This is a genomic window from Alcanivorax limicola, assembly GCF_019931215.1.
Taxonomy (GTDB): Bacteria; Pseudomonadota; Gammaproteobacteria; order Pseudomonadales; family Alcanivoracaceae; genus Isoalcanivorax; species Isoalcanivorax limicola.
The window spans coordinates 1-57671 of the sequence record NZ_JAIOUB010000002.1 but is presented as its reverse complement, the minus strand read 5'-3'; the positions used below and the strand labels follow the sequence as shown (position 1 = coordinate 57671).

The window sequence follows — 57671 nt, the reverse complement described above, 5'->3', positions numbered from 1 at the left end:
CGAACCCATTTGCTCGTAATAACTGGTGGGGCTGGTCAGCCAGCGAAAGTCTTCAAAACCCAGTGCAATACCGGTACCGGTAACGTTCGCCATATCGGTGTCATCGAGAGGTTGCATGGCGTGGCTTGCGCCAAGGCAGGACACCAGCATGAGCGATGCAATACGCAGACCCGGGAATGCGGTTGTGTGAACAGTCATAACCCGGCCCCCCGGCGAACAAAGGTAGTCCCCGCGCCATCCACTTCGGCCAGCCCCTCATCCATAAGACGCGTGATGCCATCGCCAACCAGCGCGTCGGCAGCGGATTGCACGGGGTAAGTCATCGCAAGGATCAGGATTGCGATGAACATACAGTTAACACTTGTATGCCCAGCTGTGGCATTCATTGCCTTCTTCTTGTTGTTCTGTGGTTGTTATTATCAATCTGCATGGGACGGAGAGCTTGCCCGACCTGTTATGCAGGTGTATTCATGGTGGATGACGAAAGGGACACACGTCTTGCCGAAATGGGTCACAAACTTATGCGGATGGGTCAGTTGCCACCAGCGGAACAGCAGGCGGGGTTTCGCACCGGCGTTCCCGGTGTTTACTTGTTGCTTCTGTGCGATGTGTGTCGTGATTTCGGGTTGCGGGATGCGGATCTGCTTGAAGGATTGGGTATCAGCCGCGTGGTGTTGTGCCAACCGGATAGCCAGGTCTCGATGCTCACCGCTTACACGGCGGCGCAGCGTGCCATCAGAAAGCTCAGTGACAAGGGGCTGGGGCTGGCCTATGCCCGGGCGTTTCGCGCTACGTTGATGGGGCCGGTGGGGCTGCTTGCCCTGTCCAGCCCGTCGGTACTGGCGGCGCTGGATGCCGTGATTCGCTTCACCGCGTTGCGTACTCCCTTCATGACAGCCACCTTCGAAGAAACGGAAGACCGTGTAGGCGTGCATGTCCATTGTGATTTACCGGTGAGTCGCGGGGTCATTCAGTTCTCCATGGAGGCCATGCTGGTGGGGCTGGCCAATGTGCTGGAGCAGATGTGCGGCAAACGTATACCGGGGCTGCGTATTTATATGGCCTGCCCCGAGCCTGCCTACTTTCGCCGATACATGGACGACCTGCCCGCACCGGTCATCTTCGATGCCGACTCCTGGTCGCTGGAAGGCGACCGGGATACCTTCCTGGGGGTGCCACTGCTGTCCAATCCGTCGATGGAGGTCTACGCGCGGGAACAGTGCGAGCAGGAGTTCATGCAGCTGTATGGCTCGCAAAGCGGCATCGCCGATCGTATTCGCGACCATCTGGTGCGCTGCGAGAGCGGAGAGCCCTTGCCCGGGCTGGAGCAGTTCGCGGATTGGCTGGGCGTTTCAGCGCGCACACTGAAGCGGCGCCTGCGTAGCGAGGGCGCCAGTTTTCGGGAACTGGTGGATGAGGAGCTCTATAGCCGGGCGCGGCGTCTGTTGTCCCGCAACGGGCTCTCCATTGCGGCGGTTGGCTATCAATTGGGCTACCACGAAGCGGCAAGCTTCTCCCGTGCCTTCTCTCGCTGGGCCGGCGTCAGTCCGCGGGACTATCGCAAAAAACTCGAGCATGCAGAGACGCTTCAGGGGCCTGCAGACACGCTTTGAGGCGGCCGCGCGGCGACTGACATACGGGCGGGCAAGCGCCATATGTGACGTGCAGCCCGCTCTGGCTGAGCGATTTCGTCCTTGAGCCGGGCGCCCTGACTGTCTAGTCTCTCTGGCTTCTGTTTCTGCGCACGGCGAGAGGTATACACATGAGCCAGATTTTTTCCATGGCCGGCAAGCGGGTCCTGGTGACCGGCGCATCCAGTGGTTTCGGGGCGCATTTCGCCCGTGTTCTGGCCGAGGCCGGCGCGGACCTGGTGTTGGCGGCGCGTCGGGTGGAAAAGCTCGAGCAGACCGCCGAGGCGGTGCGGGCACTGGGCCGCGACGCCACCGTGATCCCGATGGATGTGTCCGACTGCAAGAGCGTTGCTGAGGCGTTTGACGCCATGCCGGAGGTTCACGTGGTGATCAATAACGCCGGCATCAATCGGGTCAGCACCACCCACGAGATCAGTGAAGAAGACTGGGACGCGGTGCTGGACACCAATCTCAAGGGTGTCTGGGCGGTGGCTCAGCAGGCCATGCGCCGCTGGATGGCGGCCGGCACCGGCGGCAACATCATCAATATCGCATCAGTGCTGGGCCTGCGTGTGGGGCAACAGCTCGGGGCTTACACGGCATCCAAAGCGGCCGTGGTGCAACTGACCCGCTCCATCGCCCTGGACTATGCCCGCTATGGCATTCGCTGCAACGCCATCTGCCCCGGTTACTTTGAAACCGAGATCAATCGCGACTGGTTGCACACGGAACACGGCAAGAAGCAGATCAAGCGCATACCGTTCCACCGGGTCGGCGACATGCCGGAGATGAGTGGCCCGTTGTTGCTGCTGGCGTCTGATGCCTCCAGTTATATGAGTGGTGCTGTGGTGCCGGTCGACGGCGCCCATCTCTGCTCCACCCTGTAATCAGCAAGGCGACTATTGCTATGGATTTTTCTCTGCCCGAATCTATCGAAGCCTTGCGTCTGCAAGTGCGTGATTTTGTTGATCAGGAAGTGCTGCCGCTGGAACTGGACAGCAACAATTTCGATGCCCATGAAAACCTGCGCGAAGACGTCGTTGCGGCGATGCGCGAAAAAGCACGCTCGGCCGGGCTGTGGGCCTTCCAGATGCCGAAACAGCTCGGCGGCCTGGATGTGGGTGTGGTGGGCATGGCGGCCCTGTACGAAGAGGCGGCACGCTCGCCCTTCGGCCCGCTGGCGTTCAACTGCGCGCCGCCGGATGACGGCAACATGATTGTGCTCAACAAGATACTCAGCGCGGAGCAGAAAACGCGCTGGTTGCAACCGATCATTGACGGCAAGGTGCGCTCCGCCTTTGCCATGACCGAGCCGGACGGTGGCTGTGGTTCAGATCCGTCGCTGACCTACACGCGCGCGGAAAAGCAGGGCGATAACTGGGTCATCAATGGCCGCAAATGGTTTATCACCGGCGCGGAAGGCGCACAGCATTTTGTGCTCATCGCCAAGACCAGCGACGACCCGCGCAAGGGGCTTACGGCGTTTCTGTTTGACGCGGACCAGCCTGGCTGGGAGGTCGTGCGACGCATCGGCATCATGGGCCCGGAAGAACACGGCGGTCATTGCGAGTTGCGCTTTGATGGCCTGGTGATTCCTGACGAAAACCGTCTGCTTGAAGTGGGCGACGGCCTCAAGGTGACGCAGATTCGTCTGGGTACCGCGCGGCTGACGCATTGCATGCGTTGGCTCGGGCTGGCCAAACGCTGCATGGAAATTGCCGGTGGCTATGTGGAAAATCGCATGAGCTTCGGCACGACGCTGGCACAACACGAAGGCGTGCAGTGGATGCTGGGTGACGTTGCCAAGGACATTCATATCGGCCGGTTGCTGACCATGCAGGCCGCCTGGAAGCTGGACCAGGGGGACTTCGCCCGCAGCGAGATTTCCATGGCCAAGATCCACGTCGCCGACACGCTGCACAAGGCGGCTGATACCGCGATTCAGTTGTGTGGTGCTCGCGGTTACTCCAAGGACACCTTGCTGGAATGGATCTATCGGTACGCGCGCCAGGCACGGCTGGTGGATGGCGCAAGTGAAATCCACAAGATGGTGCTCTCCCGCGCTTATCTGAAAGAAAAGAATCGCTTTTTCCGGTGGGGTGTATGAGCCCGGAAGATATCGCACGTCTGGAACACTGGCTCGCGGACAAAACGGGCGAGCAGATTACGATAGGTGCAGTAAAAGCCCTCTCCGGTGGCGCCATCCAGGAAAACTGGGCGGCAGATATCCAGTGTGGCGATGAGTTGATCAAAGCGGTTATCCGCTGCGATGCCGCGTCGGCGGTGGGCGACAGCCTGACCCGGGCGCAGGAGTTCGCGTTGCTCAAGGCGGCCTACGCGGTGGGCGTGACGGTGCCAGGCCCGTTATGGCAAGGCGATGCCGCCGTGTTGGGGCGGGATTTCTTCATCATGCGTCGTGCTGCGGGGACGGCAGCGGGGCACCGGCTGGTGCGCGACAAGACGTTGGCCGCCGACCGCCCTGCACTGGTGCGGCAGGTGGGCCGGGAAATGGCGCGCATCCACAGCATTACGCCGCCGCGGGAGGATCTTGCTTTCCTGACACCGCCGGCGGTGCATCCGGCGTTGCTGTTTGTGCAGGAAAGCCGGGCCTTTCTCGACCAGTATCACAGCGCTTTTCCGGGGCTGGAATGGGGGCTGCGCTGGCTGGAAACCCATCTGCCAACGCAAGAACCCTTGTGCCTGGTGCACCGGGATTTTCGCACCGGTAATTACATGGTCGACGAGCAGGGCCTTACCGCCGTGCTGGACTGGGAGTTCACCACCTGGTCACAACCGCTGGAAGATCTCGGCTGGTTCTGCGCACGCTGCTGGCGTTTCGGGCAACTGGACGCCGCATTGGCCGCAGGCGGCATGGGCCCACGCGAGGCGCTGTTCGAGGGCTACCGGGAAATCAGCGGCCGTCAGGTGACCGAGCAGGATGTCTATTACTGGGAAGTGTTTGCCCATGTGCGTTGGGCAATGATCGCCATCAAGCAGGGCGAGCGGCATATTTCCGGGCAAGAGCCCTCACTGGAACTGGCACTGACGGCGCATATCGTCCCGGAGCTGGAACTGCATATTCTGGCCATGACGGGGCTCAAGCCGGACAGCTGATGCTGTCCCGTCCGCTTTTCAGGGAGTCTGACCATGCGTATCAAACCCGATGGCGCTGACCTGCTCGATACCGTCGCGACCGTACTGCGCGACGACATACTGCCGGCATTGCCGGCAGAAAAACATTATGCATTGCGCATGACACTGAACGCCCTCGGCATTGCCCGTCGCCAGTTACAGGCCGGGGATGCCGCAGAAGAAGTGGAGTACGAATCACTGCAGGTGCTGCTGGATCAGGAAGGCAGTCATGAGGAGGTGACACGCGGTTTCGCGGATTTGATTCGCGCGGGCGGCGTGGATGACGATGCGGCATTGCAGCGCATGCTGTGGTCCCTCACGGCACAACGGGTGAGTGAGAGTGCGCCGCGCTATTTCTTGCAAGAAGGACTGTCACAAGAAGAGCAGGCGGAATAAGCCCGACCAGCCTGAATCAGGACGGCACGGCAAGATACTGGACGATCATGTCAGTGAGGCCTTCCGCTACGTCGCTTTGCGGTAATAGCGGATGATCATCAGCGATCAATCGCACCATGGTGAACAGGGTGCTGTTGACGATGATGAAGATCCGCACCTGCAGATTCTCGATCGGATATTCCCGGTAGTGGCGCAGGAACCACACCCGCGCCAGCTCGAGAAAATGCTGTTGCAGCACATCCGCCACCTTGTCCGTGGGCATCCGGTGCCAGTTCTTGATCAACTCCACATAGAGACCATCGCCGGCGCTGAGCAGGGCAAAGCCATAGCGGATGGCGCCGCCGACCATATCGCGCAGATTGCCGGCGGTATCCACCGGTAACTGCCGCAGCCCCCGGGCGATCCCCGCAGCACGATCGGCCACCAGCGCGTCGATCAACGCTTCCTTGTCCTCGAAATACTGATACAGCGAGCCGACGCTGACGCCCGCCAACTCGGCAATGCGGGGTGTGGTGGTGCCATCCAGGCCATTGGCCACGATGCAGCGCGCGGTGGCCTCGATCAGTGTCGCGACCATCTGCTTCGAGCGAGCTTGCCGGGGGCGTTTACGCATAAAGCCTTTCCTTGTGCACATACCCTAATGCGAATTGAATGCGAATACATCTTCGCATTATGGTATCGGTCAGCACAATAGCTGGTGCCCGACACTGTTATCCGGAGAGCCTCATGACCGCACACGCCGCTGACACTCTGTCTGCTGATACCCCGACACACGCGGTGGACGTACCGCGTCGCGCGCGGCCGTTTGCCAAGACCCAGGCGCCCACCTCGGCCCTGATCCGCCTGATTGCGGGCCGTGAGCTTGCGCCCACCCGCAAGGAATACGACAACGCGGTGGCGGCGCTTCAGGACGGCGATCCGGCGATGGATGCACTGGTGGACTGGATGTACGACTACGGCCCACGCGAAGCCCGCGCCCTGTTTGAGCAGGCGCTTGCGCACGGGGTGGAGCAGGTGGCCGATTGCCCGGCGCCCTTGCAGGTGTTCTTCCGGGGCGTGGAGGCAGAACCGGCCTGGCTGGACCGCGCCTTGCTGGAGGATGGAGCCCGCTTTATTCAGGGCACCGGGCTGACCGCCGCCTTTGTGCTGCGTGATCTGGCGTTGATGGGAGGCTACCTCTTGTCGGGTTTCAATCAGTCGCTGGTGCTGACCGGCGCGCTCAACCGGGGCACCGCCCGTCGTGTCGCCGAAACCGGGAAATGGTGGGTGGATTGCACGGACGTGGGCGGTCTGGCGCCGGGTGCTGCGGGTGTGCGCACCACCCTGCATGTACGTCTGGTGCATGCACTGGTGCGGCGCAATCTGGCGAGCCGTGAAGAATGGGACAGCAGCGAGTGGGGCATGCCGCTGTGCCAGATCGACATGGCCGCGACCTACCTGGGATTCAGCGTGGTGATGCTGGGCGGGCTGCGCAAGCTGGGCATCCCGGTGACGCGGCGTGAATCACGCGGGGTCATGCACCTGTGGCGCTACACCTGCTGGCTGATGGGCGTGCAGGAGCAATGGCTGGTCGACAGCGAGCGCGAAGGCATGGTGCTGTTGCACCACACCTTCATGACCCAGAGCCGCCCGGACTGGACCAGCCGTGAGCTGGCTCAGGCGCTGGCACAGGAGCCACTGGAACGCAGCTATGCCGGCGGGCCGCGCTGGCAATCGCTGCGCCGAAAGCTGGACTACCATCGCCACCTGAGTGTCAGCCAGTATTTTCTTGGCACGGAGAAAATGGCCCAGCTCGGGTTTCAGCGCATCAGCAGCTGGTACCCGCTGCTGACCCTGCCGTTGCGCGCCGTGGGCTACAGCCTGCAAAGGTTCGTGCCGGGGCTGCGCGGCTGGCAGCAACGCCGTGGTCGGCGGGCGCAGTTGGCGGCGCTGGCTGCCATGTTTGGCGATCAGGCCCAGGGCGTGATCCAGCCAGGCGAGGATCACCCGGCGCATCTTTGATGGTCGGGCTCAGGCTCAGGTTCGGGCTCAGGCTCAGGTTTAGTTACCGGCGTCATTGCCGGGCATTGCGTGGGTCGCGCGATAGCTCAGCGCTTCCTGCAAATGCGTCTGCGTTACCGTGTCCGCCGCGTCCAGATCCGCGATGCTGCGCGCCACGCGCAGCATGCGATGGAGTGCGCGGGCTGACAGGCCGAGGCGCGTCATGACCTCCTCCAGCCAGTGGCGGTGTTGATGTATCAAGGGTTCGAGTTCGGTGGGTGCCAGGGCATGGTTGAGCTTGTCCTGGCGCGCTAGCTGTCGCTGCCGTGCCGCCACTACCTGTTGCCGCAACTGTGTGCTGCTCATGCCATCTGCGGGGCCGGTGAGCGCCGTGGCGGGCAGCGCCTGCACTTCCAGATGCAGATCAATACGGTCCAGCAGCGGGCCGGACAGTTTCTGCTGATAACGGCGCGCCTTGTCGCAAAAATAACCGCAGCTTTTTTCCGGATGCCCGAGCCAGCCGCAGGGGCAGGGATTCATCGCGGCCACCAGTTGAAAGCGGGCAGGGAATACCGCCTGATGTCGGGCGCGGGAAATATGCACTTCGCCGGTCTCCAGCGGCTCTCTCAATACCTCGAGCACGCGCCGGTCAAACTCCGGCATTTCATCCAGAAACAGCACGCCGTGATGGGCCAGGGAAATCTCGCCCGGTCGCGGCTGACCGCCGCCGCCTACCAATGCCACAGCGGAAGCCGTGTGATGCGGCGCGCGGTACGGCGGCGAATGAAAACGCGCGCTGCTGCGCGGCCGCGTCAACGAATGCACGGCCGCCACCGCCAGCGCTTCGTCGTCGTTGAGCGCCGGGAGCAAGCCGGGCAGGCGCTGGGCAAGCATGCTCTTGCCACTCCCGGGCGGGCCTTTCAATAGCAGTGAGTGGGCACCGGCGGCGGCAATCAGCAGCGCGCGTTTTGCCTGTGGTTGGCCGCGCACGTCGGCCAGGCACGGGCCGGCCTCGTCGTCCGGTGAGCGACACAGGGCGACCGCTTCGGCAATCAGTGCGACGCCTTCCAGATGCGCGCACACCTCCAGCAAGGATGCGGCGCCGCGTACGCAGGGGTGCGCGAGCGCCGCTTCGGCGGCGTTCCCGGAGGGCACGATCAACTCGCGTTGATCCTGTCGCGCCGCAAGCGCCACCGGCAATATGCCCTGGCATGGTCGCAACTCGCCGCCCAGCGCGAGTTCACCGAGGCACTCGAAGCGATCGCTGTCCGGGATACGCAATTGCTTGCTGGCGCTGAGAATGCCCAGTGCAATCGGCAGGTCAAAGCGGCCGCCGCTTTTTGGCAGATCCGCCGGGGCCAGGTTGACGGTGATGCGGCGTTGCGGAAAGTCATAGCCGCTGTTGATCAGCGCCGAGCGCACCCGGTCCCGGCTTTCCCGTACCGCCGCTTCCGGCAGGCCAACAATGGAAAACGCGGGCAGGCCCGGCGACAGATGGGTTTCCACCTGCACGCCGGGTGCATCAATGCCGATAATGGCGCGGGTATGCAGCAGTGCAACGGACATCGCCAGACTCAAGCTGAAGTATCAGCGATGAGTCTAGCGTGAGCCCGTTATGGGTCTGTCAGCCATTGCCGCCAATGCATGTCAGCCTGTGGCGCTGATATATGTCAGACGGCGGCCTGATTCTCTTGTGCACGAATCTTGAAGAACAGCGCATAGAGTGTCGGCACTGCTATCAGTGTTAGCACGGTGGCGAAGGCCAGGCCGCCCATGATGGTGACAGCCATGCTGGCGAAGAACGCATCCCACAGCAGCGGCACCATGCCGAGAATGGTGGTGACCGCCGCCAGAAATACCGGGCGCAGACGACTGACGCTGGCATCGGTCAGCGCCGCCACGGATTCCTTGCCGGTGGCGATCTGTGCATCGATTTCATCCACCAGCACGATGGCGTTCTTCATCAACATGCCGGACAGGCTGAGGAAGCCGAGCAGCGCCGTAAAGGTGAACGGCATGCCGGTCAGCAACAGGCCCAGCGTCACGCCACAGATGGACATGGGCACGATCAGCCAGATCACCGCAGGCTGACGCAATTTGCCAAACAGCAGAATGCTGATCAGCAACATGATCAGGAAGCTCAACGGCAGCTGTGCGCCCAGAGACGCCTGGGCTTCGCGGGAGTTTTCGTACTCGCCGCCCCATTCCATCTGGTAGCCCTGGGGGACTTCTATGGCTTCAATGGCCGCGCGCACGCGCCGGAATGCTTCGTCAGAGGTCAGATCCCCATCCGGTTCTGCCTGCACGGTGAGCGTACGCACCCGGTTACGGCGATGAATAAGCGCTTCTTCATTGGCGGTAGTGAAACCGTCCACGACTTGCGTCACCGGCACATAGGCCTGTTCGCTGGCGCTCCAGATCAGCCGGTCGGTCAGACGTGTGACATCCAGACGTTCGAAATCTGGCGGCCGGGACACGATGGGGATCTGTTCATCGCTTTCGCGATAGGTGCCGGCACGCACCCCGGTGGTAGCAAACTCCAGCGACTGGGCTACCTCGGCACGGCTGATGCCGGCGACGCGGGCGCGCTCCTCGCTGAACTCCGGCAGGATGACCAGCTCGCGCTGGCGCCAGTTGGTGCGCACATCGGTGACGCCCTCCGTGGCGGCCATGACGGCGCTGGCTTCATCACCGAGCCTGCGCAGCACATCGGTATCCGGGCCGGAAAAACGGGCCTCCAGTTTGGCGCCATCGCCGGGCCCGAACATCAGGCGCTGGGTATAGATTTCGGCATCAGGAAAACGCGGCGGCAGTGACTCGCGCAGGGCGGCCATCAGCGGCGGGATCTGATTGCGATGGCCGACACGCACAATCAACTGGCCATAAGCCGGGTTAGGTTGCTCCGGTGAATAGGTCAGCATGAAACGGCTGGCGCCGCTGCCCACGAAACTGGCGACGGATTTCACCTGTGGATGCTCGCGAATCAGCGCGTCTATTTCGGCGATGTCGCGGGCGGTGGCGCGAATGTCCGAACCCTGGGGCAGCGTATAGTTGACGTAGAACAACGGCGTATTGGATGCAGGAAAGAACGCCTGCTTGACGAAGCCAAAGCCGGCCAGGCAGAACAGTGTCAGCAATGTCAGGCCGGCCAGCGTTTTGCCACGAGCGCGCAGCGCTGTATGCAGGGCATTGCGATAGAGCAAGTAAGGACGGCCGGCATAGGGGTCTTTTTCGGCTGAGTCTTTCGCGACGCGGAAAAAATAATTGCCGAGCAACGGCGTTGCCGTGATGGCCAGCACCCAGCTCAGCAACAGCGATATGCCAATGACGGCAAACAGCGAGAACAGGAACTCGCCCGTCACGTCCTGCGACAGACCAATCCCGGCAAAGGCCATGATGCCGATAACGGTGGCGCCCAGCAGCGGTATTTGCGTGCGCCGGGCTGAATCACTGGCGGCATCCTTGGCACGCATGCCGCGCTGCATATTGATCAGCATGCCTTCCGCGACAACAATGGCGTTGTCCACCAGCATGCCCATGGCAATGATCAGTGCGCCGAGGGAAATGCGCTCCATCTCGATGTGCAGCAGCCGCATCACCAGCACGGTACCCAGCACCGTCAGCAGCAGGGTGGCGCCAACAACAATGCCGACACGCCAGCCCATGGTCAGGCACAGCACCCCGATAACAATAGCGACAGACAGCAACAGGCTGACGATAAAGCTGTTGATCGCTTCATCCACTACCACATGCTGTTCATAAATCGGATGCAGATTGACTCCGAGCGGAATACGCGCCTGCAGTGCTGCCAGGTGGGCATCCACGGCCTTGCCGACTTCGACAATATTGGCATCCGGCACACCGGCCACGGCCAGCGTAAAAGCGGGCACGCCGTTGAAGCGGATCAGCTGATCAGGGATTTCGGTGCTCTGGCGGAACACATCGGCAATATCCACCAGGCTGATCTGCTCGGTGGACCCGGGCCGGCCGATGCGCAGGCTTTCGATGGCGCGCACCGAATCAAAGCCGGGGCGATTGGTCAGCCGCACGCGGCGGTCGCCGATGCTGATGGCGCCAGCGCTTTCCACCGCGTTTTCCGTCTGGATGGTGTTGAGTACCTGCTCTACGGGCAGCCCCAGCGTGGCAAGCCGTTCGCTGGAAATTTCTACATAGATGGTTTCGGTGGGTTCGCCCGCCGTGGTGACTTTGGCGACGCCGGGTACGGTCAGCAACTCGCGCCGCAGAAAGCGCGCCAGATTACGAATTTCCTGTTCGGTGAATTCTTCTGCCGTGACGGCGTAAAAAATGCCGAACACATCGCCGAAATCATCATTCACCTTGGGCGTGCCCGCGCCTGCGGGCAGGTCCGAACGCGCGTCATTCACTTTGCGCCGCAACTCATCCCAGACCTGCGGCATGGTGGTGCTGTCGTACTGGTCCTTGATCTGTACGGTAATCTCGGACACACCGGGCTTGGATTTGGATGTCACACGCTTGAGCTGCGGCAACTGTTGCAGCGCGGACTCGAGCAACTCGGTGACTTCTTCTTCAACTTCTTCAGCGGTGGCGCCGGAGTAGGGCGTCACAATAACGGCTTGCTTGAGCGTAAAGGCCGGGTCTTCCAGGCGCCCGATGGACGACAGGGCCCACAGGCCGCCGAGCAGGCAGATGATCATGATCAGCCAGGTATTGACCGGGCGTTCGATGGCGCCGCGTGCGATATCCATGATGCAGCTCCGCTCAGTATTTCTCGAAGGGGCGAACGCGCATGCCGTCGCGCAGGAAGACGGTGCCTGCGGTAACGATGACATCGCCGGGCGCAAGGCCGCTCACGATGGCTGCCTGATCCAGTCCCAGTTGTCCGACATCGATATCGCGGGGGCTCACGGTGCCGCTTTCCTCGTCGTAGATCCATACACGGAAACTGCCGTCGGCTTGCATGTCCAGTGCGCCAACCGGGACCTGGACAACCGCATTCTCCAGCGCATCGCGCGTACGAATTTCTACCGTGACGGTCATGCCGGGCAGGACATTGAAATTTTCAGGACGGGGCATGCCGAAGCTGACCTGATACGTCTGGGTGACCGCATCGGGTTCGGTTTCATGCTCGCGATACGTCAGCGGGAAATGCATGTCCGGGTGCTGGGAAAAGTGCGCGGTGACATTGAACAGCGATGACTCGTCCGATATCCGCACCAGATGCTCGGGCACATTGATATGCACCCGCAGCTCCGTCACATTCTGGACGCGGACCACGGTGGTGTTGGGTTGTACGTTGGTGTATCGGTCCACCAGCCGGCGCGTGATCAGTGCATCAAACGGCGCGGTGATGCGCGCGTAAGAGAGGTTGCGCCGCGCGTTGTCCAGTGCCACCTCGGCAAGATCGTGCTGGGTCTGGGCCTGATCGAACGCTGACGGCGACACGGTGCCACGTTCCAGCAAGGTGCGGTTGCGCGCCAGGTCCCGACGCGCCTGTTCCAGCTGCACTTCTGCCTCACGCACCGCCAGACGAAAATCCGCCGGGTCCAGCGCAGCAATCAGACCGCCGGATGTGACCACGGCGCCCTGTTGCACCGGCAGCTCGGTGATGCGCCCGCCCACCTGAAAGGACAGATCCACTGTGCTGACGGCATCCACACGACCGACAAAGCGACGGCTGGTGATGCCCTCGTCTTCGCCGATCACTTGCACGCGCACCGGGCGCACACCGGCCTGGTCATCATCCGGCGGTCCGCCGCAGGCGCTGAGCGCCAGCATGGCAGTCATCAGCAGTGCCGGGGCCAACAACAGTGTCGGGGTGCGCAGCGTATTGCGGGTCATCGTCATGACAGCAGTTCCTCGGTGAGCTCAAGCAAGCGGCGATTGAGGCGTTCTTTATGATCCGGCGTCAGGGGGGACAATGCGAGCAGATCCTGAAACAGCAGGCCGTCTGCGGCGGCCAGCATCAGCAGAACCAGATCCAGGTCCTGTTGTGGTGCTTGCCGGGCCTGGTCCTCGGCGGCCAGCTGGGCATATCGCTGGCGTATGTGGGCGCGCATGGGATCAAGCAGTTGCGGTTTCTCGGCAGCGGCGGCGAGGACGGCCATCGCGACATCCGGGTTCAGATCCCGATGTTCGGCCTGGCGGGCGGTGAGAATCGACCGCAGCGTCCGGTGGACGGGGCCGTCCAGGGTCTTGATGGCCCGCTCCTGGGCAGCGGTATTCTGTGCCAGCAGCCGCTCCAGCATGCCGTTGATCAGGGCATCCTTGTTGGGAAAATGATAGAGCACCCCGCCCTTGCTGAGGCCGCTTTCCTGGGCTACGGCGTCCAGCGTGACATGCCCCGCGCCGCGCTTGGCGGCCACGCGTTGCGCGGCATCCAGAATCTGATCGCGTGTATTGGGGCTGCCGGGAGCCGGTTTGGGTCGTCGCATTGGCGAGCTGCCTCAGTGGTGTACCGTCTGGTTGGTATAGTAAGTGCCGGCATTATACTGCCCACAGCAAACCTGGCAAGGGGAATGTCTGCAGATCAGCGCGTCGGAATGCCAGAACGTCGGCGTCAGAAAGCGTGTGCCAGAAAGTGTGTGTGTCAGAACGTCCGGAAAAACGGGCGCCGTAGCAGGACGATGAAAATGGCCAGTGTAAGAAGGAGGCTGGCAGCGGCACTGACGAGCAGTTGGGGAGGTCCCGGTGCTACCAGGCAGGGATCGCAACGGAAGAACAACGAGGCGCTGAGCGAGATGCTCAAGCCCAGTGCGACGATCAGGCCCAGCGTCAACGGACCTGTCGCGCGCCGTCGATGCAGCCGGCAGGCAGCCAGGGGGAAATACAGCAGCAGTGCCGGAGCGACTGCCAGCAGCATGAACGCTGCCGGGCGCTGATCTATTGTGGGCCATTGCCGTGTGGCGAGCGGTGTGACCGGACGATAGAAGCAACCCAGATCACAGCCGCTGGCGCTAATGGCCTGCGGATCGGCCCCATAGGCCAGCAGCATCTGCACCAGCGCGTGCTGGCCCTGACGCGCGGCGGCCAGCACGGCGGTGTCACCGGCGCTGTTGCGCCCTTCGAGGGCCGCGCCGTCGAGCAATAGCCACTCCACCACCGCCGGATCGCTACCGCCCTCCGCCAGATAGGTGGCGAGCAGATCGGGCGCATGGCGATGACGTTCCGGCAGCGCGTCGGCAAGCAGGCGGATCAGTGGCAGGCGGCCGCCGTGCAGCGCCAGGGGCAGATCGGCGCTGTGCACGGCATGTCCGGCGGCCAGCAGGCTACGGACCTGGCCGAGGTCGCCGTCCGTGATGGCATCACTGAGGCGGGTTGCACTGCTCTGGTGCAGCGCCGGCGCCTCAAGGGTGCCGTTATCCGCTGCCAGCAACGGCGTGCTGGCCAGCAGCAGCCCGAGCAGCAGCGCAGTTATTGGCCGTGTCATTGCCCCTGCCTGGAACAGCGGGCGTATCAGATAACGCATGGGCAGCGCCGCATCAGGGGGCGGACGGCGATTCCAGCTCGGCCACCTGGCGCTCCAGAGCTTCCAGCTTCTCGCGGGTACGGCCCAGCACCTGTTGCTGGATGTCGAATTCCTCGCGGCTGACGAGGTCCATGCGGCCGATCGCTTCACGCAGCACGGCCTGCACATTGCGCTCTACCTCGTTCTGGAGATCCCCCAGCCCGGCCGGCAGCCGGCGGCTGATTTCCGCAACGAGACGATCAATAAGGGGCAGGTCATTCATGATCAAAGCCTGATATTGTGGGGGCGCCATGGTAACACGGACCGCTACGGACAGCAGGGCTCCCCGATGCGTGCACCATTTTGGGGAGTGCACCAAACCCGTGCGCTATAATGGCTCCCCCTGTTTCGGCGTACCGCGCCGGATACGGGCTAACCCTCTGATTTTGCATACGATTTCAAAACAGGCATGGATCGTGCAATCACGCAGAGCAACGCAGGAATCGATGTGGCGTCAATGCATCGCTTCTTGTCAGGTCGACCCGGGGTTCCAGACCGGATCACCGGGATTGACCAGAACGGGCAAGAGCCTCGTGCTCGCTGCTGAACAGGATGAGGCAACGCCTCAATCGGGGAACGGAAGGCGCCGCAGACGCGGTGCAAGCCACAGGAGACTGACATGAAACTCGTCACAGCCATTATCAAGCCCTTCAAGCTTGACGACGTGCGTGAGGCGCTGTCCGAGATAGGGGTCCAGGGCATTACTGTCACCGAAGTGAAAGGCTTCGGGCGTCAGAAAGGCCATACCGAACTCTATCGCGGCGCCGAGTACGTGGTGGATTTTCTGCCAAAAGTGAAGATCGAGGTCGCCATTGCCGATGGCGCGTTGGATCAGGTCATTGAAGCAATTTCGAAAGCAGCCAACACCGGCAAGATCGGTGACGGCAAGATTTTCGTAACGGAATTGCTGCAAGCGATCCGGATTCGTACTGGGGAGACTGGCGAAGACGCCGTCTGAACATCGTCAACCAACGATCCATGCCTAAACTAGTTGACTGACGCTTCCTATCGGAGGGTTGCATCGTGGAAAACCAAATTTATGAGCTGCAGTTTGCGCTCGATACCTTTTATTTCTTGATATGTGGCGCTTTGGTCATGTGGATGGCTGCTGGCTTCTCCATGCTCGAAGCGGGTCTGGTGCGTGCCAAAAACACCACTGAGATTCTGACCAAAAACGTCGCACTTTATGCCATTGCCTGCACCATGTATCTGATCTGCGGCTACGCAATCATGTATGACGGCACCTGGTTCCTCAGCGGCATCGGTGATTTCGATCAAGCCGCCATGCTGGCTGACTCTGCTGAAGCAGGCTTCGACGGCGACGCTGTCTATGCCCCGGCTTCTGATTTCTTCTTCCAGGTCGTGTTTGTGGCGACTGCGATGTCCATCGTCTCCGGTGCTGTTGCCGAGCGTATGAAACTCTGGGCTTTCCTGGCCTTCACCGTTGTCATGACCGGCTTCATCTACCCGATGCAGGGTGCCTGGACCTGGGGCGAAGTGCCGGTATTCGGCATGTATGACCTCGGCGAAATCGGCTTCTCGGACTTCGCGGGCTCCGGCATCGTGCACATGGCGGGTGCTGCTGCAGCACTGGCGGGTGTGTTGCTGCTCGGCGCACGGAAAGGCAAGTACGGCGCTAACGGCCAGACCAACGCCATTCCGGGTGCTAATCTGCCGCTGGCAACACTGGGTACTTTCATCCTGTGGATGGGCTGGTTCGGCTTCAACGGCGGCTCCGTACTCAAGATGAGTGACGGCATGAACGCCAACGACGTCGCCATGGTGTTCCTGAACACCAACGCGGCCGCTGCGGGTGGTGGTATTGCCGCACTGATCCTGGCGCGCCTGCTGTTCGGCAAGGCCGACCTGACCATGCTGCTTAACGGCGCACTGGCTGGCCTGGTGACCATTACTGCCGGCCCGGATACGCCGACTGCACTGCAGGCGCTGATCTTCGGTGGCCTTGGTGGTCTGCTGGTGGTGATCTCCATCCTGGCGCTGGACAAGATCAAGATCGACGATCCGGTGGGTGCGATTTCCGTACACGGCACCTGCGGTATTCTCGGCCTGATGCTGGTGCCGCTGACCGGTGATGCGACCTTCTTCGGCCAGCTCGTCGGCATGCTTACCATCTTCGTCTGGGTATTCGTTGCCAGCCTGATCGTCTGGAGCATCCTCAAGGCCGTCATCGGTATCCGGGTGCCGGAAGAAGATGAGTACGCTGGTATGGATCTGGCTGACTGCGGTATGGAAGCTTACCCGGAGTTCGTCAAGGGCAACTAAGCTCTGACAGGGGTAAGTCTTAAATAGACAACACCGCAAAAAAGAAAAGGGCGCCTCCGGGCGCCCTTTTTCTTTTTTACGGAAGGAGCCAGACAAATACTTTGGTGGGCGCTATGGTAGGGCACTGAATACAGTCAGCAGGAGCCTGGTCATGTCCGAGCGCCCCGCACGCCTTGTGCTGGTGATCAATTGCGGTAGCTCATCCATCAAATTTGCACTGGTGGATGAGTCACGCCCCGACTTTCTGCTGCACGGGCTGGCGGAACGGTTGGGTGGCGAGGATGCCCGGTTGCGTTGGCGGCAGGGCGACGACAAACAGAGCCAGGCGCTTGGCAATGCGGATCACCGCCAAGCCATGGCCACCTTGCTGCCGCTGGTCGAGAAGCAGGCAGGGGAGCAACTGATTGCCGTCGGCCATCGTGTGGTACATGGCGGTGAGGATTTCACCGCCGCCTGCCGGATCGATGACGCGGCGCGCCAGGCCATTGAGCAGGCCACAGCGCTGGCGCCGCTGCATAACCCCGCCAACCTGATGGGGATTGACGCCGCCATGGCGCTGTTCCCGCAGTTGCCGCAGATCGCCGTGTTCGATACCGCCTTCCACCAGAGCATGCCCGCCCACGCCTACCGTTACGCGCTGCCGGAAGCGCTGTATACACAACAGCGCGTGCGGCGTTACGGCTTCCATGGCACCAGCCATCGTTACGTCACAGCGGAGGCGGCGCGCATGATGGGTGTGCCTCTGAGCGATAGCGGCTGGTTGTCCGCCCACCTGGGTAACGGCTGTTCCACCTGCGCCATACAGAACGGCGAGAGCCGTGACACCAGCATGGGTTTCACACCGCTGGAAGGGCTGGTCATGGGCACACGCAGCGGCGATGTGGACCCGAACCTGCACAGTTTCCTCGCGCGCACACTGGATTGGTCGCTGGAAAAAATTGATACCGTGCTGAATCGCGAGAGCGGATTGCTGGGGCTGTCCGGCCTGAGCAATGACATGCGCGAGCTCGAACAGGCGCGGGAGCAGGGTCACGCTGGCGCAACGCTGGCCATCGAGGTGTTCTGCTACCGCCTGGCAAAATCCCTGGCCAGCATGCGCTGTGCACTGACGCGCCTGGACGGCCTCATTTTTACCGGCGGCATCGGCGAAAATTCCGCGTTGATCCGCGCCAGAACACTGGCGCATCTGAGCATGCTGGGCCTGGTGATGGATGATGACGCCAACCGCCGTTGCGTTGGCGGCGTCGCCGGTACCATCTCGCAAGCCGCGCAGACAGCGGCACCGCAGATATGGGTCGTGCCCACGAATGAAGAGCGTCAGATCGCACTGGAATCGCTGGCCTGTCTGGATACCGATGACCGCGCAGCACACTAAGGAGATGTCATGCAGGTTTTCTTTCTTGCCCCCACCGGCTTTGGCGTGGGTCTTACCTCTGCCAGCCTCGGCCTGATTCGCGCGCTCGAACACGGCGGCCTCAAGGTCGGCTTCTGCAAACTGATTGCGCAAAACCAGCAAGGCGACACCGGGCCGGAGCGTTCCTCTGAACTGGTAGCGCGCACCCTGGGCATTACCCCGCCGGAGCCCCTGGCGTTGGCACAGGCAGAACGCATGCTCAGTGAAGGCCGCATGGCCGACCTGCTGCAGGAAGGTGTGCAACGCTTTCATCAGGCCGCCAAAGGCAACGATGTGGTGGTTGTGGAAGGCATGGTGCCGACCCGCAAGGTGAGCTATGCCGAGCGCCTGAATGCCGAGCTGGCCAGCAGCGTTGATGGTGAAGTGATTCTGGTGGCCGCCTCGGACAACGACAGCGCCGAAGCACTGGCAGACCGCATCGAGATCAACGCACGCCAGTTTGGCGGCCCGGGCAGTGAGCGCGTGCTGGGTGTGATTCTGAACAAGGTGCGCGATGACAGCCTGCCCGATGCCTTGCGAAAGCGCTTGCCACAGATGGCGGATAACAACTTCCGCCTGCTGGGCAGCATTCCCTGGGAAGAATTATTGAGTGCGCCACGCACTCGCGATGTGGCCGAGCTGCTGGGCGCAGACGTGCTGCACGCCGGCGACTACGAGACACGCCGCGCGGAACGCATTGTGTTGTGCGCGCGGGCGGTGGCCAACACCGTGGATCTGTTGCAACCGCGTGCGCTGATCGTCACCCCCGGGGACCGCGACGACATCATTCTCGCCGCCAGCCTGGCGGCGGCCCGCGGTGTGCCCCTCGCCGGGCTGCTGCTGTGCACCGGCTTCAAACCTGACCCGCGCATCATGTCACTGTGTCAGGGCGCGCTGGATGTGGGCCTGCCCGTCATGACCGTGGAAACCGGTTCCTACGATACCGCCACCAACCTCAATCGCATGAGCCGGGAAATCCCGGTGGATGATCGCGAACGGGCTGAGCAGGTCACCGATTTTGTGGCCTCGAGACTGGATGGCGAATGGTTGCTGGCGCGTTGTGGTACACCGAAGGAGCACACCCTGTCGCCCTCGGCGTTTCGCTACCAGATGGTAGAGCAGGCGCGCAAAGCGAATAAACGCATCGTGCTGCCCGAAGGCGCCGAGCCGCGCACGATTCAGGCGGCCGTGTTGTGCCAGAACCGGGGCATTGCCCGCTGCGTGCTGTTGGCACCGCCTGCGGAAGTCGAAAGAGTTGCCCGCGCGCAGGGCATTTCCATACCCGACGAACTGGAAATCATTGACCCCGACGACATCCGCGAGCAATACGTCGCCCCCATGGTGGCGCTGCGCAAAAGCCGCGGCCTGAACGAACCCATGGCCCTGGCGCAACTGGAAGATACGGTGGTGCTGGGCACCATGATGCTGGCGCAGGGCGACGTCGATGGCCTGGTGTCCGGCGCCATCAATACCACCGCCAATACCATTCGCCCCGCACTGCAACTGATCAAGACAGCGCCAGGTTATCACCTTGTGTCGTCGATATTCTTCATGCTGTTGCCACAACAGGTGCTGGTGTACGGCGACTGCGCCGTCAATCCCGACCCGACAGCCGAAGAGCTTGCCGAGATCGCCATCCAGAGTGCGCGTTCGGCCGAAGCTTTCGGTATTCCGGTACGGGTTGCCATGCTGAGTTATTCCACCGGCGATTCCGGTGGCGGCAGCGACGTGGAGAAGGTGCGCGAGGCCACACGGCTGGCAAAGGAAAAGAATCCAGCGCTACTGATCGACGGCCCACTGCAGTATGACGCCGCTGCCATCCAGAGCGTGGCACGCGCCAAGGCACCGGACAGTCCCGTCGCCGGCCGCGCAACAATCTTTATCTTCCCGGATCTCAATACGGGCAACACGACCTACAAGGCCGTACAGCGCAGCGCCAACTGCGTCAGTGTCGGGCCGATGCTGCAAGGGCTGAAAAAACCGGTAAACGATTTGTCCCGTGGCGCGCTGGTGGAGGATATTGTTTATACGATTGCGATTACTGCGATTCAGGCTGCTGCGCAGGATCTATGAGGCATTGAAGGGCGCTGCACATGTTGATCGTTAATTAATGTTGGAACCAGCGTCTTTGTTTCTGGTGTGGCAATGATGGCATTTTGCCATCATTCATATCTGTTGAAAGTTAATATTCAGGCTTGATTCGACGACAACATTCCGTGAAGATGCTTTTCTGCGGCTGGCGTGGTTTGCTGGCTGAACGCTGTGTTATCAGGGGATAGGGGCTGAAGCACAGCATCAGAATCAGGGAAGAAAACGGGGGAGGAAATATGGTCCGGAAGCGAGGGCGAATCGCGCCCCGGCTCTGTATTGCGCTGGCCATATTCTCGGTGTTGTTATCGGCAGCGGCATCCGCCGCTTCGAGCCTCACGTCCAGATGTTCCATTCTTCTTGTTGATGCAGCGACTGCCAGTGCTTCTCTGGCATGCGATGGTGCTGTGCTGCTTGTCCGGCCAGGTGATGTGATCGAAGGGCATCGGGTCAATGAAATCACAGCATATCGCATAGTGCTTTCCGATGACTCAGGGGATGTATTGCTCTGGTCAGTACCCGAGTCGGGGGTGTCGGAAGGTCTTCAGCGCATGATAGCCGTAGATCAGGTCGAGGGGGCTGCAACCGGGGAGCGCATTCAGGCGGGCAGTCTCTTGCCGCTTGAGTAGTGGTTGTGGTTTGACGACATAAAAACAGTATTGAGGGAAGGCTTGCTGGTTCTGCAGCGGCCGGGGAAGGGATAATGAAGTCTATCAGTCGGTGTGCCGCCGTTGTTGCGGCGCTATGTGTCGCATTTTCAATGGCGCCCCGGATTCATGCCTCTTCGGGCGGTGTGCTCGATCCCTTCAATATCCCGGCCGGAATGTCGGCACACTTCAAAGGCAATGAGGACGATATAGCGCTTATTGAGTTTGCGGGCAGCTTCGATGCGACGAAAGCCGATGGAGAGCCTAATGCTGAGGCGAGGGCCGCAATAACGCGAGAATATTTCCGGCATAACGCAGACGCTTACGACTTTATCTTCTTCTTTTCCCTTTTTGATTATGAGTTACTGGAGGATGCTCTTGCGTTCCATATGGGCGTCAGAAATGACGTTCAGGGTATCGGGCTTCCTCTGTACGATCTTAGTCCTACTTTCGGAAGCAGTGGTAAGTTGCAGGGCCTGATTGACATGGGTCCGATCATGCTTGACGGCGCGAGCTCCTCACCGGAAAGCAGTAGCTATCCACGATTGCTTAATACGGCGATGCACGAAGTCCTGCATCAGTGGGGCATTTATGTCGACTTTATTGACCCCGAGACGGGAGTGCGGTCGGATCGCCTGCGCGGCCATCAGGATTCACACTGGAGCCCGTTGGTACACACTGAAGGGTCTGTGCAGTATGGCGCCAAATGGCTCGATAACCAGAATGGTTCATTTACACCCGTTGCAGAACGTTTGTTCTACAGTTCCCTCGATCTTTACCTGATGGGGTTGTTGCCGCCCGAGAGTGTCAGGCCCTTCTTTCTTATCGATATTCCTGATCCCCATATCGAAAGAGAAGCTATCTCTGCCGAAGGGCAGACTGTGTTCGGGAGACGGATCAACATAGGGATTGAAGATATCGTCGCTGCAGAAGGGCCCAGGGTGCCGTCTGTGTCGGATGCACAGAAGTCGTTTGACGCAGCCTTCATACTGGTCATGCGTCCGGGGCAGACGGTGCCCCCCGAAGTGCTGGGAAGAATTAATGCTGTGCGGCGCGATGTCGCGCAGCGCTTCAGTATCATGACCGGCGGGAAAGGCTTGTTGAACGTCCATTCCCGAGTGCGCCCTGTCGGTGAAACCGGTGAGGCAGATATTGTCGCCGATGATGCCATGCCCGGCGAAGGAGAGTATTCGCTCGGTTCGGCGCTTGTCTGGTTGCGCAACAGGCAACAGGAAACGGGGCAGTGGCAGGATCGTACTTCTACGGCCCTCAAGGACACCTTGCTCGCCGATGCAGTGCTCGCCAGTACGACGTCCGCCTATTCGCACGAGGACCGAGCCCGTGCCGATCAGTGGTTGCGAGAGGTCGAGGCTGAGGATACCGATGCATTGGCCAGGCTGGCATCGGCCCTGAAGCCATTCTCGACAGCAGCGGTGGACCTGCTCGCCATGCGGCAGCGTCCTGATGGCGGCTGGGGGTTGGGTAAAGACGATCAAAGCAGCGTGCTGGATACCGCACTTGCCGTGCAGGGGCTGAAATTGCATGCGCATGTAGCCGATATCATACCCGGCGCACTTGCTCGGCTGATCGCTGACCAGAACCCGGATGGCGGCTGGGGCATCACTGCTGGCGGCGCCAGTCAGCTGGCGTCCACCTCTGAAGTGATAAGGGCCATTGCCGGGATTGAGCAGTTGCAATCACACCGGGGTGCTGCTGCCGAGTGGCTCGCAGCGCGTCAGTCCACCAGTGGCGCCATCGGGGACGGCGTTGCTTCGACTGCATTGAGCCTGCTGGCACTTGCCGAGGGGCAGGCGCTTGACAAGGCTGATGCTGCCGCAGCGGTCAACTTCTTGAGACAGAGCCAAAGTGATAACGGGAGCTGGGGCGATAGCGTCCATAACACGGCGCTGGCCGTCTCAGCTATCCAGTCAGCGCAGTTCCCCGACTGGGCGCTGACAGAGGTCAGCATGCCGGAGGGCGATGTGCGCGACGGGGACCTGTTGCCCGTTGCCGTAACGGTCACGAACCAGGGCTTTGTCAATGCGCCCGCGACACAAGTGGCGCTCTACCTGGGAGACCCCGCCAATGGCGGCATCCTGATCGATATCATCGATATTCCTGCGCTGGTGGCAGGGGGCGGTGTCTCCGTGGTGCTGCACTGGGATACCAGTGGGTATGGTGGCGGACAACATCTTTACATCGTGGTCGATCCACATGGAAATCATGCCGTGGCGGGTGGTCAGGGGGGGCTTTCTGACATTCCTGTAGAAATCCACGTGCCCCCGGCGGAGATTGATATAGCGCCCCAGCCGATCAGTCTGACTTCCGGAGAAGTTTCAGAGCTTCCCGTCACCATAGGCCTGTCTTCGGTGGTACGGAACGTGGGCACGGTAAATGCCGAGGGCGTGGTGCTTGAATGGTGGGTCGAGCAGGATGGCGAGCGCGCGCTGCTTCATCGAGAGCACGTGAACATCGCTGGCCGCGCTGATTTTCTCGCTACCGCCAGCTATGACTGGCGCACCGGCGGAGGGCGAAAATTCATCCTGGTGGCAGATCCTGATGGGCTGCTTGAGGAAAGCAATAGCGCTAACAACCAGGTTACGAAGCGGGTGGTGCCCCAGGCTGTTGTGGATCTGGCCGTGCCGGGGATTGCGGTTGTTGGCACTCCTGCCCTCGGGCAGACGGTGGGCATAAGGGTCGACGTTGCCAATCTGGGTACTCTGGATGCGCCGAGCACGCACCTTGATATACGGATAAGAAACGGCGCCGATGTGACGCTGCTTGAGCGTATCAGTATGGTGCTGGCGGCGGGCGAAAGCCGGCAGTTGGAAGTGCCATGGTTGGTCGATGAGACGGGAAGCGTAGTGGTAATCGCTGAAGTGGATCCGGACAACCTGGTGCTTGAGAAGACAAAGGAAAATAACAGCGCTGAGGTCAGTGTTCAGGCGGAAGCGCTGGACGGTATCAATCTGCGAGTCCGCCACGATGATCTTGTGGTAATACCCGATCCATTGAGAGAGGGTGCGGGCGCTACACTGCAGTCTCGCGTTCATAATACCGGAAATCTCGATGCACATAATGTAAAGGTCGCGCTTTATGACGGTAACCCCGGTGCTGGCGGTGTCATCATCGCATCTGTTACGGCGCCCCTGGTGCCGGCTGCCGGTTCTGCGGAAATCACAGCGATCTGGCCAGAGATAGCAGGTTCGGGAAACAGATTGGTGTATGTGGTAGCTGATCCGGATAACGAGATAGAAGAATTTGACGGTACGGACAATGTCGCATTCAGAACATTCATTGTCCGGTCATTGCCGGACGCTTATCTTGGTGCGGGCTCCATTTCTGTACAGCCGACGCTGCCAAGAGCCGGGGAGCCGTTCACCATTTCCGCAAGAGTGGACAATATTGGCCAGCAGGCGCTGAGTGACTTTCCGGTAGTAATTTATAAAGGGAGCGCGCAGCCGGACAATGCTATCGGTGTTCAGCGCATGGATATCGCAGCAGGCGAAGCTGAGAATGCGATATTCCAGGTAGATGGCATCAGTGAGGGAAGCGAGGTCTACCATATCGTTGCCGATCCGGAAGGTGAGGTGGAAGAGTCCAGTAAAGCCAACAACAGTGCACGTGTGACAGTCGGCGTACAGTCTGGCCTGATCTATACCGACCACGCCTACATATCGCCCGATGGTGACGGCGTTCAGGATCAGGTTCGCGTGCAGATCTCCGGCGATGCAGGGGAAGCTGCCATCCTGTCCGTTGAAACAAGATCGGGCCTGAAGGTGCGGGATGCGCTTCCCATGGATGAGTCCGTGGTGGGGCAATTTATATGGGACGGCAAGAATAATAGCGGCGCGGTGGTCGCAGACGGCGCTTACAGGATCCGGCTATCGAATGCGACAGGATCAGCAATTGCCAGTGCAGATGTCGTGGTTGATACCAACAGGTCATCACTGACCAGCGCGATAGAAAGCGTTGAGAGACGTTGGGTGGAAAGCAGGTCCTGTGATATCGCGACAGACGCATCTCAAGATATGGGATGGCGGTTGTCCCAGGACGAGCAGATGCTTTTCTTCAGCAAGAATCACTCAAATTTCTATCCAGGCATGCCTGACGGTATCCATTTAGCGGCGCTGTATTCGGATCACGAAGCGAGCATTGTTACACGCAATGAGCATCCGGATGCCGAGAGGTTTGATCTTCTGGCAGTCAATCAGCCGGGCAGCCATGTTGCTTACGGCTTGTGGCGGCCGACTGCTGTCGATGGCCCGCAATATGAGATATGGGAAAGGCGCATTGATTCAACAGTGCCCGGTGAGCTCCTCATGGTGCTGGGTGATGTCCAGCAGGTGCATGCGGAGTATGGCGGTGACACGCGATCGCTATTCGCGCTCGTAGACAGAAATGGTGAGCTGAGCGTGTATAACGCTACGTACGGCCACGCCGTAGGCCTTATTCCAGGTACGTATGGAACTGTATGGCGGAGGCCCCGGGTGGCGCTTCTCCCAAACAACAGTCACGAACGCGTCATCGTACATATCGATATGGCCACATATGATTATGGTTTGGAAGGAAGCTACGTCGGGGTGCTCAATACGGAATCCGGTAGTCTCTCCCATATCCGGGAATATCAGGCTGCGTCCTGGCCGGGTGGTGGCTCAGGCCCGGAACCGTCAGACGGTGCCTTGAGTGTCTATTGTGATAATCCGGGAGACTGTGAGGGTCGGCGGCGCATATCGGTGCAATATCCGATGAATCCGGTCTGGTCACCAGACGGCGCTCGTTTTGCGCTGGGCAGCGAGTATCAGAAGCTGGTTATACATGACAAGGATGGTGGCATTCTCAACAGCTACCCGTTGCCGACAGTGCATGAGTGGTCTGATCTGATCATTCATTCGCCAGCATGGTCGCCGGATGGAGGGCGCATTGCCTTCACCATGGGCGGTGCGGCCGGCTCCGAGATGCAGGGTTATGTGTCCATCCTGGATATGGACAGTGGCGATGTGAGAAAGCTGCAGCTTTTCTATCACCAGGATGTGCCCCATTCCTTCTACTTTCAGGTGTGGAATGGCAGCACGTGGACTGACGTCGGAAAGACGCGACATGCAGAGAAATTCTCGAAAGACGTCATAGACCTCGGCAGGGTCTTGCCTGATGCAGATGGCAAGTACCGGCTACGCATCTTCCAGCGGGGATACGAGGAAGGGCATATAGACAGCCTTACCATGCTGGACCGTTCCGGAGGACAGGTTGCTCCGTCCCGGGCGACTATGCTGAGCACAGGAGAGGATGTGCTGAGCCATGTGCTTGATAACGACTATCTTTTTGTCGACGTGCATGAGCAGATGATTGAGGTGGAGTGGGACGCTATTGATAGCCTTTCCGGAAAAGTGCTTATCACTGCCCAGGAGGCTTCTCCGTCTGAGCTTGACATCCGGCCATTCAGCTACCCTGAGGGCAATGGAAGGCGCTTCTATAGCGTTCCGGTGCCGCGCGGACCGCCTGCTGCAAAACGGCACGACGGGCCGCTATATGAACTTGATCCTGTCTTTGAAGTATTTTCGCGCCCGGATACCGTGCACAAGCCCGCCATGGTCAGAGGCTATGCCTACAGCGATGGTGAATACCTTTACGCAGCGCTTGATTTTGCGCTGGACAGCACCCGCGAAGATCGCGGGGACTGGGCTGAACTCAGAGTGCATCGCTCTGACGGTGTACGGTCATTTGCCGTAGATGCAGAAGGCGGTCCATGGGGAAATGTAAGTTTCATATCGACACCAGAAGCCGATTGGCCGCATCGCTACTATGAATTTTCTGTGCCGTTGGATGAGGTTGTCGGTCCTGAGGGCGATGTTGTCAATATAAGCTTTCGCGCATATGGATCGGCGGGTGAGTTTGACCTCGAGGAGGAGCGGCTCGATTTCGCCTATGACCTTGTATGGTTGCCGGGTGATGATGCAGTCCTGGTCCATGACACCAGATTCTGGCACCAATACGACCATGGCCGCCGGACGCCGTATCTCCTGAGGATGTTTGGGGATCATGTCGATTTCAGGCCAGTACTTCAGAACGTTGATAGTCAGGGAAGATCGCTGCAGCTGTCTCCTCAAGGGCGGAAGCTCCTGTATCACGACTACCCCATGCCGGGTGCGTGCAATACCAGGCCGCAGGGGGTCAGGGTTCCGCAGCTCTATGCGCTGGATACACTGGATAACCTCACTGCGGATATGCGTGTCATGCGGGCCGCTGGCGGTGCCGGGCTCGAAATATATGGCACTGCGACAGACAAGCATTTTGATCGGTTTGAAGTAGAGTATCTGGCCCATGGGGAAACGCAGTGGCGGCCAGTTCGCCCTGTTGGTAGTCGGGAGCAAGTGGATGCGCTGATCGCAACATGGGTGCCGCCTGCCGCTGGGCGATACCGTGTCCGTCTTGTTGTACATGACAAGGCGGGGAATTCGCACATTGCTTCCCGGAATATTGTTTGGTCGGAATCCAGCCCCATCACTGACGTATATCTGAGTGATGACCTGTTTGCGCCGTCTGCAGATACTGGCGGAGACGGCTTGAGCCTGAATTTCAGGGTGCGCTCGCCTGTCAATCTGAGCGTCGATATCTTCTACGGTGATACCTTGATTCGCACGCTCTCGGGCGCGTTCGATCTCGTGGGTGAGCAAGCCGCGCTACTCTGGGATGGTCGTGATCAAGACGGTCGCCTTGTGCCGGATGGGGAGTACCGGATAGTCATTCTTGGTCTTGAGTATCGGGTAAAGATTGACAACACGCCGCCGTCGTTCTTGATCAGTATGGCAGAAAATCCCGCGGTGTGTGTTGGTCACTCCGGGTCGGGTTATCTGGAGCCGGGCGCACTTTCGCAGTCTAATGCCTGCCGCTTTCTGGTGAGAGACACTCTCCTGAATGTGACAAGCCAGGATGACGATATTGCATCTGTACGGTTTGAGTACAGTGACTATGGCGCTGACCATTGGTCAGCGTTTGATGCAGAGCGGGTCGCTGACCCGGGGGAAGCTATTCTCTGGCAAGCGCCTCTTCAGGAGGCGGACATTGCTAACAAGCGCTACAGGATTGTGGCGCAGGATCATGCCGGTAACAGATCGGTGACGCATTACGTCCCGACACAGGCACAAAATCGCGCTGTTCTCCTTGCAGCGAAAGCCCCCTACAAAAAGCCGGAGCTAAAGAACGGCGCAATGTTCCACCCCATGCTGGTGTCGATGCCCTATGCCGGAGGCAGCATCGCCACTGAGGGAAGGGAAAACCGCGTTTTCAGGTATAAAGACATCGATCACGAAAGGGGGCCGTCCGGATTCCTCATATCCGAGACGCTTACCTCGCCGCCGGCAGCTGTTTTTGCGGAATTTCGCACCTCTGGACGACCCGCTGGTGAATGGCAGCGTGACAGAGTGCTCGAATTCATGCCGCAAGAATGGGAACGTTGCTTCAGCGGTAATGAAGAAACCTCGGTATGTGCAGAGATAGATGCAGTCCAGGAAATGACCAGGCAGCGTATCCATTTGCGGTGGGATACACGAAAGCTACCCGCCAGCGGAACATCCGAGCTGCGCTTTGTCCTTGTGGGTCATAGTGGCGATGAGGTCAGAACCCAGGCGCTGCCATTCAACAGACCTATCTGGCGGGCCAAAGGGGTTAGCGAAGAAGGTGCTGATTACGTTCTTTCCGGAACAATATATCAGCCCATGGAAACAGGTTGGATAGACGTCCATCTGAGTAGTGATGAGGACGAGCGTTACAGGTCGAAGACGCTGGTGGCCAGCATTCCAATGCATGACTATGAGCCTGGCCAGGATTTCAAGGCCAATCTTCCACTTCTGGATTGCCATCGCTACACCTGGTACGCCTCGGCGAGAAATCAGGCCGGTACGATACCGCTGTCTGAACATGCATCATCCTATGGATCCAGGTGCCTTGCCATGGCCTATGCGGTGATGCCGGTGGGCGCTGCGTCTGACCAGGCGCGGCTGATCGTGGCGCCCCTCTCTTCGAGGAATGTGCCGCTTTCGTCGCTATCCATTGGCTTGCTCCGTCAAGGCAATGTGAATGATGTGTTGCTGACGGATAATTCCCTGGCAAATGGGCGGGCCAAGGAGTACATGCTGGATGTCACCGGATGGCCCGAAGGAACGACAACTGTGTTGTTGTGGCTGGTGGACGAGGAGGGCAGTAGTGTAGCGCAGCATGTTCCGATATACATCGATTCCTCGCCTCCCGAGTTGTCAATCAACACGCCGGGCGAGGGAACATCGCATTGCCTCTCGCATCCGGCCGGCATTGTGTTTGCCGATGATATATCGACCTCTGAGCAGGGAGCTGTGCCTGAGGATTGGCAGTTTTCTGCGCAGCCATCCATGGATTTAGTGCGGAGTAATTTCTCTCTGCTTGCATCGAGCTTCACACAATACCTGGTGTTTGATGAGCTGGGTGCGACGCTTCGGAGCACGCCTGCCTCGTTGCTGTCGCTGGTGGCTTCTGTAGAGAATGAATCAGGGGTCAGGCTTTTTTCCTCTGATCTAACGGAGGAAATCAGGCCAGGAAGTGAAGGTGTTTTGTCGTTCTCGGGCCAGATCTCGCTTGGAGAAACCGCGTTGCCGGACAGTGACGTCGAGCGAGCCGTCAAGCTCGTGGTGCGTGCCACTGACGCGGCCGGCAATACGACCACAGCAGAGCGTGGCTTCTTCCTCGAAGGTCCTGGCGCTCAACCGGATCTCAGCATAGTGCTTCCCTCAGGAGAAAGGACGGGCGCCGGAACCTATTACCTCAATCCGGATATCAGCGGTTTCGGTGGCTTGCAGATGGAGTTGGGCGTGAGCAAGCCGGGCGAGGTGGTGTTGCAGCTCCATAGGCGGAACACTACCGTCGAAGGCTCAGGCTTCGAATATATAGGCGATATCAAGCGCTTTCCGTCCCTCCTGGAGGGGCAGCATCAGAGCCACTGGGATGTTTCCCTGATGGGCGATAAGCTGGCCGACGGTATTTACGCCATCGTACCGGTACTCAGAGATTACTGTGGCCAGCTGTCGCGAGTTGATCTTCAATTTGTGCCCCGGATAGTGGTGGATACCACAGCACCCAAATTGTCTGACGTGCGTCCTGAGGCGGGAAGTCTGGTTGGCCTTATGGTCAGTACGGGCGTCGTGCTTGAAGAACTCAATCCTCTCCCCGAGGCATCCTCGGGACTTGATCTGGTTTATCGAGATACCGAGACAGAGGCAGAAGTGCCACTTGATATCTGGAAGGTGCCCAACGAGGACGGGTTGCGCAGCTATGCTGGTGAATGGAATACCTATGGGCATTCCGGGCTCTACGAGCTGATATGGCGAGCGACTGATCGAGCGGGGAACCGCACCGAGCAAAGAATTCCTGTCACTGTGTCAGAACGGGAAGATCTGATCGCAGCGCTGGCCATCCTCACACCCTATGTTTCGCCGAACAGGGACGGGCGCCTGGATGTTTTGCGATATCGCGTGTCTGTGACCGAGGCCGTGCATGCGGAGCTGGCAATACGTCCTGCCGGCACGCAAACCCCGATCCATACGGAGACCCTTCATTTGCTGACGGGTGATACCGACCTGGCATGGGATGCATTGCGCCCTGACGGCAGCGCCTACGCAGATGGCCTCTATGAGCTTGCCATTACTGCGACATCGAGCGAGCACGCCGCAATAACGCAGCATGAGACTGCATATTTCTCGATCAGCACTGTGGCACCGATAGCGAATGTGTCGGGCCTTTCCGATGGTTTTCTGACCCCGCCGTTTATGCTGGAGTTGGATATCATTGATCCATTGCTGGAGCTGTACGACGTTCAGTTGCACTACGAAGACGAGCTGATCGGCCAGTGGGACGGTGAGCATGCGGTACGCCACCTTGCGCTTCGTCACGGCCGGGACGCGTGGCAAGAAGGCGCTCATTCGCTGAGTATTCATGCCTCGAACCTGGCGGGGAATACGGTGACTGAGCGGCATGACTTTGTTGTGGATTACTCGCCCCCTGCACTCGCATGGCTGGCCCCCTCGCAGGTGCAGTATGGCGGCACGTCAAGCGTGGACATCCCATGGATGCTGTCTGTCGAAGAAGCGAATCCCTCACAGCTGAGCGTGACGATTCATGACGAGTCAAGTGATGCCGAGCTGCTTTATCAGGGCGTTCCCGATGTCGCGACTGTCGAAGGCTTTATAGAAACAGAGGGTCGGGACGGGCGTTTCCGTCTTCTCGCTGAGATGCATGATCTGGCGGGTAACCGCAGCGAGATCGAGTGGTTGTTTGATATTGATCGCCTGGCGCCCATCGTTGAGATACACGAGCCGGAAGAGGGCGACTACTTGACGGGTGAGTTTGCCCTGCATGGCCTGGTGGTGGACCGCAATATTGAGCAATGGCGTGTGGTGCTTGAACAGGTAGACGGTGCGCCCGGGCAGATGCTGGGCCATGGCGCGGAGACACGCGAGGGTTTGCTCGGTCATTATGTCCCGGGCGTTGCCGACGGGAACTATGTACTACGACTTATCGCAGAAGATAAGGTGGGGCATGAGTCCATAGCGGAAGTCAATGTCGTGGTGGATACCACGCCGCCATCCGCACCAACGGCGCTGACAATCATCGGCCCCGAAGCAGGTATCGCACGGCTCTCCTGGCAGCCTCCTGAAGCGACTGATCTCGACCATTATCGCATCTATGATCGTGGCGAATTGCTGGCTGAGCAGGTGCTGTCGCCAGAATGGTCATTTGTCCCGATCCCTGACAGGAACTATCGGTTTGAAGTTGTCGCCGTAGATCACGCCGGTAATCGCAGTGAATCTTCATCGGCTCTGGTATGGAAGTTCGATACCCAGGGGCCCGCCGTCGCTATTCTCACACCGGCGGCCGGTGATCGGGTCAGCGGGTACGTCAACATTATCGGTTCCGCCTTCGGCCCGGAATTCGGCAGTTATCAATTGAGCGTGGCTAACGGCCAGACTCCCGATAGCTGGCACCCCATATCCGAATCCTCGCTTGCAAAACGGGGGGAGCGACTGGGTCAGTGGGATACGCTGTCAGGTCTCGGGGATGGTGAGCATCTGCTCATGCTTGAGGCCAGCAATGTCGGGGGTAACATATCCCGGGTTCAACTGGCGATTCACGTAGACAATTCGCCCCCGGATGCACCGTCCATGTTGCAGGCGAACCTGGAGGGCGAAGATGTACTGTTAAGCTGGGAACCATCCGCCTCCAGTGATGTGCGCGGCTATCTTCTGACGAGAAACGGACGCATTGTCGGTGCGTCAGGCCCGGTAATCGGAGAGGTTACCCCGTACCTTATTGCCGGTAATTCTGCGGTTGATATCGGGGTGCCGGATGGCCTGCACGACTATGCCGTTTACGCGTATGACCATGCGGGCAATGCCTCAGAACCGGCTGAGACATCCATTTCGGTAGACCTGCGAGCCCCGGATATTCACTGGCTCGCGCCGTCTCCGCATGCCGCTTTTGAAAATTCTGTGATGCTGCAGATTGGCAGTGACGATCTGGATATCGCCGTGGTGAGATTCCGCTACCGTGTGCTGGGCGATACCGCCTGGTTTGACCTGTCACCTGATCAGGATCGCCGGCCGTATACCTATAGCTGGGACACTCGCAATCAGGCGTACGGCAGTTTCGAAATACAGGCACAGGCCTGGGATCAGGGCGGGCAAAGCAGTGTATCCGAGACCAGGGTAATACACAGGACCGACCTGACGCCGCCTGATGCACCCTCGAGTTTCTCTGCGCAGGTGGACGGCGATAGTGTCAATCTGAGCTGGCAAGCCTCTAACGCCGAGGACGTTGCCTTTTACAATGTCTATTACAGGATGCCTCCCTACGATGAGTGGTTCCATCGGAGCGAGGTGAGCGCAACGCAAACGACATATACCGCGCCCGAGACGGAGGACGGTGATTATGTCTTTGCGGTGTCGGCTGTTGACAATAGCGGTAATGAATCCACCCGAGGGGATGAAGTAGAGGTACTGGTGTTTGCTCCGGTGCTGGAGATGCCGCCGAGCATTATCGATGCACCCTATCTTATGCTGTCGGGCCACAGCCCGGCCGATGGACAGGTAGTCGTGCATGTGGCATCCGATCCCGATGCACCGCCGGTTGCCAGTGCTGCTGCAGAAATGGGTGCTTTCTCACTCCAGGGCATACCGTTATCCGAAGGTCTGAACGCGTTTGATCTCTGGGTCGAGTACGGGGATGGCCATCGCAGCCGCAAGGTTGAGATGCAGCTGCTGCGTGTGGCGAGACCGTATCCTGTTCGCGATCTGGCGCATGAGTTCCCGGATCCGGGCAACCCGGAGCATGTCCGTCTGTCGTGGCGCGAGCCGCTGAACACGTCGCAAGCCTGGTACATCATCAGCAACGAAGAGCAAGTGCTCAATGCGCGACAGGATGCGGTGCCTGAAAGTTATGCAACATCGTCCTGGGGATGGTACTACCTGGCCGGTCCAGACAAGGCATTTGATGGCCTGGCTGATACCGCCTTCCGGCCCTATTCACTGGATTGGGATCTGACGGTCGTATATCCGGAAACGGTATGGCTTTCCGAGCTGGAACTTGATTGGCTTTATTCCCCCCGGGCTGTGCGTCTATGGGGGAGCGTTGGGGGCCTGGAGGTACTGTTGGCCGAACAGCAATACGACGCCACACAAAGTAACCCGGACCACTGGAGAATGGCGTTTGATACGCCGTGGCCTGTGTCCTCTCTCCGGCTGGAAGTGGAAGGGCGTGGCGGTATCGGGGCCCGCCTGGCACGCATGAACGCCCGCTCGCTTTCCCTGAGTGATGCGTTGCAGTTCGATACCTACCTGGAGCGTGATGATTGGCGTCTGTCGGTGGAAGCCCTCAACCAATACGGGCAGATCAGTGAACCGGCGTTCATCGATATCCAGAGTGGCGATCGGGAGCCCCCGGAGCCGGTGGTGCTGTCCGTCGAGGTAGACGGCGCATCCGCGATGCTGTCCTGGCCTGCATCAACATCACTGGATGTTGCGCAGTATCGGGTTTACCGGGATGGAGAGTTGCTGACCAGTCTGGCGGCAGAAGAGCAAAGCACTTATCAATATACCGATGCGGGCCTGGCCAATGGCGTATACCTGTACCAGATCCGACCGCTGGATGCTGCGGGGAACCTGGGTGAATTCTCCAATACTGCCCTGGCCAGCATTGATACCGGTGTACCCGGAACGCCAGGCAACCTGGTGACGGTGCCGGATCCTGTTGCGGGCTGCATCGACTTGTCCTGGTCGGCGGCAGCGGGTGGGCAGGTCGTTGCTTACAGGGTGCTTCGTGCAGAAAACGACGGCGCTTTCCATAACGTGGCTGAAGTTACAGGGCTGGTCTGGCGCGATTGCGATGTTTATCCCGACGTTCAGTACACCTATCAGATTGTAGCGGTTGATGCATTGGGGAATGGTGGTGATCCCTCCGGCCCTGCTTCCGATTACGCGGAGGACACAGTGCCGCCCGCGCCGCCGGTTATCACTGCGCCTGTTGAAGAAGACGGTACCTATGCCGCAGAGGGCACGCAGGTCGATATTGCCGGATCTGCTGAGCCTTTTAGCCGCGTTCGCCTGTATCGCGATGGTCTGCTGATCGGTGAAACACAGACCAGCCCCCCTGGCCAGGCAATGGCGGGCGTCATCCTGCAACCGGTTAACGGCAACGATGTGCCGATACTGCTCTCGCCAAGCGCTCAATGGGCCGTGATGGTCGAGCAGGCGGAGGAGCAAGTCTATGTGGGGGCCTGGCCCACGGGACAGGTTGTGCTTCCCCTGGCTCATGTGGACGAGTTCGTCGGTCTGACCTGGATTGATGGTGGCAGACTGGCGCTTGTCAGGTTGGTCGATGGGCAGTATTTCAGTATCGACATCGCTGATCTGGCTTCGGGTAGTAGTACGCAGTTGCATCAATGGCCACTGGGCGCAGCTGTGCCCGGCATGATCGGATTCCATCAGCCGTCCGGCCAGCTCTACTTGCCGGAATACGATATGTCCGGGCATTCCGCTTCGCTGTTGCGCGTAGATGTGGCGACAGGACTGCCGCAGCGCGACACGATAGCCATCGGCATGCCGGGCCAGGTTCATTTGTCTGCGACATCGCAGAAACTGGCATGGCAAGAGTCGGGTCAGATCACGGTGCATGACCTGACAACGCAACAGGCCCTCCTGCTTTCACATTGCCCCGCAGCTGCCCTGCTGGGTTGGACTGCTGATTCGCAACAGGTTGTGACGATCAGTCCGGAGCATGACGCGATACAGGTCTGTGATCTGGAGGGCGGCGTGGCCGTGGTGCGTGCTGAACACGGTGCCCACTATACCCCGCCAGTGGATGACGGTGCGCTCCCGACCAGGGGAATGCTCTTCATGGACAGCAGTGGTGATGCGCCCGTTCTGTATACCCACGACGGTCATTCAGTGAAAGCACTGGGAGAGCATCGCCCCTCCACCAATCTCTTCTACCAGCATGTCGATCTATTGGACGATGGTCGGTTTTGGGCCTCATACATGAACCTGGAAACGGGTGAGTTTGGCATCGCTCAGGAGGCCCGAGCGGAAACTCTGGGTGAATTCCGGTTTTCCGATGTAGCGTTGCGTGCGCCTGAATCACGCTTCCATGCAGTGGCTATTGATCGGTTCGGCCATCACAGCGGACCGTCTGGTGAAATCAGGGTGACAAGCGCCGACATGCCCATCGCCAATCTCGGCGTTTCTCTTGCCGGCCCGAAGACCGTCGCGCGCGGCAACATTGTGTTGTTCGACGCCGTCGTGACCAACAGCGGTAACCTGCCAATGCCGGCCACGCCTCTGGTACTGACCATGCTGGCGCCGGATGGCAGCAGTACGCTTCAGCTGGATGTCCTGGTGCCTGTGCTGGATCCCGGCGAACAGGCCCGTTATCCCCTGAGCTGGGCAGCAGACAGTGCAGGCGGGCATACGCTGGATGCACGCCTGGGTTCCGTCATGCTCGGTCTGGATGATGTGCCTGGAGATAATCGGGCATCGCATCAGTTCCAGGTTGTGGACGCGCAGGATATTGGCCTGGCGCTCTGGAGCAGCACGACTGAAGTCCGCCCTGGCCAGGTGGTTGCGGTGGACTGGTCGATCAGCAATCCCACCTGGCTGTCGCATTCAGGCGATCTGGTATTTTCCCTGGAGGATGTGAGTGGCGGCACGGTGGCGGAGCTGGCCAGATTGCCCTCCCATAGCGTGCCCGCAGGCGGCCTCATTGCCGAACGTCAGTCTCTGGTGATGCCAGAGGCGTTGCCCGGCGATTATCGTCTGGCGGTCGCGTTTGACAGTGCGCGTGATGGTAAACGGCGCTCTGCTCAGTGGTCCGTCCTGATGTTGGCGGATGTACAGCTGTCACTGGCGGTCAGTGGCAGCGGCAGGCAGTTCCTTGCCAATCAGCAGGTAGATATCAATGTTGATCTGACTCATCACGGTGTGTCGGGTATTGCCAGTGACATGACGCTTCAGGTTGCCGTGACACGCGTTGAAGCGACGGGGCCGGGCGACCAGCCTGTCATGCAACACGACATCGCCCTGCCGGTGATCACGCCGGGCGATCAGCAGCGTTATCCCTTTGCCTGGCAGACGGGCACTCATACGCCCGGTGATTATCTGTTTCATGTGGTGCTTGTCGATGCGCACGGCGTACCGCAGGCCAGTGCCAGCTATGCATTTTCCCTGGTGCTGGGTGTGCCGCAGTTGCGCGGTGTCTTGTCACTGGATCAGGCCATCCTTGGCATCGGCCAGCCTTGGGCCGTGGCGTGGCAGGTTGCCAATGAGGGCAATCACAACTTCGATGCGCTGCCATTCAGTATTGAGGCACGGCGGGACGGTGGTGTCTGGCAGTCTCTCCATGATGATCAGTTGGTCATGCCGCCTGCCACGACGCAGGCAGGCCAGGTTTCGATTGATGAGGTGCCACCGCAGCCCGGCACCTACCAGCTCAGGCTGCGTGCTTTGGCCGAAGTTGGCGGGCACACCTATCCCCAGGTGCTGGCTACCGCGGCACTGACGGTTCGGGATATTCAGGCTCCCGTGGCGTCCGTACGGGTGCCCGCTGCCGACGCGGTCATTAACACAACACGCACAATGCTCACGGTGCTTGCGGAAGACAGCATCTCGGGTGTGTCACATGTGCGCTGGCGGCAGGCGGGGGGCGCCTGGCAGGCAATGACCCTGTCTGGTGAGGCCTATACCGCGCCGCTGGTTTCCGTTCAGGAAGGTGCCGCAGCGGTGGAAGTGCAGGCGTTTGACCACGCAGGCAATGCCTCGGCAGTAACAAGCAGGCACTTTGTGGTAGATAACACACGGCCCTCTGTTGCCATCGCCGGGGTGCAGGGCGGTGTTTTCTATAACAGCCCGGTTACCCCTGTCGTGACGGTGGAAGATACACATCTGCTGTTCAGCACCGTGACGCTCAACGGCATGCCCTGGTCTGGCGGTCCGGTATTGCTGGAAGGGAGTCATCAGCTCGAGGTGCTTGCCGAGGACCAGGCCGGCAACCGTCGTCAGGTATCGTTGCTCTTTACGCTGGACATGACGCCGCCGCTCATCAGCATCGGTGGTGTATCGGAAGGCCATCACTACAACACGCCTGTTGAGCCGATGATATCGGTGAGCGATGACCATCTGTCCCGCGTTGATATGACACTCAATGGTCTACCCTACGAGGGCGGCCTGGTGTCGGAGGAGGGCAGCTATGTGCTGGCTGTCGAGGCACGTGACCTGGCAGGCAACATAGCGCAACGTGATGTCAGCTTTGTGCTGGACATGACACCGCCTGCGCCGCCGGTGGTCACCAGCGTTGCCGACGGTGATTTGCTGGATACGACGGCGCTGGCCGTGATGGGTAGTGCCGAGCCCGCCACGCAGGTGCGTCTTGAGCGAAACGGCAATGCCAGTACGGTGCAGGCTGATGCCGCAGGTCATTTCCAGTTCCCGGTCATGACGTTCTCGCAAGGGCTCAACACCATCTCGCTGACGGCAATGGATGCCGCAGGTAATGTCAGCGCTGCCAACGTCCTGTCTTTCACTGTGCAGTCGGATATCACGCCGCCGGTTATTGTCATCGAAGGCGCGGAAAACGGGGCTTACTACAATCATGATGTGGTGCTCTCCATTTCCATACATGACGAGTCGGGCGTAGCCGAGCAACACATCACCCTCAATGGCGCGGTGTATGAATCCGGGGCATCAATCGTTGAGGAAGGGTCGTATCAGCTCGTTGTGGAAGCGCAGGACACCGTGGGCAACCAGGCATCGCGCACACTACAGTTCGTGATCGACAGGTCGCCACCGATCATTGCAGTAGACGGTGTCGTTGATGAAGCCTTCTATAACCATGCCGTAACACCTGAGGTGTCGGTGGTGGATGCATCGCCGGTCGAAACACAGTATGCGCTGAATGGCCTGCCCTTCGAGGAAGGCGCCACCATTGAGCAGGAAGGCGAATATCTACTGCGCATCACGGCTGTGGATGCCGCAGGTAACGAATCGGTTGTCGCGCTGTTCTTTACGCTCGACATGACACCGCCGCTGCCGCCGACATTGCTGCACCCGGAGGAAGGGGCAGTCATTCATGGCCCGGATGTCACGATAGAAGGCAGCAGTGAACCGGGCAGCATGGTGACCTTGCGGGTCGATGAGCTGAATGTCGTGGTGCCTGCCAGCGAGGAGGGCGCTTTCAGCGCTGTTGTGTCGCTGAGCCCTGGTGCCAAGCTGGTTACGGCAACGGCGTCGGACAACGCCGGTAACGTGAGCGGGGCCTCCAGCCGAGGCTTTGCGGTACTGGAAAGCGATATGGCGATTGAGCCTGCGCCGGTACTGCAGCGGGCCAATGTGTTGCTCTGGCATCGCGCCGGCGGTGGCCAGTCACAAGCTAGCCGGACGTGGTATCAGCAGACGCTGCAAGCCCGGGGTATCCATGCCACTGTTGTCAGCACTGAAACGGCTTTCATGAATGCCCTTGATTCAGAACGGTTCAATGTTCTGATGCTGGTGGGAGATCGTGCAGCACTGGGGCAGCCGCTGTACATGAGCGCTGAAGCGATCATGCGCATACGGGGCAGCGTGGCGAGCGGCTATGGGCTGATATGGATCAACACGACGCCCAATCTGCTTGAGAGCTGGCATGACATAATCGGCGCACGCACGAGCAGCACGCTTTCGCGTGTCGACCATGTGCACTATCCCCAGGCAGAGGGCGACGCACTACAGTTCCCTTATGACGCGGAAACCGGAGGCTTCGTACTGCTCTCAGCGCAGGCTGTCGGCCACGCGGAACCGGATTGCCAGGGCTTTGCCGGATATCTGTACTGTGCAGGGTTGTGGCTGTCGCCGGGCGTTTATCCGGCTGTGCTACAGAATGAGTATGGCAATGGCCAGGTCAAGACGCTGGCATTCGATCCATTCCGTATTGGTAACCCCTTGATCGCCGGCGCTGTGCTTGACGCGGCAGTTCGCCGGGTGTCGCCCGATGCAATGGAGTCGCTGCCCTATGTTCTGACGACGCATGTTTCGTTTGTCACCGGGTCTGATCCGAACGAGGCAATTGAGGTCAGCGTTTCAGTGCCGCCAGGGGTTCGCATTGAGCCCGTTGATGGTGGAACACTGTTGGACGACCAGACCCTGATTCAGCCTGTCGATGCCGGGTTACCCGCGCCGGTACGTTATCAGCTGTCCAGTGGATTGCCGGGGCAGTATCCGGTTCAGGTGCAGGTCTATGCCACCCCGTCTGGCGCGGTGATGGCGGAGTCCACTTACTACTTTGTTTTGCAGGAAACGGATCAACAGCTGGTTGACCGGGTGCGACAGAGATTGTCGGAGGACCTTCAGCATGTGGTGCTGGCGCCAACCTTGTGGCTGTCGCTGCAGTATCTTGATGCGGCGACCGCCGCGTATCTGAATGGGCACTACGCCCACGCAGACTACAAATTGTATATGGCCATGCTGAACCTGCGGCTGCATCCCGGTTACAACCGGCAGACCATGGCCGCCATGGGGGAGTTTCAGCGCTTGATAGTGAGCCGCCAACAATGAGCGGCATCAGGCCGGGGGGAAGAATAATGAAAGGGATATTTGTTGCGGCACTTGCCCTGATGACGTTGGGCGCCGGGGCTGGCGCGCGGGCGATGGATGCCGACCACAGTAGCGCGGTTGCCGCAGCACAGACATCGCAGGCCCTGTATCTGGATGACGGCATCGGTGAGCTGTACCAGTCGCTGCATGACGCATGGGGCGGGCTGGCCAGAACATTGGCGCACATTCTGGATAGCGGCGATAGCACGCTGGCGCACGGTGAGACGCTACGCGCGCGCTACAGAACCGTGCAGGCGGCCGATATGTTATATCGCCATCGCATGAACGCATGGCTGGAGGCGCCCGGGTTGTCAGCGGTGGCACGCGATGAGCTGGCACGCGGGCTTGATGACTACATCAGCAAGACTGATCCCTGGCACACGCTGATCCAGGCCTGGTTGCAACGCACAGAGTTGGCATCAGAGGCATCGTTTCTGGGCGTCTGGCACCGGAGCACGGATTTTGTAGATCGCTACCGCCTGGCTGGCTTGAGCGAGGCGCTGGAGCGCGCCCGGGCACTGTCCCGTCGGCGGCCTGTATTGGGCAACACGACGCTGCCCTATTCGCAGACTCGTCTTGCCGTGCCGCTGATCATGCCGCACGCGCCCATCAAGCCGGTGTACGCGCGGGAAGTCGATATCGACGTGGTCCCGGAGGACCTTTCGGCGAGCAGGTTGGCGCCCCTCTCGGAGGCGATTCTCCTGAAGGCTGAAGCGCTGGGGTATGACCCGGTGCGCATTCTGCAATTCATGCAGGAGGAGATTCGCCCCCGGTGGTATCAGGGCGCCATGCAAGGTGCCGATACAACGCTCTCGCTGCGCTCTGGCAATGATGCGGATGCGGCCTTGCTGCTTAGCGCCTTGCTGCGAGCGGCATCCATTCCAACACGCTACCTCCATGGGGTAGTGCGCGTGCCGGTGGACGACATCTTCGACAGCACCGGTATCGCCGAGCCGCTGCAGCAGCTGCAGTTCCTGCAGCGCCATGGCCGTCCGGTATCGCCAGTCACTGCACAGGGCACCATCACGGCCTTCGATCTGGATTATGTCTGGCTGGCAGCACGTGTGGCATACGGCAATTATCGCGGCGCCCTGGTGGATCGTTCAGGGAGTGCGTGGGTGCCGATGATGCCGCTGGCGCAAGGCAATACACACGAGTTGGTGCAAGATTTTATTGCACTGGCAGATCAGGATATTTCCGATCTGCAAGGCGCGTGGCTGGAAAGCACACAGGGCGAATCCCTGGCGTCCTTCATCCTGTCGGGAACCTATTCATCCCTGGATGCAGAACAGGGCCTGGCGTTGTCTGCACTGCAGGATGAAGCCTGGCGCGGAAAGGCTGGCCATGATTTTTTGCCAGCGAACACGCCGTTCGAAGTCCGCGCGGTACGCGAGGAAGGCGCGGCGTTCCCGGCCTCACTGGTGCATCGGGTGCGTGTTACCTTGATGTCTGAAGGCCCTGCGCCTACCCCTTTGCTTTCCCACGAGCTGCTCTTGCCAGAGGTGAATAACCAGCGTCTGACGCTCTCCTGGCTGCCAGCGACGACGGACGTCCAGGATACGATCAACGCCTTTGGCGGCCTGGCCAGCACCCCCGCATGGCTGGTCAGCTTGCGCCCGCAGATCCGTTTGAACGGTGAGCGCGTTGCAGTCGGGGCAGGTGCCTTGTCGCTCGGCGAATGGCATCAGGCGCGTATCGAACTGATTGCACCCTATGGCGAGCAACGTATACAGCGCGCCTGGGCTGCCGGGGGGTATCAAGCCCTTTCGCTCATGGCACACCAGGGGCCAGCGGAAATCGATTACAGCTCCCGCAGTGAAGGCGACACCGAATACGCTGGTGCGCGACTGCTCAGCCAACTTGCGGCGCGTTATAACCGCCAGTGGTTCAAGGACGAACAGCAGCTGGCTGCCGTCTCGGGATTCAGCCTGGCTCATCCCTGGCCAGCACTGACAGTGGCCGCCAACGGCTACCGCCATGATTATGTGCTCGACACCTTGCAAGGGTTGCGCTGGGAAGCACTGACACTGGACGCCATGCTGCATGTTACGGAGCCCGTCTATCAGCAGGCAGGCCAGCAACACCGCGCGGCGCAATGGATGGGAGCCAGCGCGCTGCACGGTTCGTGGCTTGAAAGCGATATATTCCGTAGCAACTTCAGTGTCAGCGCCATTTCAGCAGATCTGGGGCTCAAGGAAGCACAGCGCCAGAATATTCCGCTGCTTACGTTGACCGCCGGCGACACGGTGCCCGGCGATCATGCGCCGCATGTCATACAGGATGTGCAGCGCTGGTTGGGCCGCGGCATGGAGGTCATGCTGCCCGCTACGTCAATTCAGTTTGATGAGTGGCAGGGCTCGGTCTGGCGTGTTACTGAACCGCAAACCGGTAGTGCGGGCTATTTTATCAGTGGCGGTCTGGCCGGGGGATCATCGGCCTCCTCGCAATGGCCCATGGACGATATCCGACGGGCATTGGCGTTGATCTACAGCGACCCGGCGCCAGCTGATTCTCCCATAGGCGCAATCAGAAAACTGGGCGGAACGGACTGGCTGATTGGCCGGCCCGGCGCAGCGGCACCGCCGCTGATGGTACAAGTGCTGGATATCCTGGGGCGCCCCAAGGCGGGTGTGCCCGTATATTTTTCGGTAGTTGCCGGTGACGCTGACGTTTCTGCTGAGCCTGTGTTAACGGACGATACCGGCATCGCGCTGGTGAATGCAGATTTTGGCTACAGTACCGGTAGCGGTGTGGTGTCTTACATGATGCTGAACCCGGGCGACAAGCAGCCGACCCGCGTATCAACATCGCTGGTGCAGGCGATGGCGGTGGACGCCGGATCTGGCGCAATGCGCACCAGTGCGCCATTTCGACTGATTCTCGCCCCGGGCGATGCGGATGAAGTGTCCGCGATTACCCAGCCTCCGCAGCTTTATAACAATCTGGATTCCGGCGGCGGCCGCTTTGTCGGCAATTTTGCGCTGCATGTCACCGATGCCTACGGCAACCCGGTTGCCAATGTCGGTGTCAGTGCGCAGTACGAGGTTGAACCTGAGCCCCGGCTTGTTCCCGGAGGGCTGGTAGATCATGCCACCGACTGTGCTGGAGAAATGGTGTGGCGTGGCTGCGCACGCGCGATCATCGAGATTGAGACGGATTATGCGGGACGCAGGATCTTCGGCTTTGTCAGAGCCGAAGGGCCGCCGTCAGCGGCGCAATCGGTCAGTGTTCAGATAGGCGCCCTGGCCGTGCGTTCCTTCGAGGATATTCCTGTCAGTAGCTCAATGAATACGCCGGCCATGTCGGCTACAGCGGTGTTTTCTCCCCAGGGGGAGCGCATTGACGCCACGGGTATCAATCAGGAGATGGCGTACAAGCAATATATCACCATCCATTGGCCGCAACTGGTCACCGAGCCTGTGCCGCCAGCCTGGTATGGCGAGTTGGCGGATATGTTCGCGAGCCACGATATTCATATCCACCCATCCGAGGCGCTGCGATTATTACCTGAAATCGAGAAGCTGGTGCCCGCCGAACCGGGCGACCTTGCCTTTGTATCCGACGGTGTGGATATCGCCAGCCGGTATCAAGGAGACGGTGTCTTCGAGCTGACCATTACCGGGAGGGAGACACCGGGGCGGTTTCCCATATGGATGACCGGCTCTGTGGAGTTCCCGCTCACCGCATTTCACGGTGAGCGTGGCCCCCGGCACCTTTTCAGAGTGACCCCGGGGTTTGAGGAATGGCAGCTCAGGGCCGGTGACGCGCATTCGCTGGTGGCGACCCAGGTCAACGAGCGGATCAGCTATAGCATGGAGCAACAACCGGCCGGTGACGTATGGGTGCTGGAGCCTGGCATCGCCGCAGTGACGTCCTCCCACCCGGACGCGCCGGAGCAGATTCCGCTGCGCATTGTCGCGCCAGGCGTGTATGAGACCGATACCGGTGTGCAGGTGGAAACCTGGCTACGCCCTGCCAATTATCCGGCAGACGGCCACAGACTGCGGTTTTTACAGGATGACAGCCTGCTGTTTTCCGGTGGCTTTTCAGCCCCTGCCCCGGCGACGCTTATGCCGGGTGTCGAGGTGAAGCCGGAAGCCTCGCACGCCCTGGAGTATGAGGTACTGCCGCACCGTATTCGTTCCGAGCCTGTGGCGCCGGCATTGCATTTGCCGATCTTTATGGCGCCTGCTCAAGATCATCTTTTTGCGGCGGTGCGGGCTGTCGATGTTCACAACGACTGGTCATGCACCCAGGGTCAGCAGATCTCCTTTACGTTAAGCCACGAGGCCACCGTTACCGTCTCCGTGGGTGCGCAGGTGCTGGTTGATGCAGAGGTATTTCCGGCGGGCAGGCACGACGTTCCCTACGCAGCCGGCATGGGCTTCCGTGATTACGAGATGCTGGCTGTATCGTCCCTGGACGGCCACATCGAAGAGCGCACTGGCAAGATTCTGGTGTCAGCCAGATCCAACCCCTTGCCCATCGGCCACACACTGGTTGAGGGCGTCAACCTGTTCAATGGCGGCTTGTCTCTGACGCGCGAAGACTTTCGGCTGGACGGCCGCGGGCCGGGTATCGCACTGCAGCGCTTCTTCAATTCCGCCGCGAGCGAAGATGCCAGCCCCTTCGGTCGTGGCTGGGGGCATATTTTCAACGGTTACGTGGAATCCATGGGCTGTGGCGCATGGCGCGTTGCGGGCGGCCCGGGCGGTGGCGGCCAGTTCTTTGAGGGTGATAGCTTTGCTGAAGATGGTGAAATGGTGCCGGGCAAGGGCTACAACGGCACGCTGCGCCGCACACTCAGCAGCTCCAGCTCCTCGTTCGATTACTTCAGCAAGGACGGTACGCGCTATCACTACATCGTCATACCGGAGTATCGCGTCCGCAACCGCTGGCTGCTCAGTTATATCGAGGACACCAACGGCAATCGGGTGACGCTGGACTATGACACCACCGTGAGCCAGCCCAGGTTGCGTGCCGTCACCGATGGCGCCGGACGCTCTCTGGTGTTCAGTTATAGCGAGAAATTTGTCGGTGAAGCCGTACGTTTTGAGCTCGTGGAGTCGATCCAGGGCCCCATGGGATATCGGGTGGATTACGCGTACGACGAGCATGGACGGCTCACTTCGGTGCGCAAGCATAACCCGGGCCATGACGACAGCGTCGAGGTCTACCAGTACGCAGATATTGACGAAATCAGCTCTATTGAGGATTTCCTTAAACGGTATCAGCTGGAGGGCGTCACAGATCCTCTGGGTTACACCACCGAATACACCTATGAATCCTTACCGCTTTCCTGGCGTGATGTTGCCATGCCGGGCATTGCGGTAACCGGCATTGACCGCCAGACACGACAGAACGGCACGGTGTCCATGCGTTTCCAATATGGTGCGCGCATCGGCGAGGAGGCCCCGACAACACGCGTCAATAATTTCCGCGGCGATAATGTGGATTACGTCATGACGGCGCAAGGCCTGGTGCTCTCCCAGTCCCTGCCGCGTATCGACTATCAGTGGGATGATGACATCCTGCTGCGTGCCGAGACGGTGCGCTCCTCAGCGGGCCCACTCAAAACGACCTATGACTATGATGATCACGGCAACGTGATACGTGAGCGCCTGCAGAGCGAGCCGGCGCTGGAGCGACGCTATTATTCGCCGAGTCAGTTCGCCAACGGCGCTATCAAAAACAGATTGCGCAGCCAGACAGATCGCAACGGCCATGAGACGCGTTTTACCTATGACGGTCGCGGGAACCTGCTGAGAACGCAATACCCGGACGGCACGGAGGAGGAATACAGCTATGCCGGCAACGGTGATCGCCTGCGAGCGGTGGATCGTAACGGCTGGGGCACCTCCTACAACTATGACCGGGCAGGGCATGTTATCCGCATAGAGCCGGAGCTCTGTTGCAGCAAAACCCTGACCTGGAACGACCTGGGACATCAGACCGGTGAAGCAATAGCGCGTGATAAAAGAGCAATCAGATACCGCCGTGATATGTTCGGGCGCTTGCTTGAGGCGAGCCACCCGCTGGGTATCACTGAGCACTACGCCTACGATGCAGCGGGGAATCGTGTTCTTCATATAAACCGCAATGGCTTCGAGACGCACTGGCAATACGACGAAGCCGGGCGCAGGGTGCACGAAACACGGACCGTGCCTGGCGGCGACGACGAGCAGACGAGTTGGTCTTACGACGCCCATGGCAATCTGGTGGCCGAGACCGACGCACTGGGCATCGTGACCACGCATATCTGGAACGATCACGATCATCGCACGGCGAGCAGCACCCAGGGCGGCGCCGACGGTGTCCGTGCGGTGCAGTACGCGGTTGACGAGCAAGGCTGGATCTTGCACGAAGACCGGGGCAACGGCAGAACGGATAGCTGGAGCTATTCCCCGCGCGGGCTGCCCCTGACACATACCGATGCGGATGGCGAGATCACGCTTTACGGTTACGACGAGCAGGGCAACCGGACATCCGAAACCAACCGGCTTGGCGACACCGTCACCTATGTTTATGACACCATGCATCGCATGGTGCGCCAGGAGGCGCCCCTGGGCCGCACGTTGCTCTGGGCCTACGATGGCCACGATAACGTGGTCGCTGAAACCGATGCCAATGGCAACCGCATCGTGCGCGACTGGACGCAGGACGGCCAGCTCGCCCGGCAACGGCATTACGGCGCGGACGACGCGCTGTTATCCGAACAACAACACACCTACAACAACCTGGGCGACCGGACGCTGAGCCTCAACAGCCGCCGTGCGGCAACCCGCTATACCTATGACGAGGCAGGGCGCCTGACTCGCCTCGAGCGCCCCGCGCCGTTGGGGGCGATCACCTATACCCACGACGATGCCGGCAATGTGCTCACCGAAGCCTGGCCAAATCAGAACGTGATCCAGCGCAGTTGGGATCACCGCAATCGCCTGCGCCAGGCCGCCGACGATCAGGGCCTGCTGGAAGCCTTCAGCTATGATGCCCGCGGCGCCGTGCTGAGCGAAACCGACGCCCGCGGCACCGTGACCCGCTACCACTACAACGCGTTCGGCGAGCGCAGCGCCGCCTTCATGCCACAGCATGCGGAAGACGAGCTGGAAATCCGTTACGTCTATGACAACCAGGGCAACCTGCGTTACCGGCACATCAACGACACCCTGAGCGTGCACCCCGAACAGACCTGGGAAACGGTCTACGATGTGCTGAACCGCCCCGTCAGCGAGATCAATCCCCTGGGCCAGGCGCAGCACACCACCTACGATGCCGAAGGCAACCCCGTCCTGCGTCAGGACGCCCGCGGCGGCACCCATGTGCAGGTGTTCGACGCCCTCGGCCGCCTGGTCCATGTGACCGACCCACTGGGCCAGGTGCGCCAGCTGGATTATGACGCCCACGGCAATCTCGTCAGCGAAACCGACAGCCGCGACATCGAGACGCGCTACGCCTACGACGGCCTGCATCGCCGCACACGCACCTGGCGTGACGGCGTGCTGGTGCTGTCCGAAGATCACGACGGCGAAGGCAACCTGCTCCGGCGCCGTGACGCTAACGGCTATACCACCACCTGGGAATACAATGATGCCAACCTGGTCAGCCGCGAAGTCGGCGAAGCCGCTGCCGTGGTGGTGCACACCTACGACGCCCAGGGCAACCTGATCACCCGCCGTGACGCCGAGAACCAGCAGACCCACTGGAGCTACGACAAGCGCGGCCAGCGCCTCACACAGACCGACCCCCGCAACCAGGTCACCACCTTTGCCTACGACGCCAACGGCAATCGGACAACACGCACCACCCCGGAAGGCGGGGTCTGGCAGACCGACTGGACCCTGGCCAACCTGCCCGAGCGCGTGACCGACCCTGTGCAGAACACCACGCACTACCACTACACCGGCGAAGGCGCCCGCCTCCAGGTGACCGATGGCGCGGGCCGGCAGACCCACTGGACCTACGACCCCCTGGGTCGGCCGCTGCAGCAGCGCTACCCGGACAGCACCATCCACGCCTATCTGGAGTACGACGCCCACGGCAACCTGCGCCTGGAGAGCCTGCCCGACGGCACCCTGATCGAGCACGACTACGACGCCCTGGACCGCCGCACCGCCCGCCGGCTGCTGGATACGAACCTCAGCGCACTGGCCAGCGAAGCCTATGCCTACGACGCCAACAACAACCTGCTGAGTGTGACAGAAACCCTGACCGCAGAAGGCGGCGCCGCCCGGACCACAGCCTACCGCTACGACCGCTTCGACCGCCTGATCCACCAGACCGACCACTTCGGGCAGACGGTCAGCTACAGCTACGACGACAACGGCAACCGCACTCCGACGGTGTATGTGGACCCGGATGGCGAAGAGCCCATACCGGCCTTCAATCGTCGCCTGACGGATGAAACCTTCCAGCTGGAGCCGTTCCAGCGAGTGAATAGCGGCTACAAGAGCCTGGATTACGCTGCCGCAGCAGGCTCGTCTGTCCTGAATGTGCCCATCGCGCTGGCCAATGCGGGGCTGAATGCCCTGTCGCTTCCGAGCCGGGCCGGGGCGGCGTACTTTGATGTCACGGTTGAGGAGTTTGAGACTCACACCGCCTCGCTCACGGCGTCGACGGGGCCAGCAGCCCTCCTTCTGATGACGGGGAGTTTCCCGTCGCGACTCCCCGGGATGCTGCATCGAAGCCGTAAAATCAGCGAAGCGGTAGATACTGCTCCCCAGCGGCAAACACGGGTTGTGGAGAACCAGCGCGTCCCGCAGATCAATACGGTGCAGACAGGCGGACAAGGTTCCCGATACGATAATGCCGTACCGGATATCTCGGAAGCGCCGGTGAGTCGGCGGGCGCAGGCGGTGGTTCCAAACAACAATACGGCTGCCATTCGAGCGGAAGCGGCGGCGAATGTCCGACAAGGAAGACAAATATTGCGTGAGGCTCGTCCGGATCTTCCCGTATCCGAACGAAATCAGCTTATTCGAGCTTTTGATCTAGAAACATTCCGGGTTAACACACTTGCTCAAGAATTGACTGAATTCCGTTATTTTGATGGAGTTAATGCACAGTTGGGAGGTAGGTGGTCTACATCGGAATGGTTGTCCACGCCACAATCTAGGATCGAACGATTGGCACTCCCCAATAATAACGCTACTCAAGCAGCTACGGTTAGGTTGCAGCCGGGCACAACGGTGTTTCAAGGTAGAGTGGCGCCGCAGACTCAGTACGGCAGCCACCTAACCGGCGGGGCTGATCAAACATATAATGTCTTGGGTCCAAGAGCGATTATTGAGGAGCTTCCGTAATGAATGCACACCTAAAAACGTGGGCTGAAACTGAGCTTCATGCATATACAATGGACATCCCTGCTCCGGGGGTTGATGAAGAACGACGGGCAGGAATGGAAATGATAGCTGCGACTGCACAGCGTCTAATTGATGCTTTGGATTGTAATGATCTCAGTAAAGCAAAGCTGGAGGTCCTCACTTTCTCAAGGCAGGGGTCAGACGTATACTTTGAGCAGCCAGAAAGCTTCAAGCCATTAGCGAAAGCTATTGGAGAAATTCGCAAGGAAATAATCTAAAAGGGGGGGCAAACAATCCCGCCCGCTCTTTAGGTAACGATGTTCCGTATGCGCCTCATGCTGCTAGACAGCAGCTAGAAACCGTCCATGGTGCAGGCAGCGTGACTTCTACGACCGTTCCGCCGCTGGGTGGCAGGAACGTTCTCCTGACAGGGCAACGCTATCCTGTGACCGGGATCGTCTTTGACCGGCGAGGCTTTCCGATCTTTGATGATGTGGCTCGTTTTGACACGCGCCTGCCAGTTGATCAGTTCAGAGGGGCGAGTTACACACAACAAATGCAAATGGCCACATCTGATTTGGCGGAAGCCGTTGGTAGAGGGCAGGTCCGTACCGCCAGTTTCACGGATGCCCAGTTGCAGCAGATAAGAAGCGGTTCGCCAAGGATTGATGGTTATTCGTGGCACCATCACCAAGATACTGGCCGCATGCAGTTAGTTCCGCGAGATATTCATAAACGTACCGGCCATCTTGGTTGGGAAGGGATGTCACAAGGGCGATAGCGTCATGGTTACTACAGGATTAACGAAAGAAGATAGTGAGACCATCGGATTTGTGGTCGCCAGTCTGTTTTCGTCGGCTATCGATACCGGTGAACTGAGAGAGTGGGCAGTGCTGACAGTGGGGGAGATGGATGTTTCCGAGATGCCAGGATATTTGCTTGATCTAATGGAGTTTGACGGGCCATTGTCGTCCGTTTACCGCATCGTTGGATTTGATCCTGTTTGGAATAGATCCGATGATGAAGATCTCGCATTAACGGGTTTGGCGATAAAAAGGAATAAGAAAATCTACGATATGCCCGCGTCTCCTGATGCGATTCAACAGAGTTTGTCGGAGAATCACGAGGTAGAGGAAATGTTTCGAAGGATTTTCCCGTTTATCAATTTCTAGAGTCAAATACTACGTTAAGTCGTGGAGCGGAAGTGCGGGCAATTATGGGCATCTGAGTCCTGAGCGGTGGGCTGCGCATATTCGCGTATTGATGAACTGGCTACGCACAACTATAACCGGATTTTGTCGGAAGGCCTGTCTGGTGTTGCGCATGTTCATCGCGCGGTAGGTGCGGATCTTATCGATATTTGTCGAACCCAGGGAAATATCAGTGGACGCATGGGGCGAACGGCGCGGGTCGGCAGACCCACTGGACCTACGACCCCCTGGGCCGGCCGCTGCAGCAGCGCTACCCGGACAACACCATCCACGCCTATCTGGAGTACGACGCCCACGGCAACCTGCGCCTGGAAAGCCTGCCCGACGGCACCCTGATCGAGCACGACTACGACGCCCTGGACCGCCGCACCGCCCGCCGGCTGCTGGATACGAACCTCAGCGCACTGGCCAGCGAAGCCTATGCCTACGACGCCAACAACAACCTGCTGAGTGTGACAGAAACCCTGACCGCAGAAGGCGGCGCCGCCCGGACCACCGCCTACCGCTACGACCGCTTCGACCGCCTGATCCACCAGACCGACCACTTCGGGCAGACGGTCAGCTACAGCTACGACGACAACGGCAACCGCACCCGCCTGCTGTCCTCCGCCGGGCATGTCACCCAATACCGCTACGACCGCCGCAACCGCCTGAGCAGCGTCGCCACCCAGGACGGCGAGACCCGCTACAGCTACCGCCGCACTGACCAGCTCAGCCGCATCGCCTACCCCCATGGCGGCGTGAGCGATTACGGCTACGACACCGGCCACCGCCTGACCAGCCTGGTCCACCGCCACCACGGCGGCGAAGTGGCCCGCTACGGCTACCAGTACGACGGCAACGGCAACCGTACTCAGCAGACCGAACACAACGGCTTCGGGGAAGAAATCACCACCTACACCTACGACGCCGCCGACCGGCTCCAGGCCGTGCACTACCCGGACAAGGCTGAAGCCTACACCTTCGACGACGCCTGGAACCGGGTCACTGAGACCGTCACCGACCTGGCCAGCGACGAGCTGCTCAGCAACAAGACCCTGACCTACAACAGCCGCCACCAGCTCACTGATATCACCGACAGCGTGGATGCAGCCCACAACGCCACCTTCGGCTACGACGCCAACGGCAACCAGATCAGCAAGGTCCAGGGCGGCAACACCACCACCTTCACCTACGACGCCCGCAACCACTTGCGCGAGATCACCCAGGGCGGCTCCACCCTGGGCCAGTTCCTGTACGACTACCGGGGAATGCGCACCGAGAAGCAGGGCGAGCGCGGCATCGAGCGCTACACCCACGACGACCAGGCCGTGCTGTTCCAGAGCGACGGCAACAACACCCTGACGGCCCGTTACGACTATGGCCCGGACCGCCTGCTGAGCCTGCGAGCGGCCAACAGCCTCCCCGAGTATTACCTGTTCGATGCCCTGAACAGCCCGATCGCGCTAACACGGCGAGACGGCACAGTAAGCGCCCGCTACAGCTACGATGCCTGGGGCAATACACGGCAGCAAAGCGGCACCTCCTTCAACCGCTTCGGCTTCACCGGCCACGAACATGATCAGGAAACCGGCCTGATCTACGCCAAGGCGCGCTACTACGACCCGGAAACCGCCCGCTTCCTGAGCCAGGACCCCTGGTCTGGCGATGTGAGCATGCCGCCGAGCCTGCATAAGTACCTGTATGCGTATCAGAACCCGACGGTGTATGTGGACCCGGATGGGTGGCAGCCCATCTGTTTGGTGGACCGTGTCTACACCCATCAGTGCGGGGCAGGCGACCAGCACGTCAGCGGCCAGCCGGTCGCCGACGTCAGCAATATCCAGCCCAGACCGGAGAATCCGAGGGACCGGCGCAATGCGGACTGTGTCGCGGACAGAAGAAACTGCAACCTGTTTGAGCTGGATCGCGAAGACGGCCGACGTGCAGCTGCTGCGGCAGGACAGCGACAGGTAGCAGAAGCGGAAAGTAACCCGGGCGCCCGTGACTGGCTTGAAGAGCTTCTGGCCGAAGGTTCGCCCGGGCAACGTCAGTTGCGGGAAACGCATGCGCAAGCGATCCAGATGACGAACACAATGGGCGATGTCGCTTGTGACGCAACGCCTGTGTGCAGTGCGTTTGTCCTTAAGGAAGGCCGCCTCCCGGTCAGTGAGCAGGAGCTGGCAAACTGGGAGCGAGCCATTTATGCCGTTCCTGGTGGTATGATGGCGACGAAGGGCGTTCAGAGTATTCGTGGGCGTTCTTCGGGTGCGGCTGAAGCAGTTACAAACAGAGAGGTGGCAACTGTCGGTGGGCGGAGGCCTATCAATAGTCAGTACGCTGGCCAGACACATCCCTCTGGAGTGAGGTTCGACGAAAGGGGATTCCCAGATTTCTCTCCGCACAGCAGAGCTCAAGTCGAACTTGACGGGTTGACAGGGAATTACGCGAAGGACGCCTTGGTAGCGAATAGGGCCGTGGGATTGCCACAGACTCCATCTGGTTATGTTTGGCATCACGTGGAAGATGGTAGAACGATGCAGCTGATACCGCAGGAAATTCATAATGCTGTGCGCCATACAGGTGGTGCGGCAGTGATTCGGCATAGAGGCACTCAATGATCGATATTTTAGGTGGGCGCAGTCTATCGGAAGAGGAGATCCGTAATGTTGAACAGGATATGAGGGTCTCTTTCCCCGTTGATTATCGGCATTTTGTCGCGAAACACGATGGCGCAAAACCAAAACTGAATATCTTTTCGATTTCAGAATCGAACGAATCCGGGATCAATGAGTTCATTCCTTTACATCGGATCCGCAAGGAATGTAATTTTATTGAGAATTTGGTTGATGGCCGCATTCCGATCGCATGGGCTGAAGGGGGTAACTATGTTTGCCTGGACGTCTTGGCCGGAGGCGGTGTCTTTTTCTGGGACCACGAAGAACCGAAAAGGGATACAAAACTGGCGGACAGCTTCTCGCGTTTCATTGAGCTGCTCGAGCCATTCGATCCGGGCAGCGTTGAGCTCAAGCCTGACCAAGTAAAGAGCGCATGGATCGATCCAGAGTTCTTGAAGTCCCTCGATCAGAAGAAGTAGTCGATGCCCGGTGTTTTCCGAACAACTTTATGGCGGGATCCTGCTTCCTGTCGATGAACCGGTAAGCTCTTTAATAATCTGTACCCCTTCCGCTTCGCTGTAACCACGGCGGCGAAGTGGCCCGCTACGGCTACCAGTACGACGGCAACGGCAATCGTACTCAGCAGACCGAGCACAACGGCTTCGGGGAAGAGATCACCACCTACACCTACGACGCCGCCTGGAACCGGGTCACTGAGACCGTCACCGACCTGGCCAGCGACGAGCTGCTCAGCAACAAGACCCTGGCCTACAACAGCCGCCACCAGCTGACCGACATCAGCGACAGCATCGAGCCGGCCCACAACGCCACCTTCGGCTACGACGCCAACGGCAACCAGATCAGCAAGGTCCAGAGCGGTAACACCACCACCTTCACCTACGACGCCCGCAACCACCTGCGCGAGATCACCCAGGGTGGCTCCACCCTGGGCCAGTTCCTCTACGACTACCGGGGCATGCGCACCGAGAAGCAGGGCGAGCGCGGCATCGAGCGCTACACCCACGACGACCAGGCCGTGCTGTTCCAGAGCGACGGCAACAACACCCTGACCGCCCGCTACGACTACGGCCCGGACCGCCTGCTGAGCCTGCGGGCGGCCAACAGCCTCCCCGAGTATTACCTGTTCGATGCCCTGAACAGCCCCATCGCGCTAACACGGCGAGACGGCACAGTAAGCGCCCGCTACAGCTATGACGCCTGGGGCAACACCCGCCAACAAAGCGGTACCTCCTTCAACCGCTTCGGCTTCACCGGCCACGAACACGATCAGGAAACCGGCCTGATCTACGCCAAAGCCCGGTATTACGACCCGGAGACGGCCCGCTTCCTGAGCCAGGACCCGTGGTCAGGCGATGTGAGCATGCCGCCGAGCCTGCATAAGTACTTGTATGCCTATCAGAACCCGACGGTGTATGTGGACCCGGATGGGTGGGCAGCACTGATCTCAGATGAGCTGCAGCGCGTCTATGCCGCCGCAGACGAGGAGCGCAGCTTCAGACGGCCCAGCGGTGCCATACAGGACGTGGTTCGGGCCAATGATCTGGGCGATCACCTGAAAACCTTCAGCCGGAGTAGCAACTGGGGCGGGGAAAGCTACACCTACCTCGACGCCTCGGGTGTGAGGGCACTCCGGGACGTGCTGGCTGGCAGCGGCGGGGGTGATCTGCCGACAGCGATCATAGTGCGCGAAGCAGATGAAAGCCCGAGTGCTGCGTTCAGCAGTGCGCGAGACAAGATTGGAGGGCATGCCCCGTCCTCAACCATGTGGGAGTTGTTGCGGCGCCTGAACCGCACGGATGCCGGACAACCGATTGATGTCAGTGAAGCCTTTGATCACTCGGTTGCCAGGACGTGGCTGCGAGCCGAGGACCACGGGACAGCGCGCTTCAGAGATTCTGTGGTCACGGAAGGGATGACTTACGGTTGGTTCGCCGAGATGGTAACGTCTATCCGTCTGGCGGGTGATGCGAATGCACCACAAGGGATGCGCCAGGCTGCCCGGACGGACGCTACGCTAGGTGCGATGCCGTTGCCGCTGGTGAGTAGAGTTACGAGTGGGGCAAGATCGCTAGATGATTTGTCTCGCGCCGCTGGTGCATTAGATCGCGGAGGCTTGTCCGCTGCGGGACGAGCACTTCAGAAGCACGGCAGTCGTTCCGGCAGTGTGTTTCCTGCAGCTCAGGGGAATCCAGCCGCTATTAATCGACAGGGTCAAAACGTTGTTGACGACATTCTGACTGCTCCCGGAAATACAACTGTTACGCGCCATCATGCGCGTTTTGGCAATGTAACTGAGGTCCGAGCACCTGATGGTCGTGGAGTTCGATATGGCGACAGGGGAGAGTTCTTGGGGTTCTTGGAGCCGCGCTTATGACTTTCATCGTAGAAATAGCCAGTAGTCCAGATCGTGATGATTTGGTTGCTGAAATTTGGTGGAACGATCAGATGGTCGCCGAATTGCGTCGATCGCCAGATGGTGGCCGTTATATCGACCTCTACCCGAGCCCTTCACGTGTGCCGTGGTCTTTTAGTCTTGATGATTGGACTAAGGCTGTTGAGGAGGCGAAAAGTCAGCTAGGCTAATGTCACAAGTTGTTAGCCGAGATAAATATACGCATAAAAACTACCGAAAATTCCGGAATTTTGACTTTCGGAATGCAAGAGCTAAGAAGGGCTCTTGCAGAAGGCGGCAAGGAGAGTAAAGTTAAAAGCTATATTTTCAAGAACGAGAAAGGCACTGGAATTGTCTACCTGAACGATTCAGGTGGTAAGGCAATAGGCGCAGTGCTGATTGGAACTTTAGGGAACGAAGAAATCTCATTGGCGAAGTCGAAATCATAGTCACCCACCATTCTCGTTATCGCTGACAAGAAACATGGCTTTGGGCTGACACAAAACACAGCCTCCGGCTGAAAGCCTGTAAGCTCTTTAACAATCCTCGACGCCTCGGGTGTGAGGGCACTCCGGGACGTGCTGGCTGGCAGCGGCGGGGGTGATCTGCCGACAGCGATCATAGTGCGCGAAGCAGGGGAAAGCCCGAGTGCTGCGTTCAGCAGTGCGCGAGACAAGATTGGAGGGCATGCCCCGCCCTCAACCATGTGGGAGTTGTTGCGGCGCCTGAATCGCACGGATGCCGGGCAACCGATTGATGTCAGTGAAGCCTTTGATCACTCGGTTGCCAGGACGTGGCTGCGAGCCGAGGACCACGGGACAGCGCGCTTCAGAGATTCTGTGCGGGAGCGCACGGGTAATTCAGCGTCAACCCAAGCCACGGAAGGGATGACTTACGGTTGGTTCGCCGAGATGGTAACGTCTATCCGTCTGGCGGGTGATGCGAATGCACCACAAGGGATGCGTCAGGCTGCCCGGACGGACGCTACGCTAGGTGCGATGCCGTTGCCGCCTGTGGGTAGAGTTGGAGCGGCGACGAAGAGGGTGGGATACCATGCAACCCATCCTGACGTAGTTCCACTAATTCAGCAGGGCGGGTTTAGAGCGGGGACTGCTCCGGGTCGATTGGGTTCTTCTGGAACATATGTGAATAATACCCGTGCTGGAGCGATTGCTGAGTTCCAGTATCACAATCCGGGTGTGACACCTTCCGTATTGAGAGTTGAATACAGCCCTGGCGTGAATGCTTCTGCGGCTGTGGCGCCAAGAAACTATGTGGAGAATTTTCCTCTCCACAATGTGGATAGTGTGTCGGCTCCGTCCATGCGGCTTCCGGGCACGATGGACACCAATGTTTTAAACGGAAGTGTGAGGATCGTAGAATGAAAAAGGAGAAAGTCAGATGTTGGAAGGTGGGGATGAATGGCGAATTATTCATTACCTACCCAGAAGGGGATATGGGGCACCGCCTCATATGCTGTGGAAATTGCGGTGAAATCCATGCTGTGAACGTAACAAAGCAGCTATACATTGAGCCGGATTTGGAAGAACATCTGCGCAGTGTGATGTGCTCGAAATGTGGTCGACTTCTGGCGGGAAATTGGATGTATTATCCAGAGCATCACATAGATGATGGCGGGAGGGTTTGCAAATTCGAAAGGTCTTATAAAATTCCAATCGATGCTGATTCAGTCGTTGTCGAGTTTCCCGAGGTCTTTTCGTAAAGGGAAAATACACACAATTAATTCAAACCGTAAGTTGCAGGCACAGACCGAGCATGCCTGCGACGGCTCTACTAGTCCGCCGCACCGCCCGCCGGCTGCTGGATACGAACCTCGGCGCACTGGCCAGCGAAGCCTATGCCTACGACGCCAACAACAACCTGCTGAGCGTGACAGAAACCCTGACCGCAGAAGGCGGCGCCGCCCGGACCACCGCCTACCGCTACGACCGCTTCGACCGCCTGATCCACCAGACCGA

At 59.7% G+C, this 57671-nt stretch carries 30 protein-coding genes (1 of these 30 running past the window's edge); 21 read left to right on the top strand and 9 right to left on the bottom strand.

The window, feature by feature from the left end; genetic code table 11:
- A protein-coding gene (locus K8B33_RS06250) for a hypothetical protein (protein ID WP_223424619.1) crosses the window boundary here: on the bottom strand, nt 1-198 show its start. The gene continues 1557 nt to the left of window position 1, outside the view; only the first 198 of its 1755 coding nucleotides appear in the window; it begins with the start codon at nt 196-198; its stop codon lies off the left edge, out of view.
- Entirely contained in the window at nt 195-323 is a 129-nt protein-coding gene (locus K8B33_RS16090; protein ID WP_263284576.1) for a hypothetical protein, read from the bottom strand. The genes K8B33_RS06250 and K8B33_RS16090 overlap by 4 nt, the downstream gene beginning before the upstream one ends.
- A 213-nt stretch (nt 324-536) precedes the next feature.
- Here K8B33_RS16090 and K8B33_RS06245 point away from each other — a divergent pair, with 213 nt between their 5' ends.
- From K8B33_RS06245 to K8B33_RS06225, 5 genes are all read left to right on the top strand, one after another.
- The gene (locus tag K8B33_RS06245; RefSeq protein WP_223424616.1) at nt 537-1613 is read left to right on the top strand and encodes an AraC family transcriptional regulator; all 1077 of its coding nucleotides are present in this window, start codon (nt 537-539) and stop codon (nt 1611-1613) included.
- Between the two features lie 149 nt (nt 1614-1762).
- A complete protein-coding gene (locus K8B33_RS06240; protein ID WP_223424614.1) occupies nt 1763-2518 on the top strand; it encodes an SDR family NAD(P)-dependent oxidoreductase in 756 nt (251 codons plus the stop codon).
- 20 nt (nt 2519-2538) lie between these two features.
- Nucleotides 2539-3738 carry an acyl-CoA dehydrogenase family protein gene (locus K8B33_RS06235; protein ID WP_223424611.1) on the top strand — a complete coding sequence of 400 codons (1200 nt, stop codon included), beginning with the start codon at nt 2539-2541 and terminating at the stop codon, nt 3736-3738.
- Nucleotides 3735-4745 (top strand): phosphotransferase family protein, encoded by a 1011-nt coding sequence (locus K8B33_RS06230; protein ID WP_223424608.1) that lies wholly within the window; start codon nt 3735-3737, stop codon nt 4743-4745. Before K8B33_RS06235 ends, K8B33_RS06230 begins: the two co-directional genes overlap by 4 nt.
- 33 nt (nt 4746-4778) lie before the next feature.
- Complete coding sequence (locus K8B33_RS06225; RefSeq protein WP_223424596.1) at nt 4779-5159, top strand: DUF6285 domain-containing protein; 381 nt, start codon at nt 4779-4781, stop codon at nt 5157-5159.
- A 16-nt stretch (nt 5160-5175) separates the two neighbouring features.
- On the opposite strand, the gene K8B33_RS06220 is transcribed toward K8B33_RS06225, so the two are convergent.
- Complete coding sequence (locus K8B33_RS06220) at nt 5176-5772, bottom strand: TetR/AcrR family transcriptional regulator (RefSeq protein WP_223424594.1); 597 nt, start codon at nt 5770-5772, stop codon at nt 5176-5178.
- Between the two features lie 113 nt (nt 5773-5885).
- Between K8B33_RS06220 and K8B33_RS06215 the strand changes: the two genes are divergently transcribed.
- Nucleotides 5886-7160, top strand: coding sequence for an oxygenase MpaB family protein (locus tag K8B33_RS06215; protein ID WP_223424592.1), 1275 nt, complete (start codon nt 5886-5888; stop codon nt 7158-7160).
- 39 nt (nt 7161-7199) lie between these two features.
- Here K8B33_RS06215 and K8B33_RS06210 read toward each other — a convergent pair whose 3' ends face one another.
- The 6 genes from K8B33_RS06210 to K8B33_RS06185 all read right to left on the bottom strand — a co-directional run bounded on the left by K8B33_RS06210 (nt 7200) and on the right by K8B33_RS06185 (nt 14848).
- The gene (locus K8B33_RS06210; RefSeq protein WP_223424590.1) at nt 7200-8705 is read right to left on the bottom strand and encodes a YifB family Mg chelatase-like AAA ATPase; all 1506 of its coding nucleotides are present in this window, start codon (nt 8703-8705) and stop codon (nt 7200-7202) included.
- Nucleotides 8706-8809: 104 nt separating this feature from the next.
- Complete coding sequence (locus K8B33_RS06205; protein ID WP_223424588.1) at nt 8810-11866, bottom strand: efflux RND transporter permease subunit; 3057 nt, start codon at nt 11864-11866, stop codon at nt 8810-8812.
- Nucleotides 11867-11879: 13 nt separating this feature from the next.
- Entirely contained in the window at nt 11880-12965 is a 1086-nt protein-coding gene (locus tag K8B33_RS06200; protein WP_223424586.1) for an efflux RND transporter periplasmic adaptor subunit, read from the bottom strand.
- On the bottom strand, nt 12962-13552 hold the full coding sequence (locus K8B33_RS06195) for a TetR/AcrR family transcriptional regulator (protein WP_223424584.1): 591 nt from the start codon (nt 13550-13552) through the stop codon (nt 12962-12964). Before K8B33_RS06195 ends, K8B33_RS06200 begins: the two co-directional genes overlap by 4 nt.
- Before the next feature lie 155 nt (nt 13553-13707).
- Nucleotides 13708-14586, bottom strand: a complete 879-nt coding sequence (locus K8B33_RS06190; protein ID WP_223424582.1) for an ankyrin repeat domain-containing protein — start codon at nt 14584-14586, stop codon at nt 13708-13710.
- 13 nt (nt 14587-14599) lie between these two features.
- Nucleotides 14600-14848, bottom strand: coding sequence for an accessory factor UbiK family protein (locus K8B33_RS06185; RefSeq protein WP_223424580.1), 249 nt, complete (start codon nt 14846-14848; stop codon nt 14600-14602).
- Nucleotides 14849-15244: 396 nt separating this feature from the next.
- On the opposite strand from K8B33_RS06185, the gene glnK reads away from it, so the two are divergent.
- The 15 genes from glnK to K8B33_RS06110 form a co-directional block, all read left to right on the top strand.
- Nucleotides 15245-15583: a P-II family nitrogen regulator gene (gene glnK, locus K8B33_RS06180; protein WP_008732971.1), complete on the top strand. Its 339-nt coding sequence runs from the start codon at nt 15245-15247 to the stop codon at nt 15581-15583.
- Nucleotides 15584-15648: 65 nt separating this feature from the next.
- Nucleotides 15649-16908, top strand: a complete 1260-nt coding sequence (locus K8B33_RS06175) for an ammonium transporter (protein ID WP_223424578.1) — start codon at nt 15649-15651, stop codon at nt 16906-16908.
- A gap of 151 nt (nt 16909-17059) precedes the next feature.
- Nucleotides 17060-18283: an acetate kinase gene (locus tag K8B33_RS06170; RefSeq protein ID WP_223424576.1), complete on the top strand. Its 1224-nt coding sequence runs from the start codon at nt 17060-17062 to the stop codon at nt 18281-18283.
- Nucleotides 18284-18292: 9 nt separating this feature from the next.
- Nucleotides 18293-20374 carry a phosphate acetyltransferase gene (gene pta / locus K8B33_RS06165; RefSeq protein WP_223424574.1) on the top strand — a complete coding sequence of 694 codons (2082 nt, stop codon included), beginning with the start codon at nt 18293-18295 and terminating at the stop codon, nt 20372-20374.
- Between the two features lie 718 nt (nt 20375-21092).
- Nucleotides 21093-40133 carry a CARDB domain-containing protein gene (locus K8B33_RS06160; protein WP_223424571.1) on the top strand — a complete coding sequence of 6347 codons (19041 nt, stop codon included), beginning with the start codon at nt 21093-21095 and terminating at the stop codon, nt 40131-40133.
- 26 nt (nt 40134-40159) lie between these two features.
- The gene (locus K8B33_RS06155; protein ID WP_223424569.1) at nt 40160-49471 is read left to right on the top strand and encodes a DUF6531 domain-containing protein; all 9312 of its coding nucleotides are present in this window, start codon (nt 40160-40162) and stop codon (nt 49469-49471) included.
- Nucleotides 49471-49749 (top strand): hypothetical protein, encoded by a 279-nt coding sequence (locus K8B33_RS06150; RefSeq protein WP_223424566.1) that lies wholly within the window; start codon nt 49471-49473, stop codon nt 49747-49749. The genes K8B33_RS06155 and K8B33_RS06150 overlap by 1 nt, the downstream gene beginning before the upstream one ends.
- A gap of 101 nt (nt 49750-49850) precedes the next feature.
- Nucleotides 49851-50252: an HNH endonuclease gene (locus K8B33_RS06145; protein WP_223424564.1), complete on the top strand. Its 402-nt coding sequence runs from the start codon at nt 49851-49853 to the stop codon at nt 50250-50252.
- Between the two features lie 4 nt (nt 50253-50256).
- On the top strand, nt 50257-50643 hold the full coding sequence (locus K8B33_RS06140; RefSeq protein WP_223424560.1) for a hypothetical protein: 387 nt from the start codon (nt 50257-50259) through the stop codon (nt 50641-50643).
- Nucleotides 50644-50831: 188 nt separating this feature from the next.
- The gene (locus K8B33_RS06135; protein WP_223424555.1) at nt 50832-53282 is read left to right on the top strand and encodes an RHS repeat-associated core domain-containing protein; all 2451 of its coding nucleotides are present in this window, start codon (nt 50832-50834) and stop codon (nt 53280-53282) included.
- Entirely contained in the window at nt 53279-53758 is a 480-nt protein-coding gene (locus K8B33_RS06130; RefSeq protein WP_223424552.1) for an SMI1/KNR4 family protein, read from the top strand. The genes K8B33_RS06135 and K8B33_RS06130 overlap by 4 nt, the downstream gene beginning before the upstream one ends.
- A gap of 116 nt (nt 53759-53874) precedes the next feature.
- Complete coding sequence (locus K8B33_RS06125) at nt 53875-55674, top strand: RHS repeat domain-containing protein (protein WP_223424548.1); 1800 nt, start codon at nt 53875-53877, stop codon at nt 55672-55674.
- The gene (locus K8B33_RS06120) at nt 55671-55883 is read left to right on the top strand and encodes a hypothetical protein (protein WP_223424543.1); all 213 of its coding nucleotides are present in this window, start codon (nt 55671-55673) and stop codon (nt 55881-55883) included. The genes K8B33_RS06125 and K8B33_RS06120 overlap by 4 nt, the downstream gene beginning before the upstream one ends.
- A gap of 1190 nt (nt 55884-57073) precedes the next feature.
- The gene (locus K8B33_RS06115) at nt 57074-57415 is read left to right on the top strand and encodes a hypothetical protein (RefSeq protein ID WP_223424539.1); all 342 of its coding nucleotides are present in this window, start codon (nt 57074-57076) and stop codon (nt 57413-57415) included.
- Nucleotides 57416-57468: 53 nt separating this feature from the next.
- The coding region (locus K8B33_RS06110; RefSeq protein WP_223424537.1) for a hypothetical protein at nt 57469-57671 on the top strand (203 nt) is incomplete at its 3' end.

Bases quoted from the DNA above. Each gene is read 5' to 3' on its own strand.
- glnK (WP_008732971.1), top strand. From the start codon at position 15,245: ATGAAACTCGTCACAGCCATTATCAAGCCCTTCAAGCTTGACGACGTG.
- K8B33_RS06190 (WP_223424582.1), bottom strand. From the start codon at position 14,586: ATGCGTTATCTGATACGCCCGCTGTTCCAGGCAGGGGCAATGACACGG.
- K8B33_RS06115 (WP_223424539.1), top strand. From the start codon at position 57,074: ATGAAAAAGGAGAAAGTCAGATGTTGGAAGGTGGGGATGAATGGCGAA.
- K8B33_RS06230 (WP_223424608.1), top strand. From the start codon at position 3,735: ATGAGCCCGGAAGATATCGCACGTCTGGAACACTGGCTCGCGGACAAA.
- K8B33_RS06225 (WP_223424596.1), top strand. From the start codon at position 4,779: ATGCGTATCAAACCCGATGGCGCTGACCTGCTCGATACCGTCGCGACC.
- K8B33_RS06170 (WP_223424576.1), top strand. From the start codon at position 17,060: ATGTCCGAGCGCCCCGCACGCCTTGTGCTGGTGATCAATTGCGGTAGC.
- K8B33_RS16090 (WP_263284576.1), bottom strand. From the start codon at position 323: ATGACTTACCCCGTGCAATCCGCTGCCGACGCGCTGGTTGGCGATGGC.
- K8B33_RS06155 (WP_223424569.1), top strand. From the start codon at position 40,160: ATGAAAGGGATATTTGTTGCGGCACTTGCCCTGATGACGTTGGGCGCC.
- K8B33_RS06210 (WP_223424590.1), bottom strand. From the start codon at position 8,705: ATGTCCGTTGCACTGCTGCATACCCGCGCCATTATCGGCATTGATGCA.
- K8B33_RS06140 (WP_223424560.1), top strand. From the start codon at position 50,257: ATGGTTACTACAGGATTAACGAAAGAAGATAGTGAGACCATCGGATTT.
- K8B33_RS06185 (WP_223424580.1), bottom strand. From the start codon at position 14,848: ATGAATGACCTGCCCCTTATTGATCGTCTCGTTGCGGAAATCAGCCGC.
- K8B33_RS06215 (WP_223424592.1), top strand. From the start codon at position 5,886: ATGACCGCACACGCCGCTGACACTCTGTCTGCTGATACCCCGACACAC.
- K8B33_RS06160 (WP_223424571.1), top strand. From the start codon at position 21,093: ATGAAGTCTATCAGTCGGTGTGCCGCCGTTGTTGCGGCGCTATGTGTC.
- K8B33_RS06205 (WP_223424588.1), bottom strand. From the start codon at position 11,866: ATGGATATCGCACGCGGCGCCATCGAACGCCCGGTCAATACCTGGCTG.
- K8B33_RS06195 (WP_223424584.1), bottom strand. From the start codon at position 13,552: ATGCGACGACCCAAACCGGCTCCCGGCAGCCCCAATACACGCGATCAG.
- K8B33_RS06220 (WP_223424594.1), bottom strand. From the start codon at position 5,772: ATGCGTAAACGCCCCCGGCAAGCTCGCTCGAAGCAGATGGTCGCGACA.
- K8B33_RS06120 (WP_223424543.1), top strand. From the start codon at position 55,671: ATGACTTTCATCGTAGAAATAGCCAGTAGTCCAGATCGTGATGATTTG.
- K8B33_RS06130 (WP_223424552.1), top strand. From the start codon at position 53,279: ATGATCGATATTTTAGGTGGGCGCAGTCTATCGGAAGAGGAGATCCGT.
- pta (WP_223424574.1), top strand. From the start codon at position 18,293: ATGCAGGTTTTCTTTCTTGCCCCCACCGGCTTTGGCGTGGGTCTTACC.
- K8B33_RS06150 (WP_223424566.1), top strand. From the start codon at position 49,471: ATGAATGCACACCTAAAAACGTGGGCTGAAACTGAGCTTCATGCATAT.
- K8B33_RS06200 (WP_223424586.1), bottom strand. From the start codon at position 12,965: ATGACGATGACCCGCAATACGCTGCGCACCCCGACACTGTTGTTGGCC.
- K8B33_RS06240 (WP_223424614.1), top strand. From the start codon at position 1,763: ATGAGCCAGATTTTTTCCATGGCCGGCAAGCGGGTCCTGGTGACCGGC.
- K8B33_RS06235 (WP_223424611.1), top strand. From the start codon at position 2,539: ATGGATTTTTCTCTGCCCGAATCTATCGAAGCCTTGCGTCTGCAAGTG.